A 56,703-nucleotide genomic window follows, 5' to 3' on the forward strand; every position below is an offset into this window, starting at 1 on the left:
GACAACGATGAGGTGATTATGAGGGCGACGTTTCGCCAAACCGCGCAGGCCGGCCTGATGGTGCTGCTCGCCATGCTGTCGGTCACGGCCCACGCCGAGCGCAAGCTGCTGGACCAGGTGGTGGCCATCGTCGACGACGGGGTCATCCTTCAGAGCCAGCTCGACGCCCGCGTGGCAACGATTGTCGACCGGCTGAAGGCGCAGGGCACCGGCCTGCCGCCCCGGGACCTGCTGGAACGGCGGGTGCTGGACCAGCTGGTGACCGAGGCCGTGCAGCTGCAGATGGCCGACAAAATGGGCATGCGCATCAGTGACAACGAGCTGAACGAGACCATGACCAACATCGCCCGGCAGAACAACATGACCCTCGACCAGTTTGAGCAGCAGCTCAGCACCGAGGGCGTGGGTTACCAGCAGGCCCGGGAGCAGATCCGCCGGGAAATGCTCACCAGCCGCGTGCAGCAGCGCCGGGTGGGCGAGCGGGTGCGGGTGACCGACCGGGAAGTGGACAACTATCTGGAGGCCAAGCAGGCCCAGTCGGGCAACGGCACGGAGTACCGCCTTGCCTATATCTTTGTGCGGGTCAACAACCCGGACGACAAGGCCGAGGTGGCCGCCGCCCGCAAGAAGGCCCGCGACCTTCGCCAGCAGATTCTCGACGGCCGGGATTTCCGGGAAGTCGCCGTCGCCGAATCCGACGCCAGCAACGCCCTGGACGGCGGTGACATGGGCTGGCGCAGCGAGAACCAGCTGCCGTCCCTGGTGGCGCCGGTGGTGCCGCAGTTGCCGGTTGGCCAGCCGTCCGAGGTGCTCAGCAACAAGAGCGGCTTTCACCTCGTCATGGTGATGGACAAGCGGGGCGGCAAGGAAAAGACCCTGCAGCAGCAGTACAAGGTGCGACACATTCTGGTGAAGCCGTCCGACGCCATGACCGAGCAAGAGGCCCAGGCCCGCATCGAGAACATCTACCAGCAGCTCAAAAATGGCGCTGATTTTGCCAAGCTGGCCAAGGAATACTCGGACGATCCGGTGTCCGGTTCCGCCGGCGGCGATCTGGGCTGGGTCAGCCGCGGCCAGATGGTGCCGGCGTTTGAACAGGCCATGCTGTCCGCCAAGGTGGGCGAGCTCAAGGGGCCGTTCCAGTCCCGCTTCGGCTGGCACATTCTGCAGGTGCAGGACGTACGCAAGCAGGACGTGACCGAACAGACCCGCCGGACCGACGCTCGTCAGGCGATTTACCGTCGCAAGTTTGAAACCGAGCTGCAGAACTGGCTGCGGGAAATCCGGGACGAGGCGTTCATTGAATACAAAGGCAAGTTTGCCCCGGCGGACACCGGTGACGGCAAAGACGACACCACCGACCCCGGAGCGGACACCGCATCATGAGCCGTGACCTGACCCTGGCGCTGACCGCCGGCGAACCCGCCGGCATCGGCCCGGAGCTGTGCCTTCAGCTGGCTTCCGAGGCCCGGGAGGTGGGCATCGTGGTGGTGGCCAGCGACGCCCTACTGGCGGAGCGTGCGCGCCTGTTGGGACTTGCTGTTGATCTGGTGCCCTGGCAGCCGGGCGAGCGGGCCTGCACCGAGCCTGGCCGGCTGTCGGTCTGGCCGGTGCCGGGCTGCCAGAGCCTGGCGCCCGGGAAGCTGGACCCGGCCAACAGCCGATACGTGCTGGATACGCTGGAGCGCGCCGCCCGCGCCTGCCTGGCCGGCGAGGTGGACGGCATGGTCACCGCCCCGGTGCATAAAGGCGTCATCAACGACGCCGGCATCGCCTTCAGCGGCCACACCGAGTTCTTGCAGGCGCTGTGCGGCGTCGAGCGGGTGGTGATGATGCTGGCCACCGAATCCCTGCGGGTGGCCCTGGTGACCACCCACCTGCCGCTGCGGGACGTGGCCGATGCCGTCACCCCGGAACGGCTGACCCAGGTGACCCGGATTCTCAACAACGATCTCAAGCTCTATTTCGGGCTGGCCGAGCCCCGCATCCTGGTGGCGGGCCTGAACCCCCACGCCGGCGAGGGCGGCCACCTGGGCCGGGAAGAGCTGGATGTGATCGAGCCCACGCTCGACCGCCTGCGGGCCGAGGGCCTGCACCTGACCGGGCCACTGCCGGCGGACACTCTGTTTACTCCGCACTGGCTGGACAACGCCGACGCGGTGCTGGCCATGTACCACGATCAGGGCCTGCCGGTGCTCAAGTACCAGGGCTTTGGCCGGGCGGTGAACGTCACCCTGGGCCTGCCGATTGTGCGTACCTCCGTGGACCACGGTACCGCCCTGGACCTGGCCGGCACCGGCAAGGCTGACGCCGGCAGCCTGCATACCGCCATTACCGTCGGCGCCGCCATGGCCCGCAGCCGCCGGGACGCCGGCCGGGCGGACAAGGAGCCCCGCTCATGAGTAACCGACCCGGCCACCAGGCCCGCAAACGCTTCGGCCAGAACTTTCTCCATGACCCCGGCGTGATCGAGCGCATCGTACGCTCTATTGCTCCGAAGCCGGACGATGTTATGGTGGAAATCGGCCCGGGGCTCGGCGCCCTGACCGAGGAACTGCTGGCGGTGAATCCGCGTCTGCAGGTGGTGGAGCTGGACCGGGACCTCATCCCGGTGCTGCGGACCAAATTCTTTAACTACCCGGAGTTCCGCATCCACGAAGCGGACGCCCTGCGGTTTGATTTCAGCGCCCTGGCCGCCGAGCGACCGGTGCGGATTGTCGGCAACCTGCCGTACAACATCTCCACGCCGCTGATCTTCCACCTGCTGTCCCAGGCCGGCGTGGTCCAGGACATGCACTTCATGCTGCAGAAAGAAGTGGTCCAGCGCATGGCTGCGGTGCCGGGTGACAGCCACTATGGACGCCTCGGCATCATGACCCAGTACCACTGCCGGGTTCAGCCCCTGTTCGAGGTGGGTCCGGGCGCGTTCCGGCCGGCCCCGAAGGTGGATTCGGCCATCGTCCGACTGGTGCCCCACGCCGAACTGCCGCACCCGGCCAAGGATCTGTCCGTATTGCAGGCAGTGGTGCGCACCGCGTTCAACGCCCGGCGCAAAACCTTGCGTAAGGCCCTCGGCGGCATGATCAGCGCCGAGCGCCTGCAGGCCCTGGGCATCGACGATGGCCTGCGGCCCGAAAACCTGACCCTGGCCCAGTACGTCGCCATTGCCGATGCCCTGGCCAGTGAACCGACTCAGAACGAGGCGCCATGACGGATTACGCGATCGGTGACATTCAGGGTTGCTATGAACGGCTGCTGGACGTGCTCGCGCGGGCGGATTTCTCGCCCTCCCGGGATCGGCTCTGGGTGGCTGGTGACCTGATCAACCGTGGCCCTTCCTCCCTGCAGACGTTGCGCTACCTTTACGAGCTGGGCAGCAGTGCCGAGGTGGTGCTGGGCAACCACGATCTGCACCTGCTGGCGGTTCGCTATGGCGGCCACGAGCTGCGTCGCAAAGACACCCTCCAGGCGATCCTGGATGCCCCGGATGCCGAGGAACTCATTGGCTGGCTCAGACACCAGTCGCTGTGCCTGCACGACCCGCGCCGCAACCTGGTGATGGCCCACGCCGGCCTGCCCCATATCTGGGATGTCCCCACGGCGGTGGCCTGCGCCCGGGAAGTGGAAACGGTGATCCGAAGCGACGACGCGGAGTATTACTTTACCCACATGTACGGCAACGAGCCCGACCGTTGGGACGATCAACTGAGCGGCATGGACCGATGGCGGGTGATCACCAACTACCTGACCCGAATGCGCTTTGTGGCGGAAGACGGTTCCCTGGAGCTGGCTACCAAGGAGTCCGTCGAGAGCGCGCCGGCGGGCTTTGCGCCCTGGTTCGAATGGCCTCGCAACGACGATGTCCGCATAGTGTTCGGGCACTGGGCGGCCCTCGAGGGGCACACAGGCAGCGACCGTTTCATCGCCCTGGACACCGGTTGCGTGTGGGGCGGGGCACTGACGATGATGGATCTGGACAGCGGAGAGCGAATTCACTGTGACTGCGCCTGAGTGGCGTTCCGCGCCGGTACCCCGCTGGCCGCTGGTGGCCGGCGCCCTGTTCGGCCTGCTGGCCGTTATGGCCGGGGCGTTTGGCGCCCACGGCCTGCGCACCGTGGCCAGCGCCCGGGAGCTGGGCGTCTTCCAGACCGCAGCCAACTACCAGATGTACCACGCCCTGGCGCTTGTCCTGGTGGCGCTGCTGCACGGACGCGGCCTGTCCACCCGGCTGCTGGGGTTGGCCGGGCGCTTCTTTCTGGCCGGTATTGTCCTGTTCAGCGGCAGCCTGTACCTGCTGGTGCTCACCGGCGCCCACTGGCTGGGCCCGGTTACCCCGCTGGGCGGGCTGTGCTTTATGGTCGGCTGGGCGCTGCTGGCGGCCGCTGGCCTCCGGCGCCGTGGCGCCGGCGAGACCAACGATCAAGAGGATTCCTGACGCTATGCCTGACACTCTGCAGGTTCATGTGAACGGCGACGTCCTGGCGCTCCCCGCCGGGGCGACGCTCTCTGCACTGCTGGAGCAACTGTCCCTGACCGGCAAACGCCTGGCGGTGGAGGTGAACGAGGACATTGTGCCCCGTAGCCGGCACACGGAGTTTGTGCTCTCGGATGGCGACCGGGTGGAAGTGGTGCACGCCATCGGCGGTGGCTGACCGGCTGACGCCCTCGCGTTGAGGTTTCCGTATTTTCTCCGTTTTTTGCGACCAGGAGTTGCCATGACCCAGACCCCCGAACGTTCCTTGCCCGAAGACAAACCCCTGGAAATTGCCGGGCGCACGTACCGGTCCCGCCTGCTGGTGGGAACCGGCAAGTACCGCGATTTGATGGAAACCGGTCACGCCATTGAGGCCAGCGGCGCCGAAATCGTCACCGTGGCGGTCCGCCGGACCAACCTCGGGCAGAACCCGGACGAGCCCAACCTGCTGGATGTGATCTCGCCGGAACGCTATACCATTCTGCCCAACACCGCCGGCTGCTATACCGCCAAGGACGCCGTGCGCACCTGTCGGCTGGCCCGCGAGCTGCTGGACGGCCACGACCTGGTGAAACTCGAAGTGCTGGGCGAGGAGAAAACCCTGTACCCGAACATGACCGAAACCCTCGCCGCCACGGAAACCCTGGTGAAAGACGGCTTCAAGGTGATGGTGTACTGCTCCGATGACCCGCTGCTGGCCAAGCGTTTGGAAGAGATGGGCTGCGTGGCGATCATGCCCTTGGGTGCCCCCATCGGCTCCGGCCTGGGTATCCAGAACCGCTACAACATCCGCCTGATCGTTGAGAACGCTCGCGTGCCGGTGCTGGTCGACGCGGGTGTTGGCACCGCCTCGGATGCCACCATTGCCATGGAACTGGGTTGTGACGGCGTGCTGATGAACACGGCCATCGCCCAGGCCCAGGACCCGATCCGCATGGCCAACGCCATGCGCCTGGCCATCGAAGCCGGCCGCGACGCCTACCTGGCTGGCCGCATGCCCAAGAAGCTCTATGCCAGCGCTTCCTCGCCCATCGACGGCACCTTCTTCTGAGCCGGTGTAACAGGGACATCCGGGGCCATAAGGGGTCAGATGAACGCGTTTATCTGACCCCGGACTTACCAATAAAATAACCGCTGAGCGCTGCAGTCCAACATGACCAACCAAAAACCCAGTCGCCGTGAGGCGATTCTCCACGCCCTCGTGGAGCTGCTGCAAACCGACCCGGGTGCCCGTATCACCACCGCCGGCCTGGCTCGCACCGTGGGCGTTACCGAAGCGGCGCTGTACCGCCACTTTCCCAGCAAGCGGAAAATGTTCGAGGCGCTCATTGAGTTTGCCGAAGACGCGGTGTTCTCCCGGTGCCAGGTGATCCTCCAGGAGCAGGAGGACGCTCGCACCCGCCTGCTGCAGCTGGCGCACCTGGTGCTGGTGTTTGCCGAGCGCAACCCGGGCCTGTGCTGCGTGCTGACCGGCGACGCCCTGATGGGCGAAGACGCGGCCCTGCGCAAACGGGCCTCCCAGTTCTTCGACCGCCTGGAAACCCAGCTGCGCCAGGTGCTCAAGGAAGGGGAAATCCGCGAGGGCCTGCGCCCCCGCACCAGCGCCGCCCGGGGCGCGGAGTTTGTCATGGTGTTTCTGGAAGGCCGTACCCAGCGGTTTGTCCGCTCGTCGTTTGCCCGCCTGCCCACGGCAGACTTTGAGGAAAGCTGGGGGCTGGTGTCTCAAAGCGTCTGGGGGTGAACCCCGGCGCCGGCCAACCCAGGGACGGGTATCGCAGCGGACGGCCGGTTTACTCGTACTCCGACGCCGCCCGCAACAGCTGCCGCACCGGCGCCCACACCGCCGGCGATGAAATCAGGATATCCCGGCCCCACAAATCGGCCGGGTAGCCTTCCGGCACCTCGCCAAAATGTCCGACGGTCGCGCCGGCCTCCCGGGCAATGAGCCGTGCGGCGGCAAAGTCCCAGGGGCTGACGTTCTCGTAGTAGATATCCAGCCGCCCGCAGGCCACCCAGCAAATGTCCAGCGCCGCCGAGCCGATGCGCCGCAGGTCCCGGCACTGGTGGATCATGGCGTCCAGCCGCCGGATCAGCGGGGCCAGGTGGTCCTTGGTGTACGGAAAACCGGTGGCAAACAGGGACTGGCGTAGCTCGGTGGCACCGCTGTGGCGGATGGCTGCGCCGTTGAGGGTGGCGCCAAGGCCATCGGTGGCGCGGAAGGTCTCATCGGAAAACGGCGCGTGCACCACGCCGGCGCGGACCCGGCCGCGCTCGGCGTAGGCGATCGAGACCGCCACCTGGGGATGCCCGTAGGCGTAATTGACCGTGCCGTCGATGGGATCAATCACCCACAGCGGCGTGTCCAGGTGTTCCGCCTGGGACAGGTCCGGCATGGTTTCCTCCGACAGAATCCGGTGGTCCGGGAATTGTTCTCGGATGGCCCGGGTGATGAATTCGTCGGCGAGGACGTCAGCGTGGGTGACCAGTTCGGTCTGATGCTTGTAGTCGGTGCGCAGGGTGTTGGTGTCACGCTCGTGCCGGATCAGGGCACCGGCGTCCCGGGCCAGCTGTTCGGCAAAATCGGTGATGGCGGACAGATCGCTGCCGGTGTCGGCGGGATGGGTAGGGTGAGTCATGGCGCCCTCAGAACAAATGGTGTTGAGGGCGCCAGTCTAGCACGGGGCGGTTACAGGCTGCCGAGCCAGCGGCCCATGCGGTCCATGGCTTCCACCAGGCGCGGGCAGGCCTGTTGGACGAAGGCATCGCCCAGGGTCTCGTTGGCGTAGTCGCCGCCGGCCAGCTTCAGGGCGGCAGCGCCGTCGAAGTCGACGAACGCCAGCCGCGCGCCCAGGTGGTCCGGCACGAAGCCGAAGTCACTGGAGGGCAGGATGGCGACGCCGGTCTGCTCCAGCAGGGCGGTGCAGAACGCCTGGGAGGTCTTGATGTCCTGCTTGGCCAGCCGCTCCCGGAAGTCGGAGAAATCCGGGAACAGATAGAACGCGCCCTCCGGTTTCTGCACCACGGCGCCCATGTCGCTCAGGCGCTGGTGCATGTATTCGCCCACCACTTTCAGCACCCGGCGGGACTGCTTCAGGTACTCGTCGATGTCGTCGCCGCCGTCAAAGGCGGTGATCGCCGCATACTGGATGGGCGCGCTGGTGGCGGTGAAGGTTTCGCTGGCGATGATTGCCATGGCGTCCTGCAGAGGCCGCAGCTCGGGCGGGAAAATGAAGGTGCCCAGGCGCCAACCGCCGGCGCCCGCCCACTTGGACAGGCCGGTGCTGATGATGGTGCCTTCCGGGTAGTAGCGGGCAATGGACTTGTGCTTGCCCTCGAAGTGCACCTCGCCGTAGATCTCATCCGACAGCAGGATCAGGTCGTACTTGCGGGCCACGTTGGCGATGGCCAGCAACTGCTCGTCGGTGTAGGTGCACCCGGTCGGGTTGGACGGGTAGTTGAGGATCAGGATCCGCGGGCGGGAAGGGTCGTCCCGGCAGATGATGTCCAGCTCCTCGGCGGTCAGTTGCCAGTTGTTTTCCGCGTGGGTCGGCAGCCAGTGCACGGAGCGGCCGATGATGCGGGCCTGGGGCGCGTAGGACACCCAGCTCGGGCGCGGGATCAGCAGATCGCCGTAATAGGCGAGCTGGAGCATGAACAACAGCTCCTTGGAGCCGGGGCCGATGAGGACGTCTTCCCAGGTGCAACGCATCCGTTCGCTGCGGTTGATGTAGCCGGCAATGGATTCACGCAGGGCCTTCAGACCGCGCACCGGCAGGTAGTCTTTCTCGTGGGCGTAGGTCCTGAGGGCCTCGACCACCCGCTCGGGCACGGGGAACGGGGACTGGCCCAGGCCCAGCTTGATGATGTCCTTGCCTTCGGCGCGCAGGTGGTTGCTGATCTCGTTGATGCGCAGGGTGGCGGAGGGCTGGATGCCCCGGACGTTCAGGTTGATCGCGAAGCGGTGGTCGTTTTTTATGTCCATTGTCCCGGTCTGTTGGTTGGAAATGACCACAACAGTATAGGGAACCCAAACATATCTGTGATCGACGCCGGGATAGGGGATTGCCGAAGCCTGGGCCCCGGCGAGGAGCCGGTGACTACTCCAGCACCGGGTCCCGGATCCACACCTCCACCCGCCCGTTGCGGGGGCTGCCGGCGCCGCCCACGGGCATGTACTGGCCGTAGCCGGTGTACGCCACCTGGGGCACCCCGATCTCATTCAGCGCCTTGCGCACCGACAGCGCCCGCAGTTCCGAGATCATCTGCGCTCGCAATTCGTGGCTCTGGCGGTCGGCAAAGCCGATCAGCAGCAGCTCGTCGGCAGACCGGCCTTCCCGGGTCAGGTAGTCCCGAACGCGGAGCAGGTCCCGGCGCGCTTTGTTGTCCAGCCGGGTGCGACCCTCGGAAAACCGGAAATTGACCGTCAGGCGGCGATAGTGACCGGTGAGGGTGCGGAAGCTCTCCGGCACCGAGGCGTCCAGGGCCGGTTTCACCGCGATGGGGTTCTGGGAAATAAATCCGGCCTTGGGAACGATGGCCTGGCCTTCCGCGCTCTGGGCAAAGGCCACCAGCGCCCGGGCCATCGGCGTGGTGCGGTCGCCAGGGGTGTACATGAACAGGCGGCGGGACAGCGGGTAATCTTCGCTCGCCACCGTCAGTTGGCTGGGCTTCATGGCCGGCGCGTCGCCATCGGAGACCGCCAGCAGTTTGCTGTTGCGCACGGACGCCAATCCGGAGAAGCCGATGCCGGACGGGTCCCGGGACACGTCGTCGGAGAGCCGGTCGTTGGATTCGTAGCGGCGGGCGCTGGCCACCAGATCGTTGTCCTCTCCCAGTACGAGGCTGTGAAAGGTGTCCCAGGTGCCGGAGCGGTTGTCCCGGGCGTACACATGAATCGGGCGGTCCGGTCCACCCAGCTCGGACCAGTTGGTGATCTTGCCGGAAAAGATCCGGGCGAGGGTGTCGATGCTGACCTGATCGATGGGGTTGCTTGGATGCACCAGTATGGCCAGGCCATCGATGGCGATGACGTGCTCGTTGTCCGGGCTGGTCAGGTCCGCCACGTCTGAGAAGGCGGCGACTTCCTTGGCCTTGACCGGACGTGAGGCCGCCCAGATATCGGCGTTGTTGGCTGCCATGGCCTTGTAGCCGGTGCTGGAGCCGTGGGCGGCCACCAGAACCGTCGTAGTCCGTTGATCGGTCTGGCCCAGAATCTGCCGCTCGTTCTCCACCGAGGTGCTCCGGCTTTGGACGGTCGCGCCGGATTGTTCCAGAAATCCGGTGACCAGCATGGGGGCCAGCGCCGCGCCAACGGTGTTGGAGCCCTGGATGGTGAGGTCCGTGGCCTGAGCCGTGGCCGCCAGGCTGAAGCTGGCAACAGCGCCGATCAGGCGGAGCGTGCGAGAGAGGGAGTGCGTCATGGCGTCGTCGTCCTTTTTACGGCGTGGGGCAAGACCGGACGAAGAATGCGACGGTTGTGTGACGGTTTTGTGTCAGCGGCGGGGCGCAAGTGCCGAAATCACCGGGAGTTTTGTCAAGAAATGTTAAACAGGCCGCTGAGCCGACGGCCCGGTTTCCCTATAGTGGAGGGGAACGCGACCGATCCAACGACGATAACAGCCGGCCGCGCAGGAGTCTGATCATGAACCGAATTACGCCGGAACGGTGGCCATCACCGGCTCCGCCGCCAACGGACTGGCTGTTTGCACGGGTGATGCTGGTGGACGACCACGCCCTGTTTGCCCAGGCACTGGCGGATCTGCTGGTGCATGAACGCCTGGCCTGCGACGTGGTCCGGGCCGGCTCCGCTGAGGTGGCGGCCGAATACCTGCAGCAAGGCGGCGACATTGATCTGGTGCTGCTGGACCTGACTCTGCAAGGGGAGGCCGGCTACGATTTGCTGCCACGGCTGGGGGCGGGGGCCGGCGCGCCACCGATGGTGGTGATCTCCAGCAGCGAGGATGCGGCCACGATGCGCACGGCGCGGGCAGCCGGGGCCAGGGGCTTTCTGGCGAAATCCGCCGGGCGAGGGGCGCTGGTCCGGATGCTGCGAGCGGTTCACAGCGGTCAGGACTGTTTCCCGGCCGTCGACGTGCCCGTCGAGTCACCGCTGACGCCGCGCCAACGGGATGTTTTGCTGTTACTGGCCCAGGGGTTTCCCAACAAGCGGATCTGCCAGTGCCTGAGTTTGACCGAGCATACGGTCAAGACCCATCTGAAAGCGCTGTTCACCCAACTGGGTGTCCATAACCGCACCGAGTGCGTCACCCGCGCCCGTTCCCTGGGCTGGCTGTAGCGGCTGGTTGTCGTCGCTGGAGAAAGCGGCAGGCTGCAGGAAGCGGGCGCGGGGGGCCCGCAGTCCTGTTGCGTTCATCCCCGGTCCAGTAGTTTGAGTCTCGCCCAGGTCTGGGCCTGTCCGTCCGGGAAGTATTCCTGAAGCAGCGCGTCCTGCTGGCGTTTGCGGTCCGCCGGCGCCAGTCCCGACAGGCTCTGCTCCGAGGCCGCTTGGCGGAACTGCTGGAAGCGTTCGTCAAAGCGCTTTCGTTGTTGCAGGTACGTGACAACGCCCTGCACGCCCTCCTCGTCCAGACCCAGCTCCGCCAGCCGCTTGCCGGCCGCCTCGGGGGAGTCCGCCTCTTTGATCGCGGCCACCCGGGCCTGCTGGGTAGCGGCCTCCGCCTGCATCCGCACTTCGGTGTTGCGAATCACCTCGGGCAGCTGTTGCCGCTGGTATTCGATCAGCGCCTCCTTGCCGCTGTCGCTCAGGTCGGTGCGCCGGGCGATGGCCATAGCGTTCAGGGTGTACTCACTGTAGGCCTCTTCCAGGCCAAAGAAGGCCTCGTGGGCCCTGGCGCTGAAGGTCTCGCTGCGCAGCTCCTTGAGCCCGGCCAGCGCGTTACCGAGGGCGTTCAGCTGGTAGTCCGGATCCTGGCTGAGGGCCGGGTCCAGCTTGGCCTGCAGCAGGCTCAGGGACGCCTGCTTATACGCCAGGTACTGATCGAGGAGGTCCATGGCCTGTTTGGCGGCCTGGGCCGGCAGATAGGTCTGGGCTAGTGTCTGGATCTGGCCGATGGCGGTGTCCGGGGATACTTCGCCCACCGTACTCAGGAAGTAGTCGAAGAAGTCCCGGGTGCCCAGGTCAATCACCAGTTGCCCGTTGGCATCGGCTTTTAAGGCGCCGTCGATGTCGGTGTCGGCCAGCGACGGGGCGAAGGGTTTGCCGTCAAGGCGAGCCGGGGTCCGGGAACGGACGGCGGCGGCGCTGTTGGTGGACTGGGCCGGTTCAGCCGGGCGAGCAGCGGTTGTTGGGGTGGATGGCGCGGCGGGGGAGGGTGCCGCTGCCTGTGTGGTTGGAGCGGCCGTGTCCGGCGATGACTGCGCGTCAGGATGGCGGGTGACCCACAACGCACTGCCGGCCACCAGGGCCGACAGTGCGCCGCCAATCAGCCACCGGCGACGCCGGTTGCGGATGGAAGCCATGGTGAATTTACAGCCCCTTGTTCTTCAGACGGTTGGCCTGGGCGCGGTACAGGGTGACCGGGTTGGTCCAGAGCGAGCGTGCACCCAGCAGGTGGTTGATGGCGTCCACGTGGTTCATGTCGTAGTGGGTGCCAATGACCGTACCCATCATGGACGAGCACACGCCCACCAGGCCGTCGTTCGGCTCGCTACCGAAGGCCAGGGAGGTCACGCCCAGGAACGGGTCCGTGATATCAAATACGTTGGTGAAGATGCCCCGCCCGGTCCAGGAGAAGAACTTGATGGTGTGGCCACCGATGTTCACGTTCTCGTTGGTGCCCGCGCAAGCGGCGCGGTTGACGCCTTTCCAGCCGAGGGCGTTGTTCAGCGCCGTGGTGCCCGGAGTGGTCAGGGTTTCCAGGGCGGCCAGGCCGTCCTGCGGGTTGTTGGCGCCGGACAGGGCGTTGATCAGGCTGCCGAGGGCATTGGCGATGGCGTTTACGCCACCTTCCACGTAGCTGCCCGGCGGCAGGATGCCACGGACCACATCCGCCACCCGCGAGCCTTTGTTAACGCCGTCGATGGAGGTAATGGAGGCAATCTTCCCAGGGATCAGTGACGCTGTCACCCGTGAGGTGGGCGCACCCTGGCTGTGGGCAATCAGGTTGACCTTGCTGTAGCCAAGGCTGTTCACGTAGTTGGCAAGCTGCTGGCCCCGTTGTTCGCTGCTGTTCACAAACGACACGCTGGCGGTGTAAACCCGGGCGCCGCTGCGCTCCAGTTCCCAGGGGATGGTGTGGAAGTAATTGATCAGGCCGCCGATGGTGCTGAAGCCGGTGAGGCCGTGGACCAGTACGATGGGGTACCGGGTCTGGGTGTAGCCGGACGCCTGGCTAACGCTGGCGACGAGCAGAAACAGCAACCCGGCCATCAGCCGGGAAAGGGTGGTGTAACGCATGGATGACTCCTGTTGTTTTTGTGTACGTCAGACTGCTGGATCGAGTATGGGCAGCGGTCGCCGGCGCAGGAATCGCCCGTTTGGGGGAGTGGGGGAAGTGAATGAAAAAAGCGTGACGCAGGTCCGAAAACCGGGGCGGGATCGCATAAAAAACCGCCAGCGGCCGGGAGGCCGCTGGCGGTCAGACGTTTGCGCGGATGGCGGGTCGGGCCTAGTGTGCGGGCGCGGGGTGGCTGACCTCGCCGCGATTGTCACCGTCATCGTTACCGTCGGCACCTTCATCGGACCCGTGATGATCACGGCCCAGCAGGATGTAGAACGCCGGCAGCACGAACAGGGTGAACAAGGTACCAATGCCCAGCCCGGCGCTGATGGTCAGGCCGATGGCGAAGCGGCTCTCGGCACCGGCGCCAACGGCGATCAGCAGCGGTACCATGGCCACGATCAGCGCCAGGGAGGTCATGATGATCGGCCGGAGCCGGATCGCCGCCGCCTCGATCACCGCGTCCACCTTGCTCAGACCGCGCTGCCGCTGCAGCAGGTTGGCGAACTCCACGATCAGGATGCCGTTCTTCGACACCACCCCGATCAGCGTGATCAGGCCCACCTGGGTGTAGATGTTCATGGAGGCAAAGCCCAATACGATGAAGGACATCGCCCCGGCCACCGACATGGGCACCGACACCAGAATGATCAGCGGGTCACGCCAGCTTTCGAACTGGGCCGCAAGCACCAGGTAGATCACCAGCAGCGACAGGAAGAAGGTCACCATCAGGGCGTTGCCCTGGGTGGCCAGCTGCCGGGTCTGGCCCGTGTAGTCGTAGCTGAAGCCAAGGGGTAGGGTCTCGTCCGCGGTCTTCTCCATGTAATCCATGGCGGCGCCCATGGCCACGCCGGGCTTGACCACGCCCTGCAACGTCAGCGAGTTGAGCTGGTTGAACTGGGTCCGGTCGGAAGGCTCCACCGTATCGGTGAAACTCACCACGCTGCCCAGGGGAATCAGCTCGCCGTTGTCGGCCCGGATGTAATAGTCGTTCAGGGCCGCGGAATCCAGGCGGAATTTGCGGTCCACCTGCGGAATCACCTTGTAGGAGCGGCCTTCCATGTTGAAGCGGTTGATGTAGCCACCGCCGAGCATGCTGGAGAGCGCCTGGCCAACGTCCTGCATGGACAGGCCCAGGTCAGCGACCCGGTCGCGGTCGACGTGGATCTTGGTGATCGGCTTGTCGAAGTTGATGGATTTCTGCAGGAACAGGAAGTTACCGCTGCCCATCGCCTTGCCCAGCAGCTCGTCCGCCGCCTGGTCCAGCTGCTCGTAGCTGTTACCGGTGGTGAGCACGAACTGGAACGGCAGACCGCCGCCGGAGCCCGGCAGGGACGGCCGTGGGAATACGGCGGTTTGCAGGCCGGTGACCTTCTTGAGCTCCTGGTTCAGGATCGGCTGCACCTCAAACTGGCTGACGTCCCGCTCGCTCCACGGTTTCATCTTGTAGCCGCCGAATACGGTCTTTGGCCCGAGGAAGCCGATGACCATGAAGTCCTCGTTGTAACCGGGCAACTCGGCCATGCGGTCCTGGATTTCCAGGCCGTTCTCCTGCAGGTAATCCATGGTGGCGGTCTGGGGGCCGAGGCCCTGGTAGAACAGGATGCCCTGGTCTTCGGTGGGCGCCAGTTCTTTCTGGCTCAGATTCACCATGAAATAGATGGAGCCGAGTATCACGGCCGCAAAGAGGTAGACCACCGAGCGGGTCTGCATCAGCGAGCTGAGGGCCGCCTTATAGCCGTTGGACAGGCCGGTGAATGTCCGCTCGACGCGCTGCTCAAAGCCACCGGCGCTGCCATGGGGCTTGAGCACTTTGCCGGACAGCATCGGTGACAGGGTCAGAGCGACGATGCCCGAGATGACCACGGTGCCGGCCAGGGTGAACGCGAATTCGGTGAACAGGGAGCCCACCAGGCCACCCATGAAGCCAATCGGCGCGTACACCGCCACCAGGGTGGTGGTCATGGCGATGATGGGCGTGGCCATTTCCCGGGCGCCGTTGAGTGCAGCCTCGAATTTTGACTCGCCCTCTTCGATATGCCGGTGCACGTTCTCCACGATAATGATCGCGTCATCCACCACCAGGCCGATGGCCAGCACCATCGACAACAGGGTCAGCAGGTTGAGCGAGAAGCCGAACATCAGCATGACGAAGGCGCCGCCGATCAGCGACAGGGGAACGGCTACCGAAGGCACCACGGAGGCGCGGATCGAGCCGAGGCACAAGAAGACCACCACCAGCACGATCACCAGCGCTTCAATCAACGTCTTGATGACCTCGTTGATGGAATCGTTGATGAAATCCGAGGCGTCGTAGGCCAGGCGCACGTTCATACCGGACGGCAGCTGGCTTTCGATGTCCGGCAGCAGGTTTTTCACCAGGGTAGCCACGGTGAGCGGGTTGGCGCCGGGTGCCAACTCAATGGCGGCATAGGTCGCCGGTTTGCCCTTGTACAGGGCCAACTGATCGTAGCTCTCGGAGCCCAGCTCTACCCGGGCGATGTCCTTCAGGCGAATCTGGGAACCGTTGTAGGTTTTCACCACCAGGTTGTCGAACGCGTCCGGGTCGGCCACGTCGGTGTCGCTGGTCATGGAAATCTCAACGTACTGGCCCTTGGTGTTACCCACTGCCGCCTGATAGTTGTTAGCGCGCAGCTTCGCGGCCACTTCCGTCGGCGTGATGTCCACCGCCGCAAGTCGTTCCGGGTCCAGCCAGATCCGCAGAGCGAAGCTCTGGCCGATCAGGCGGGCTTTACCCACACCCGCCAGCGCCTGGAGCTTGGGCTGGACCACCCGGGTCAGGTAGTCGTTGATCTCGGGGACCGACAGTTCCTCGGAATAAAAAGCAATGTACATCAGCGCGGTGCTATCCCCGGTGGAGGACTCGATCACCGGATCCTGGGCCTCGGCGGGCAGCACGTTGCGCTGGCTGGCGACCTTGGCCTGGATTTCTGCGAGCGCCGCGTTGGCGTCGTAGTTCAGCTCCATGTGCGCCTCAATCTTGGAGGTGCCCTGGGAGCTGGTGGAAACCAGATAGTCGATACCGCTGGCCTCAGCGATGGCCTGCTGCAGCGGTGTCGTGATGAACCCCTTGATGAGATCCGAGCTGGCACCCGGGTAGGCGGTGGTCACCGTCACGGTGGTGTTTTCCAGCTCCGGGTACTGCCGGATCTCCATCTCCATGGCGGCGCGTGCGCCCACCAGCAGAATCAACAGGCTGACCACCGTCGCCAGTACGGGACGGCGGACAAAGATGTCAGTGAACCGCATTAGTTAGACGCCTCCTGACCGTTTTTGTCGCCGGCCTTTTCCTGGTCGTCCTGAATGGTCACCTTCTGGCCGGCGCGCAGCCGCAGCAGGCCCTTGGATACGACGGTCTCACCGGCCTCAAGCCCGGACAGAATTGCCACACGGCCGTCCCGGGTCTCGCCGGTGGTCACGGTGCGGCGCTTGACGATCTGGTCGCCCTTGTCGTCCTTGACCACCGCGAACACATAGTCGCCGTAGGTGTTGTAGGAGACTGCAGTGCGGGGCAGGGTGACCACCTCGTTATCCCGGGGCTGCTGAGTCTGCACCGTGGCAAACATGCCCGGGCGCAGCTTCAGGTCCGGGTTGGTGAGGGTGGCGCGAATACGCACGGTGCGGGTTTCCGGGTTTACCGAGGTGTTCACCGCGCTGACCTTGCCGCCGAAGGTCTGGTTCGGCACGGCCGCGACGGTGGCGCGCACGGGGTAGCCCGTGTCCACATCCGGCAGGTTTTTCTCGGACACGGTGTAGTCGACGTAGATCGGGTCCAGCATGTTGATCTCGACAATCGGCGTGCCGGTGGCGATGTACTCACCCTGGTCCACCATGCGGATACCCAGGGTACCGTCGAAGGGCGCGCGGATCACCTTCTTGCTCAGGGTGGCTTCGGCTTCGCTGACCCGGGCCTTGGCCGCATCCAGATTGGCCTTGGCTTCGTCGTACTGGGACTGGGACACTGCCCGCTTGGGCAGCAGGTCCGACACCCGCTTGAACTCCTGCTGGGCCAGCTGGGCTTCGGCGCGGCGGGTGCGCAGGGCGGCTTCGTCGATGTCGGCGTTCAGCCGCACCAGCACATCGCCTTTCTTCACGGTATCGCCGGATTCGAAGTTGATGGATTCGATGACGCCGGCCACCTCGTTGGCCACCTCAACACCGTTGATGGCCTCAACGCTGCCAACGGATTTCAGGCTCGGGGTCCATGACTCTTTCTGCGCGTCAACGGCCGAGATGATGGCCGGCGGCTGCGGCTGTGACATGGCGGCCATCTGTTGTTTGATGGTGTAGAACTTGTAGCCGAAGATGCCGCCAAGCACGACGCCGAGCAGAACAATGACAATCACGAAGCGGGAGGCAGTACGCATAATGAATATCCTGGGATTCGGGTCCGCTGATCCATCACCGCCAGACCGGTAAGCGTTTTTGACGCTGCCGGGCAAGCGACCGGAGCCAGCACGGGTTTGCTGGTTAGGGTTCGTTGGTTAAACGACGTTCACGAAACAGAGCATCCTAAACAAATGGCCCCGGGTTTGTCACCTCCGGCGTTGGCTTTGGAGGCGCTGCCGGGCCCGGGTTTGCGAGGAATGCCTACCTGCGTGCACCGGGTGTTTAACCGGTGGCAGGGCATCGCCGATGACGACAATACGCAGGAAAGATGACAGGGGATTTATCCGGCGCCCCAATCAGCGCCGCAGAATGTCCACTTTGATGTCCACCAGACGGCTGCGGTTCTGGCTGCTGCGCACCTGATAGGTGATGCCGCTCTGGTGCTCTTGCGCCTGGGTATCCACACCGCCGAGGGACACCCACTCTCCGGGCGAGACGCGCCGGATGGTCACCAGCGCTTCGGTATCGTAGCCCTCAATGGCTGCGGGGTCTTCCTCGAACGAGACAATATTCAGTTCCACGGTCTCCCCGGAGATGACCTGGGGGCTGACCACAAAGCCGCTGTGGGTGGCCACCTGCTCAAGCACGGCGGCGGGATTGCGCCCCCCGCGTACGGCGAACGGCAGGGTGCGCACCTGACCGGAGAGGATCTGGGCACTCTGGCCGTCCTGAACGACCACGCTGCGCTGTTCGCTGCTGGCGGTGCTGATTACCGTGTTGCCGGCCCCTGCACTCACCTGGCCATTGCCGGCGCTGACCCCGACGCCCGAGCTTTCGCCGCCGATCCGCTCACGGGTCCGGACGGTAATGCGCAGTTGCGCCGGCGCCACGTCCAGTGAGGTCACCAGGGTGCCGATCTCGTCCAGCAGTTGGGGCTCACCGCGGACCACCAGCTGCTGTCCGTTACTGGAGACCGTGATGGCACTGGCCTGGTAGAGGTCGCGGACCTGGGCGGCGACATCGTCCGCGGCCCGGTTCTGCAGGGTATACACCCGGGTCTCCGCAGCAAGGGCCGAGCTGGCCAGCAGCCAAAGGACCAGCAGGGGCAGCAGCACCCGAAACAGCGGGTGGCCGTAGAAACGGTCGATTCGGATCATGGGCGCTCCGGGCAAGGACGGAAGAAAAATCGGTTTGCCGGTTGCCAAGGCTGAAAACCGGGGTTTATAGTGAAAAGCATGAAGACCACAACCGCGACCTGTCAATCTCATCCTTTCGCCTCCATGGGCTGCCCCCAGCCGATGGCCGCGATCGCGGGCGTGTTCTTCTGGTGGTTTGGTTATGGCTTTTATTTTAGCCAGAACCCGGGCCGCCCGCAGGACAGATAGTCCACAGACACGAGGAAGGCAGCCCGGCAGACCACCAGGCTGCCACCGGACTCGAAAAAGCCCCGACTGGTAGCCAGCCCAGCCGGGGCTTTTTTGATTCGGACACAGGGAAACAGGAACCAGATCCATGAACATGCCCGTACAGACCACTGAGGCCGACACCGCCGGAGAATCCCAACCAGTCGGCGTGCGCCGGGAAACCGCGCTGCCCACTCCGGATCAACTGCGCCGGGAGTATCCCGCAGCGGAGGCCCTGCGGGAGAGGATTGAGCGCCAGCGGGCCGCGGTGCGCGCCGTCCTCAACGGCACCGACGACCGCATGCTGCTGGTGCTCGGCCCCTGCTCGATTCACGATGAAGCCGCCGCCCTGGATTACGGCCGTCGCCTTCGAACGTTGGCCGATGCGGTGTCGGACCGGTTCCTGATCGTGATGCGGGCCTACCTGGAAAAGCCCCGCACGACCGTAGGCTGGAAGGGACTGCTGTACGATCCGGAGCGCACCGGCAAGGGCAACCTGGCCCAGGGCCTGGCCCGCTCCCGTTCCCTGCTGTTGCGGCTGGCTGATCTGGGCCTACCCCTGGCCACCGAAGCCCTGAGCCCGTTCGCCATGGATTACCTGGGGGACCTGGTGAGCTGGACCGCCATCGGCGCCAGGACCACCGAATCGCAGATTCACCGGGAGCTGGCGAGCGGCCTGCCGATGCCGGTGGGCTTCAAGAACGGCACCGACGGCAGCATTGGCGTCGCCCTGCACGCCATGGCGTCGGCGGCGCACCCGCACCATCATCTGGGCTTGTCCGCCGATGGGCTCCCAGCGATGGTGTCCACACCCGGCAACGCGGATACGCACCTGGTCCTTCGGGGTGGCCGTGGCATCACCAATTACGATGCCGACAGCATCCAGGCCGCGGTGGCCGGGCTGGCGAACGCCGGCCTGCCCCAGCGGGTGATGGTGGACTGCAGCCATGACAACGCCTGCAAGCAGTCCGACCGGCAACCGGCCATCGCGGCGGAGGTCATGGCCCAGGTCAACGCCGGCAACCGGGCCATCCGGGGATTGATGCTGGAGAGCTTCCTGGAGCCGGGCCGGCAGAACGACGGCCCGGAGCTGGTCTACGGGCAGTCGATCACTGACCCGTGCCTGGGCTGGGCGCAGACAGAGTCGCTGATTCGCTCCCTGTGCCGCTGACGGTGGAAAACAGCAGCTCCGCCGCCAGCAGCAACAGCACCCCGCCCATCACCCGGTCGACCCAGTGGCCGAAACGATTGAAGCCCTGCCGGACCCGGGGCAAGGTGAACAGGGTGGCCACCAGGCAGAACCAGACGCCGGTGGCCACCGCCATGTACAGGCCATATCCGGCCTGCACCAGCAGGGGCGTGTCCGGGCTGATCACCGCCGAGAACAGGGCCACGAAAAACAGCGTCGCCTTGGGGTTCAGGGCATTGGTCAGGAAGCCCAGGCGAAGGGCGGCCCAGGCGGTCTGCGGCGCCGCGTCTCGGGTATCCACATGAACGCCGCCGGCGCTGGCCCGCAGACACTGCAGGGCAATCCAGCCCAGATAGAGGGCGCCCACCACTTTCAGCACCGTAAACAACAGCACCGACTGCTGGATCAACCAGCCAATGCCCAGCAGCGAGTAGGTCACGTGCACCAGAATACCGGCGCCCACTCCGGCCGCGCTCAGCAGCGCATTACGCCGGCTCTGGCACAGGGCCTGGCGTAGCATTACCGCGAAGTCCGGCCCGGGGCTGACCACCGCCAGCAGATGGGCTACAACGATGGTCAGAAATTCCGGCCAGTAGTCGGACATAAGGATCTCCGTTACAGATAGCTTGCGACTGATGGACTTGCCCAAGGTTAGCCGGTTTTGGCCGACCTGTCCCGGTGGTATTGACGGCCGGGCGCGGATCACGCCCGGTGAGGTCACAGCTTCTATACTGCCTTCATCCTTTTCGCTTTTTCTGGCCCACTCACGGGAGACAGGCTATGGACACACGGGAGGTCGATGTCGCCATCATCGGCGCAGGCACCGCCGGCATGGTGGCCTACCAGCAGGCCCGCAAGGTCACCGATCGGGTGCTGCTGATGGAATCGGACCAGTACGGCACTACCTGTGCCCGGGTAGGCTGCATGCCGAGCAAGCTTCTGATTGCCGCCGCCGAGCACGCCGAGGTAGTGCGCCGGGCGCCTACCTTCGGGGTGCAGGCGCCGCCGCCTGGCATCGATGGGGCCGCGGTGATGGACCGGGTTCGCCGGGAGCGTGATCGGTTCGCGGGTGGCACCGCAAAAACGGTGGAAGGCTTTCCGGCCCACCACCGGTTGATGGGCCGGGTCCGGTTTCTGGCGCCCGGGCGGCTGATGGTGGGCGATCACACCGAGGTGAGCGCCGGCCGAATCGTGATCGCCACCGGCTCCCGTCCCCACGTACCGGACATGCTCAGGAGCGCCGGCGATCGCCTGGTGGTGAACGACGACGTGTTTGACTGGACCACCCTGCCCGAGTCTGTCGCCGTGTTCGGCCCCGGCCCCATTGGCCTGGAGCTGGGGCAGGCCCTGGCCCGGTTGGGGGTGCGGGTACGGCTGTTCGGGGTCGGTGGCGGCGTTGGCGGCCTGCGCAGCGAGGATCTGCGGGACGCGGCGCTGGCCCGTTTTCGGGACGAGTTTCCCATCGACCCGGCCGCCGACGTCACCGGCGTGCAGAAAACCGGTGAGCAGGTGGCCGTGCGCTGGCGGGACGCGGACGGCACCGAGCACGGTGAGACCTTCGACTACCTGCTGGCGGCCACCGGCCGGCGCCCGAACGTGGACACCCTCGATCTGCAGAACAGCGGCCTGGCCCTGGACGACCGGGGCGCACCGGTGTTTAACGTCCACACTCTGCAGTGCGGCGATCAGCCGGTGTTCATAGCCGGCGACGCCAACGGTTACCGACCGCTGCTGCACGAGGCGGCGGACGAGGGCCGGATCGCCGGCCGCAACGCCGCCCACTGGCCGGAGGTTCGGGCCGGGCTGCGCCGGGTGCCCCTGTCCGTGGTGTTCACCGATCCCCAAATTGTGTCCGTCGGCGCACGCCTCCCGGAACTCGAGCACCGTGACGACGGTTTTGCCGTGGGCTCGGTGTCGTTTGAGAACCAGGGACGTTGCCGGGTGATCGGTCGGAACTATGGTGGTCTGCACGTCTATGGCGAATACGGTTCGGGCCGGTTCCTGGGCGCGGAGATCCTGGGGCCCGAGGCTGAGCACCTGGGCCATCTGCTGGCCTGGTCTGTCCAGCAGCGGATGACGGTCACTGAGATGCTGGCCATGCCGTACTACCATCCGGTGATTGAAGAGGGCCTTCGCACCGCCCTGAAGCAACTCAACCGCGCCCTGGCCCGGGGACCGGAGCCGGCGGAAGGCTGCCTGGAGTGTGGCCCTGGCGCCTGAACGTGCCCGGCGGTCGGACACCCGGGACTGATTAGCGTAATCAGTGGAATCCCGTAAATCCGATAGCGGTGCACTATCAATGAAATTGCGGAACTCCACTGTCGTCAACGGAGGTGCCTGTTTACACTGGGCTCCATACATCGAAAATGCAGACAAGGAGGCAAACCATGGGCAAGAACTTTCTCGGCCTGGACACGGAAAAAACACGGGATCTGGCGGACGCACTGAACGACCTGCTGTCCAACTACCAGATTTTCTACATGAACGTGCGCGGCTACCACTGGAACATCAAGGGCGAAAACTTTTTTGAACTGCACGCCAAGTTCGAGGAACTCTACGACGACCTGCTGCTGAAGATCGACGAAATCGCCGAGCGTGTACTGACCTTGGGCCATCGCCCGGCGCACGCCTACAGCACCTACATGGAGCGCTCCGAGATTCCCGAGCGAAAGGACGTCTCCGATGGCCGTGAAGCGGTGGAGAACATCGTGGAAAGCTTCGGCAAGCTGATTGGCAAGCAACGAAACCTCCTGAACCTGGCCGGCGACGCCCAGGATGAGGGTACGGTTGCGCTGATGAGCGACTACATCTCCCAACAGGAGAAAACCGTGTGGATGTACCGGAGTTACCTCGGTCAGTAACGATCTCTCAGCATCCCGCGATACCAGGGCGGCCCTCGGGCCGCCTTTTTTTGTGTTCGCCGCCGGCCAACATGAACCGGTTGTCACAGAACGGCAAGAAATCCTTCAACGCACCGTCACACAGCAACGTCATCGTGTCTCCACATCGTTAAACACCGATCAGCACTGATCACTGATGGAGAAAGATGAATGAAAAAGCAATTGCTGGCCCTCGCTGTAGGATCCCTGGTCGCGCTCCCGTCCATCGCTCTGGCCGATATGGGCCCGACCGTGTACGGCAAGATCAACCTGTCATACGAAAACCAGGACGACGGCACCAACGACGAGTGGAAACTGGAAAGCAACGCCTCCCGTCTGGGGGTGAAAGGCGACCTGGATCTGGACGTTGACCAGCTCAAGGCCGTGTACCAGGCCGAGTTCCAGATTGCCGTGGACGACGGCGACAACGGTGGGCAGACCTTCTCCCAGCGCAACATCTTCGGCGGCTTTGAACACGCCACCCTCGGCCGGCTGATCGCCGGTAAGTTCGACACCCCGTTCAAGCAGTCCCAGGGCGAGATCGACCAGTTTGGCGACCTGCGCGGCGACATCAACAACATCGTTGGCGGTTCCGAGCGCGTCAGCAACATCGTCCAATACAGCACCCCGAAGCTGGCGGACGCCCTGACCGTGAACGTGGCCCTGATCCCGGGCGAAGGCTCCACCGTGGGCAACGAGCGTCGTGACAGCGTGGCGGACGGTTACTCCAGCTCCGTGGTCTTCGACAACGGCATGATCTACGGCTCCGTGGGCTACGACTCTGAAGTCAACACCACCCTGTACGACTACGCCGCCATCTCCGGCGACAAGACCCTGGTCGACGCCTTCCACGTGGCGGGCAAGGTCAACATCAAGAACATCGAGATCGGCGCCCTGTACCAGCAGTCCGAGAACTCCGATTCCAAGGTCGACGGCGGTGACTTCAAGGACACCACCGTCATCCTCAGCGGCGCGATCAACCTGGACCGGGTCAAGCTGAAAGCCCAGTACGGCCAGACCGACCTGGATTTTGTTGACGACAAGCTGAAGCTGATGGCCGTTGGCGCCGACTACAAACTGGCCAAGGCCAGCAAGGTGTTCGCCTACTACTCAAAGGTTGAGTCTGATGCCAGCGTCGACCAGGGCGGCATCGAAGACAGCACCTTCGGTGTCGGCTTCGAGCACAAGTTCTCTATGTAAGATCTGCGTTTGAGTTGCCAGGACGTTGCCGGGGCTTTTGCCCCGGCTTTTTTATGGGCGGCCGGCAGGCACACCCGCCTCAGGGTGCGGCACTCGCGGTTGCGCCGGAGGCCCGCTGCCAGGCCGGGCTGAGGGAGGGCACGCCCTGATGCAGGAACCATTTTTCCGTGACCACCCGCCGGGTGAACCAGTGGCTGCGCATGAGCGCGCCCGCCAGGGGCGAACGGACCCAGTCCGGTACCTGCCAGCCCCCGTCCACGGACTGGGAACGGGTACCAAAGCGCCGGGCGATGGCCTCACCGTAGGCCTGGAGCGACGTTGCTGAATAATCGTCGGTGCTGGCAATCACCTCCGCCGCCAGCAGCGCCGACTCGATCGCCGGACGGATGCCTTCTCCGCTCTGGGTGTAGGCCAGGCCCGCGGCGTCACCAATGAGCAGCACACCGTCGTCCACCAGAGGGCGGTGGGCGTGGGCGTACAGCAGGTAGGCGTGGCCCTTGAACCGTCCCGGCAGGTCCGGGGGGATGCGGCCGTCCTGCTGCATCTGCGCCACGAACGCCTCCAGGTGGTCGCTGAGCTTGTGGTTGTCCTCTCGGCCCAGGCCGATGTTCAGGTAATTGCCCTTGCGGAAGACCCAGGCGTAACCCTTCAGATCCTTGCAGAACCAGAGTTCCGGCGTATCCCCGCGGGCCTCACAGGTGCGGGCCTGCTCGGCGGTCATCTCGAATTCCACCTCTTTGGCCGCCACCACGGTTTCGTGGCGCCCCGGGCCGTCGCCGAGCTGCCGTGCCACCGGGCAAAAGTGCCCGCCTGCGCCAACCAGCAACGGCGTTTCCCAGGTGTCATTGACCACCCAGTTGCCGCCGCGCCGCTCCAGTGAGCTGACCGGCGTTCCGAGCTGCTTCGGTGCCTGCACCCGCCCCAGCAGGTAGTAGTCGAACTCGCAGCGCCGGATGCCGTAGCTGACGACCTCACCGTGGTCGTTCTCCACCGCCGGCTGGCCCATCATGCCGATGCGGAACCGGCGAATGGGTTGCAGGGTGCGGCCCCGGCCATAGTCGTCCAGGTCCAGTTGCAGACTCTGAACGACCTCAGGGGTGACCCACCCGGCGCAGGTCTTGTCCCGGGGGAACGCCTGCTTGTCGATGATCAGCAATCGTTTGCCACTGGCCTCCAGGGCGCGTGCCAGGGTCGCCCCGGCCGGGCCGGCGCCAACGATGATCGCGTCGTAGTAATCCATCAGGGCTGCTCCGGTGCCGCAGGGGTGTCGTAAAGGTGTCGGCGGTTGGGCGCCAGCTCATTGTTGTCGCCGTGGGTAAAGACCACCTGGAACAGCTGCAGGGAGCCGGCCCGGAAGGCGGCCATGGAGCCGGCCAGGTACAGGCGCCAGGCCCGCACGAAATGCGCGTCGTACAGGTCCGCCACCTCGGCCTCGTGGGCGGTGAAACGTTCCATCCAGTGGCTCAGGGTTTGGGCGTAGTGCAGCCGCAGGTTCTCCACGTCCAGCACGGAGAAGTCGCCGTCCTCGCAGATGCTCATGAATTCGCCAATGCTGGGCGGATAGGCACCGGGGAAAATGCGTTTTTCAATCCAAGCGTTCATCAGCATGGGGCGGTTTCGGCCAATGCTGTGCAGCAGCGCGGTGCCGTTGGGGCGGAGCACCCGTTTGATCAGGGCTGACAACCCCGGATAGTGGTCCTTGCCCACATGCTCGAGCATGCCGATGGAGACAAACGCATCGTATTGTCCGCTGATGTTCCGGTAGTCGTCTTCCACGTAAGTGATCAGATGGTCCAGGCCCTGGCGTTTGGCCTCTTCCCGGGCGAAGGCCACCTGCTCGTGGGAGATGTTATAGGCGTGCACCATCACCCCGTGCTCCCGGGCCATGTACCGGGCCAACCCGCCCCAGCCGCAGCCGGCTTCCACCACGGTCATGCCGGGCCTGAGCCGGAGCTTGCGGCAAACGTGCTCCAGCTTGGCCAGTTGGGCCTGCTCCAGGGTCAGGTCGTCGCGCTCATAGTACGCGCAGGTGTACTGCATTTCGGCCCGGTCGAGCCAGAGCCGGTAGAAATCGTTGCCCAGATCGTAGTGGTGGTGGATGTTCTCTTTGGCCTCGGCGATGCCGGTTGAACGGGGGTTGTGATTCCGCCAGATGGCCTCCAGCCATCGGGGCCATTTCAGGCTGGCCTGGTGGACCGCCCGGTACAGGGTTTCCATCAGGTCCGGGAGATCGCCGTCCACCGTCAGCCGGCCGGCGGCGTAGAGGTCCCCGAACGCCAGGTTGGGATTGGCCACCAGCGCATAGAGCGCCTTGGGGTCCTCCAGATGCAGGGTGAACTGCGCGCTGCCGGTGTCCGGCTCGATCCGGTCGCCGTTCCACAGGGTAAACGCCAGCGGTGGCGAGCCGGCCATGCGCATCAGTTTGGCCACCATCCAGCGCTCGTAGCTGTGGGGTTCCCGGTCGCTGCCGGCGTGGTCCAGGGGCAGGGACAGCAGATGGCCCCGCCGGCCGGCGGAAGCCTGCCCGCTGCCGGTATCCTGAGTGTCGGTGTCTCTGGCCGTGCTTTCAGACATAACCTGTGCGCTCCTTTGCCCATTGTTTGTTCAGTATAGGAAAAGATCGAGGTTTGTCAGGTCGGCACGGGCCCGGCAATTGAGCCCGGTCACGGGGGCACAAAAAAACCGGGCCGAAGCCCGGTTACCGTGTGTCCGTCCCTGGAAGCGGAGGTCAGTAGCCCGCCAGATCCGTCATCCCGAACCATTCCGGGAACACGATCAGCAGGCCCAGCACCAGAATCTGCAGCAGGATGAACGGAATGATCCCGCGGTAGATATCGATGGTTCGCACCTCCGGTGGCGCCACCCCCTTAAGGTAGAACAAGGCAAACCCGAACGGTGGCGTCAGGAAGCTGGTCTGCAGGTTCATGGCAATAAGGATGGCGAACCAGGTCATGTTCACACCCATGGCTTCCGCCACCGGGGACAGGATGGGCACGATGATGAACGAGATCTCCACGAAGTCGATGAAGAACCCGAGGATCAGGATGACCGCCATGGACAGGATGATGAAGCCCCAGTGGTCGCCCGGCAGCATGTGTAGCCAGTCTTCCAGCAGGTAGTCGCCGCCGGTGTAACTGAACACCATGGAGAAGGCGGTGGCGCCGATCAGGATGGCGAACACCATGGCGGTGACGTTAACCGTGTCTTTGGCGGCGTTCCACACCATCTTGAACGAGAACTGCCGGTAGATGATGGCCAGCACCACGGCACCCACGCCGCCCAGGGCGGAAGACTCGGTGGGCGTGGCCACGCCCGCGAAGATCGAGCCGAGCACCACCACAATCAGCGCCAGCGGCGGGATGATCGCCAGCAGGGCCGAGCCGATTTCCTGCTTGCGGGAGCGGGTAGGGTCTTCCGGCATGGGCGGTGCGGTTTCAGGGCGGAACCGGGTCATGATGAGGATGTACACCACGTACAGCACAATCAACAGGACGCCCGGGCCCACGGCGGCGCGGAACAGATCGCCCACGGGCAGGCCGAGGACGTCACCCAGGATGATCAGGATGATTGAGGGCGGGATGATCTGCCCAAGGGTGCCGGAGGCGCAAATCACGCCGGTACTCAGGCGCTTGTCGTACTTGTGGGCCAGCATGACCGGTAGGGAGATCAGGCCCATGGCCACCACGCTGGCGCCAACCACGCCGGTGGAAGCGGCAAGCAGGGCGCCCACCAGAATGGTGGAAATGGCCAGGCCGCCGGGCAGGCCGCCGAAGAGCCGGCCCATGGAGGTGAGCAACTGCTCTGCGAGTTTCGTGCGTTGCAGCACCACGCCCATGAAGATGAACAGGGGAACGGCCATCAGCGTGGTGTTCTGCATCACGCTCATGATCCGGTAGGGCATGTAGGCGAACAGGTCCATCCCCTGGGCAAAGATGCCGAAGAACAGGGCGACACCGCCAAACGTGAACGCGACGGGGAAGCCGATCATCAGCATGACCAGGGCCACGCCGAACATGATAATACCGATCATGCCAGGCCCTCCGCACTGTGCTCGACGTCGTAGGATTTCTCGCCGCTGATTACCCGGATGGCGAAGGTCACCATGTTCAGACCCGCAATGGCGATGAAGAACGCCGTGATGGGAATCACCGATTTGATGATGAAGCGGTAGGGCAGGCCGCCCGGATCGCCGCTGCTTTCACCCATCTTGTAAGAGTCCAGGGCGAAGTCGTAGCCGAACTCGGCAATCAGGTAGGCAAAGGGAATGACGAAAATCAGCGCGCCGATCAGGTTGACCCAGGCTTTGGTCTTCTGGCTCCACTTGGTGTAGAAAATGTCCACGCGCACGTGGCCGTCCATGCGCATCGCGTAGGGAATACCGAGCAGGAAGACCACCGAGTACAGGTGCCACTCCATCTCCTGCATGCCGATGGACACATCGTTGAAGGCGTAACGCGCAATCACATCGTAGAAAACGTTGGCGGCCAGGAGCACCATCGCCGCGCAGGCGACCCAGCCACAGATTTTGGACAGGACGGCGAGCCCCTCGTCCAGTTTGATAATCCACCGCATTATGCTTGATCCTCCGTCAGCGGGGGCTGACGAGTTTCCGGTTGCTTAAAACGACAAAGCCGGGACCCTCTGGCGAGCGATCCCGGCTCATTCACGGCCGCAAGTTTACTCGACTTCAGCCATGGTGTTGAGGTACGCCCTCTCGGAAATGTCCGTGTAGGCGCGGGACTTCTTCAGGTACTCGTCCTGGGACTTGATGATCTTGGCCGCCAGCGGGCTCTGCTTGGCCATTTCGTCCAGCAGTTCACCGTTGGCCTTGTACATCGCCTTGAAGACCTCATCCGGGAAGTTCTTGATCTTCACGTTGGGGTACTTCTCCTTGATGGTGGCCCAGGCTTCGGCGTTGGCGTCCTGGGACTGCACCAGCATGTCGTAGGCGGACACTTTCATGGCGGTCTTCAGGATGGCCTGCAGGTCCTTCGGCAGCTTGTTCCAGCTGTCCTTGTTGATCAGGAACTGGAGCTCGGTCGCCGGCTCGTGCCAGCCGGTGTAGTAGTAGTCAGCGATTTGCTGGAAGCCCAGACGCAGGTCCAGAGCCGGGCCAACCCACTCGACCGCGTCGATGGTGTTGCGCTCAAGGGCGGTGTAGAGCTCTCCCGGCGGGATGTTGGTCGGGTTGACGCCCACTTTCGCGAACACTTCGCCGGCGAAGCCCGGGATCCGCATTTTCAGACCCTTCAGGTCATCCAGGGAGTTGATTTCCTTACGGAACCAGCCGCCCATCTGTACGCCGGTGTTGCCGCCCGGGAAGGACAGCATGTTCTGCGGCTCGTAGACCTCTTCCATCAGCTTCATGCCGTCGCCCTGGTAGAACCAGGCGTACTGCTCGATGGCGGTCATGCCGAACGGCATGCTGGTGAAGAACAGGGTCTCGGGGACCTTGCCCTTCCAGTAGTAGGAGGCGGAGTGGCCCATGTCGTACTGGCCGGCCTTGACCATGTCAAACACGCCGAACGGCGCCTTGTGCTTGTTGGCGGAATCGATGCGGATGCGCAGGCGGCCATCGGACATCTCTTCGGCCAGCTTGGCCATGTGTTTGGTGGTGTCACCGAAGATGGGGAAGTTGGGGCCCCAGGTTTCTGCCAGTCGGAGGGTATAGGTATCCTGCGCGAGCGCTTGTGAGCTGGCAACGGTAGCTGCCACAGCCAACACAGCCGCGGAAAGAACAGAACGGATCTTCATTGCTCTTCTTACCTCTTATCGTTTTTGTGAGTCTTGTCTTCCTTGTGGGGACAAACAACTCCTTGAGTCGCGAGAACGTAGCAATTTTCTGGCCATAACGGAACGAAAATCGCCGGTTTTTCATACTTAGGTCGTAGGCGAGGCGGGTGCGTTCGCCGGTTCACGAATCCTTGCGCGTTTGCCCTGAGAGCAGTCTAGACCATTCACGGGGCGGCGTTAGCGGGCGGGCTCGGGCAACCGGGATTCTTGGGCCCGCCGGAACTGCCGGAACCAGGCCAGGGCGGGCTTTTCGACGCCGTAGTGCAGCACCGCCGCCAGGCTGACCGCCGCCACCACCGCGAGGGCAACGCCCACCGGCCCGGGCAGGCCGGCGTCGTAGGCCAGGCCGATCAGGCCGTAGCCGATATTCTGGTGGATCAGGTACAGGGTGTAGGAGATGCTGCCCAGCCAGAGCAGCCCGAACCGGCTCAACCCGTTCAGGTAGCCGGCCACCGCCAGGCTGAAGACCCCGTAGCAGCCCAGTACAAACAGGTTAAACGGCGATTTATAGGCAATCAGGCAATGGGCCACGGACAGCCCCAGCAGGGCCAGGTCCACCGGCGCCGGCCGGCCGTGCTGGTGCCAGCGATAGAGAATCATGCCGCTGATAAACAGCGGGGCGTATTTCACAAACAGCAGGTCCTTGACCAGAAATTCCAGGCTGTCCGGCAGGTGTTTCCAGGCCAGCACGCCGGCGTAGCTGATGAGCACCCACAGCCACAGCGCGGGCCGCAGCCGCTGCCAGGTACCCAGGCCGTAGTAGAGCAGGGCGATCCAGGCGTAGAAGGTGACTTCCACCACCAGGCTCCAGTAGGCACCGTCGACGTGATCAAACCCCAGGTACTCGTGCATCAGGGTGGTGTTGAGCAGGGCGGTGCCGGCGCTGACGGCCCGATCCTCCGGCCCCAGCAGGTGCACGGTGAAGAACGTCAGCACAATGCCCGCCCACAGGGACGGCAGCAGGCGGAAACCCCGGGCCAGGGCAAACCAGCCGGCGGTGCGGGTGCGTTCCAGGGTCATGAAGATCACGAAGCCGCTGAGCATGAAGAACAGGTGCACCCCATAGCGACCGAAAGTCAGGAACGAGGGCGGCTCGAAACCGTGGCCGTAAAGCTGGTGGTAGTAGGGCAGATAATGAAACAGCACCACGCCCAGGGCGGCAATGCCCCGCAGGGCGTCCAGGGCGGTCAGACGGCGTGAGTGATCGAGCATGGCGATGGTCCGTTCATCAAGGTGGCCTTATGGTAGCCCGGCGCCATGGCTGCGCCCAGTGTCCCGGTATACCATAAGCTGACGGCAGGCTGACGGTTTGTTCACGCCCGTCGGTGCCGGTGTCCACGGGGGCACCGAGCCGGTCAGCAGGGCAACAGAACGAGGGGTGTTTGTGGAACTGGGCGTTATCGAGGGATTTTACGGGCCGCGCTGGACCTGGCCTGAGCGCACGGCGCTGATGCAGCGCCTGGCGGGCGCCGGTTACCGGTTCTACCTGTACGCGCCGAAATCGGACGCGCACCTCCGGCGGCGCTGGCAGACGCCCCATCCGGAGGCGGAAGCCCGGGCGCTGGCCGGTTTCGCGGAGAACTGCCGGCAATCCGGGGTGCGGTTCGGCGTTGGCCTGAGCCCGTTTGAGGTGTTCAACCGCTTCGACGACGACGCCCGCCGGGCGTTGGCGGATAAGCTGCAGGCCCTGGATGCGATGGGGGTGGAAGAGCTGGCGGTGCTGTTTGATGACATGCATCCCCAACAGCCGAACCTGGCCGCCACCCAGGCGGATATCCTGCACTGGATGGCGGAGCGTACCGGCGCCCGCCAGATCAGCCTGTGCCCCACCTACTATTCGGACGACCCGGTGCTGGACCGGGTGTTCGGTGCCCGGCCGGAACGCTATCTGGAAACCCTGGGCGCCCGCCTGGACCCGTCGATCCGGGTGTTCTGGACCGGCGAGGAGGTGTGTGCCCGGGAAATTTCCCCGGGTCATCTGCAATCGGTCGCTGAGCGCCTGGGGAGAGCGCCGGTGCTCTGGGACAACTACCCGGTGAACGACGGCGACCGGATGTCCCGGCACCTTCACCTGAGGGGCTTTACCGGGCGCCCGGCGGCCAATGCCGAGTGGCTGGCCGGCCACGCCATCAACCCCGCGTTGCAGCCCACCCTGACCGCCATTCCGGCGCTGACACTGGCCTGCAGCTACGCCGAGGGTGCCCGCTACCAGTACGGGCAGGCGTTTATGGACGCCGCCCGGACGGTGCTGGGTGAGGCCCTGGCCCGGCAGGTGCAGGCGGACCTGCTCGTGCTGCAGGACGCCGGACTTGGGCGCATCGGTGAGCACAAGCGGGCCGCATTGCTGGCCACCTACGGCGGCTTTGACCACCCGGCGGCCCGGGAGATTGAGCGCTGGCTCAGGGGCGAGTACCAGGTGACCGACGAGATGGTGGCCACCCAGTAGGTTTTACTGGAGGTAGTATTCCACCGTGGACACCACCCGCACGGTCTTATCCGGTTGCTGCTCTTCGGACATCCCCGGTGCCTGGTCACGGGGCAGGATCTGGAACACGCCCTGATTGGCCCGGCGCAGCCCACCCAGTTCCGTGCTGGCGTCCCGGGCAAACTGCTGGGCCGCTTCCCGGGCGGCGGCGGTGGCCTCGGCGATCATCGCCGGCTTGATGTCGTTCAGGCCGTTGAACAGGTAGGTGGGCCCGCTGGGGCCGTAGTTGGAGGACAGCACCACGCCGGAATCGAGCAGGTCGCCGATGTTCTGGGCGGCCTGGCGGATGCGGTCGATGTTGTCGCTGCGGACCATCAGGGTCTGGTTGATGATGAACTTCTGCTCGGTGTTCTGGCCCGGGTAGGGGTTGGCCCGGGTGTCGGTGACGTCCAGGTTGGACAGCTCGACCTGGGCGGTGTCGATGGCCTGGAGCTTGAGGAACGCCATGATCGCTTCCCGGCTGGCGCGGGTCCGCTGCCGGGCCTCGGCCAGGGTGGTGCCGGTGGCGACGAAGCGGATCGGCCAGATGGCCAGGTCGGCCTCCACGTTGCGCTCGGCCACGCCCTTGACGGTGACGAAGCGGTCGCCGGTTCTCAGGTCCGTGAGGCCCTGGTTGACCAGGGTGGCGGCGCCCAGGGACGCGATAACAAGAGCGACGCCGAGAATCAGAGCCGGAACGGTTTTCATGCAACACTCCTTGTGACAGCCGGCCTCGGGCCGGGAACGGAATACCCGAACCATACCGCTAACCGATCACCCGGAAAAGGTGAACCTTATGCCCCATCGTGCCCACCTGTTTTCCCTGCGCCTTGGACACGCCTTTCGCCAGAGCGTGCTGGAAGAGCCCTACAGCCGCCGCCGTCTGGCCCGGGACCTGATGGCGGGGCTGACCGTGGGCATCATCGCCATTCCCCTGTCCATGGCGCTGGCCATTGCCAGCGGGGTGGCGCCGCAGTATGGGCTGTACACCGCGATTATCGCCGGCTTTGTGATTGCCCTGACCGGCGGCAGCCGCTACAGCATCTCCGGACCGACGGCGGCGTTCGTGGTGATTCTCTACCCCATCGCCCGGGAGTTTGGGCTGGGCGGGCTGCTGCTGGCTACCCTGATGTCCGGCGGGCTGCTGGTGGTGATGGCCGGTCTTCGTTTGGGGCGTTTGATCGAATACATTCCCGAATCCGTCACCCTCGGCTTTACCGGGGGTATTGCCGTGGTGATCGCGACATTGCAGGTGAACGACCTGCTGGGCCTTGGTCTCACCGGCCTGCCCGAGCATTACTGGGGCAAGGTCGGCGCCATGACCGTCGCGTTACCGGATAGCCATCTGCCCAGCCTGGCCGTGGCGGCCGCGACCCTGGCCACGCTGCTGGGCTGGCGGCGCCTGGGCACGCCGGTACCGCCGCACCTGCCGGCGGTGCTGGTGGGCACCGGCCTGACCCTGTGGCTGAACGCCGGCGGCGCCGGCATCGACACCATCGGCTCCCGTTTCCACTACCTGCTGGCGGACGGCCAGAGCGGCAACGGCATCCCGCCGGTCCTGCCTGCGCTGGTCTGGCCCTGGCAGCAACCGGGACCGGACGGGGCCCCGCTGGTGCTGTCCTGGGATCTGCTCAGGGCGCTGCTGCCGGCGGCCTTTGCCATGGCCATGCTCGGGGCCATTGAATCCCTGCTGTGTGCCGTGGTGCTGGACGGCATGACCGGCAAACGCCACAGCGCCAACAGCGAGCTGCTGGGGCAGGGTGTCGGTAACCTGCTGGCGCCGTTCTTCGGGGGCATCACCGCCACCGCCGCCCTGGCCCGATCCACCGCCAACCTGCGGGCCGGGGCGGAATCCCCGGTGGCGGCCATGGTGCACGCCGGCGTGGTGCTGCTGGCGCTGGCGCTGCTGGCCGGCTGGCTGTCCTATCTGCCCATGCCGGCGCTGGCAGCCCTGCTGCTCATGGTGGCGTGGAACATGAGTGAAGCACCCAAAGCGGTGCACCTGGTGCGGACCTCGCCCCGGGGCGATGTGCTGGTGTTCCTGCTGTGTTTTGGCCTGACCGTCACCATGGACATGGTGGTGGCCATCACCACCGGGGTGCTGGCGGCGTCGGTGCTGTTCATGCGGGACATGGCCCGAATGACCAAAATCACCGACGTCACGGAGCGGCCGGCGCTGGTGCCCGGGCCGCTGCCCGGGGGCTGGCGGGTCTACCGGATCAACGGCCCGCTGTTCTTTGCCGCCGCCGACCGCATCTTCGGCGAGCTGGCGGAGTTGAGCCGGGAGGCAAAGGGCATCGTGCTGATGATGGATGGTGTGACGGTGCTGGACGCCGGCGGCCTGTCGGCGCTGATTCGCCTGCTGGAGGCCTGCCGGCGGTCGGGCACGGAGGTGGTGATCACCGACCTGCAGTTCCAGCCCCTGAAGACCCTGGCCCGCGCCGGCGTGCGGCCTGAACCGGGTGTCAGCGAGTTTTTCCCGAGCCTTGAGGAAGCGGTTCGGTCCCTGGCTTGCCGGGGCTGATTCGGGCGATGGGCTGCATTCATCAAGAAAATGCCGGGAATACAGAATATAAATTTCAATTATAAATTCGTAGCCACTACAGTAACGCTTACTGTCAGCGAGCCGCTCAAAAAGTGAGCAGGTTGTTGGCTCCGTGACCGGCCCCCGGGCCGCACGACTCCACACGTGACCGGAACACCAACGCACAAAGGATGAGACCCATGCCGTACGCCAAAGACGTTGACCAGATTGCGTCCCTGCTCAAGCAGCACCCGACCTGGAACGCCATCAACCCGAAGCATGCCGCCCGCATGCGCGCCCAGAACAAATTCAAGACCGGCCTGGACATCGCCAAGTACACCGCCAAGATCATGCGCGAAGACATGGCGAACTACGACAAGGACACTTCCCAGTACACCCAGTCCCTGGGCTGCTGGCACGGCTTCATTGGCCAGCAGAAACTGCTGTCCATCAAGAAGCACTTCGGTACCACCAAGCGTCGCTACCTGTACCTGTCCGGCTGGATGGTCGCCGCCCTGCGTTCTGAGTTCGGCCCGCTGCCGGACCAGTCCATGCACGAGAAGACCGCGGTTTCCAGCCTGATCGAAGAGCTGTACACCTTCCTGCGTCAGGCCGATGCCTGGGAACTGAACCACCTGTTCCGCGCCCTGGAAGACGCCGAGAACGCCGGTGATACCGCCAAGGCCAAAGAGATTGAGCAGCAGATCGACAACCACGAGACCCACATCGTGCCGATCATTGCCGACATCGACGCCGGTTTCGGTAACGCCGAAGCCACCTACCTGCTGGCCAAGAAGATGATCGAAGCCGGCGCCTGCTGCATCCAGATCGAGAACCAGGTGTCTGACGAGAAGCAGTGTGGCCACCAGGACGGCAAAGTGACCGTTCCCCACGCCGACTTCCTGTCCAAGATTAACGCCGTACGTCTGGCGTTCCTGGAGCTGGGTGTGGACGACGGTGTTATCGTGGCCCGTACCGACTCCCTGGGCGCCGGCCTGACCCAGAAGCTGGCCGTCACCGATGAGCCGGGTGACCTGGGCGACCAGTACAACAGCTTCCTGGACGGCGATTACATCGAAGACGCCTCCGAGATCAACAACGGCGACGTGGTGATCAAGTCCAACGGCAAGCTGATGAAGCCCAAGCGTCTGCCCTCTGGCCTGTTCCAGTTCCGTCCGGGCACCGGCGAAGACCGTGTGGTTCTGGACTGCATCACCAGCCTGCAGAACGGCGCTGACCTGCTGTGGATCGAGACCGAGAAGCCCCACGTCGGCCAGATCGCGTCCATGGTCAACCGCATCAAGGAAGTGGTGCCCGACGCCAAGCTGGTCTACAACAACAGCCCGTCCTTCAACTGGACCCTGAACTTCCGTCAGCAGGTGTTCGACGCCTGGAAGGAAGAGGGCAAGGACGTGTCCGCCTACGACCGCGCCAAGCTGATGAGCGAAGAGTACGACAACACCGAGCTGGGCCAGCTGGCCGACGAGTGGTGCCGGAACTTCCAGCGTGACGGTTCCCGTGAAGCGGGTATCTTCCACCACCTGATCACCCTGCCGACCTACCACACGGCAGCCCTGTCCACGGACAACCTGGCCAAGGGTTACTTCGGCGACGAAGGCATGCTGGCCTACGTGGCGGGTGTACAGCGTAAGGAAATCCGTCAGGGCATCGCCACCGTCAAGCACCAGGACATGGCCGGTTCCAACATCGGTGACGACCACAAGGAGTTCTTCGCGGGTGATGCGGCCCTGAAGGCCGGTGGTAAAGACAACACCATGAACCAGTTCGGTTAATCGACCGGTTCCAGTGTTACCCGGGTGCCGCCAGGCACCCGCTCCTCAGAGCCCCGCGCAACCCGGTTGCGCGGGGCTCTGTCGTTTCCGACGTTCGGCTGACACATTGCGTTCTGCCGCAGACGGTTGATACGCGGGGTGAATCCTAGTGTTGGCACGGCCATGGCCAAAGCCGGTGTTTCAGCCCTGAAACACCGGTGTCTTGCCAGGCCCCGCCCGGCGGCCTGCGAAATCCTGAAACCCTTTTAAAAACAATGGAGTGCATTTTCTCGTCAGAAGCTGGCACGGAAGTCGCTGAAGCATCTACGTGGGACCGTGCCTGGAAGGATCCGAGTTGTGCCGGCGACGGTACGGACGCCCGGAACGCCAAACTGACAAAGGGAATGACACCATGAACACCAGAAAATCACTGCTTGCCGCTGCAATTGCCCTGGGCCTTGGCCTGTCCGGTGGCGTCTACGCCGATCTGGGTGGTGACGGCAGCCCGAACGTGAACGCCGATGAAGGCTCCGGCAACACCAACTCCGGCAACGACAGCTCCACCAACACCAGCACCGCCACACAGACCGACAGTAGCAGCCACAGCTACACCAAGAACGAGACGGAGGTGGAGGATTCCTACAACACCGACAACAGTGCCCGTTCCTACAGTAAGACCGAAAACGAGTCCTACACCAAGAACGAAACCGAGGACTCGTACAACACCGACAACAGCGCACGCAATTACACCAAGACGGAGACCAGTACCGACGACTCCTACAACACCGACAACAGCGCGCGCAATTACACCAAGACCGAAACGGAAACCGACACCGAGGATTCCTACAACACGGACAACAGCGCACGCACGTATACCAAGAACGAGACCGAGGACTCCTACAACTCGGACAGCAGCACCGCAGTGGATGACTCGTACAACACCTACACCAAGACCGAGACCGAAAACGAGGACTCCTACAACACCGACAGCAGTACCAACACCCTCAACCTGGACATGAACGCGTTCATGAACACGGCGGAGCTCAACGGCAGCGTCTCCGGTGTGAACGTCACCTACGGCATGGCCGAGGGCCGGAAGTCCTACACCGAGGTCCGCAACAGCAACGAGATCTCCGGTGGTTCCGCCAACTTCACCGGGGTCGGCGCGTTCGCCCAGAACGCCGGCGTGGGTGGGGTAACCCAGGCCAACATCAGCGTGATGTCCAACCTGACCGCAGGCGGCAGCAACTGATGACGGCCGCCGGCCTGCCACGTTGGTGGCGGGCCGGTGACCGCCGGGAGGCGTGTCATGGCAATCGTCATCAGACCAGGGCTGAAGGGACCGCGCAGGCGGATCCCCCGGGCGTTGGGCGAGCGTTGGGGCCACCGTTGGGGGCATGGATGTTTGCTGGGCCTGTTACTGGCCGGCCCGGTGACCGCCGGTGAGTTTCCGGTGCTGGCGCCGATGAACACGGACCAGCTGGCGGAAGCGTCCGGCCGGCAGGGACTGCCGGTGCAGTGGCAGCTTAATGAGGCCGAGCAGAATGCCGCCGTTGGCAACAACGTGCTCAGCGGCACGGTCATCACCGGTGACAACCGCATTACCGACCACGCGTTCGAGAACATGAACGGCATCGCCACGGTGATTCAGAACACCGGTAACCAGGTGGTGATACAGGACAGCACGCAGATCAACGTGCTCATCAACCGCTGACAGGGACGAGGGAAGGAGGTGGGCCATGGTGTCAAACGGAACAGCCCGGCCCGGAACCGGCGCCCGAACGGGTCTGGCCCTGGGGCTGGCGATTCTGCTGGCGCCCTGGCCACCGGCCGAGGCCGGCACCGTCAGCGTGCCCGGATTGGCCGGCGGCCTTGAGGTCTCGGTCACCAGCTTCCAGGCCCGCCGCTTCAGCAGCGTGCTGCGCCAGCAGTACGATTTCAGCTGCGGCTCGGCGGCGCTGGCTTCGCTACTGAGCTATCACTACGGCGATCTCGTGTCCGAGCAGGACGTCTTCTCCGGCATGCTGGCCCGGGCCGACCTTGAAAAAGTCCGGCGCGAAGGTTTCTCCATGCTCGACATGAAGCGCTACCTCGAACACCGGGGTTACCAGGCCGACGGGTTCCGGCTGCCACTGGCGCGGCTGCGGACCGACGTGCGGCTGCCGGTGATTGCGCTGCTGACCCTTGAGGGCTATCGCCACTTTGTGATCATCAAGGGCATCAGCCCCACCGACGTGCTGGTGGGCGATCCGGCCCGGGGTCTGAAGGTGTTTCCGCGGGAGCAGTTTCAACAGGTCTGGGACGGCGCCGCCCTGCTGATCCGCAGCCATCTGGATCAGGGGCGGGCCACATTTTCGGCGCAGGGGCCCTGGCCCGATGTTGTGCCGGCGCCACTGGCAACGGCACAGGAGGGCCCTGCGGTGGGCCACAGCCTGCCGGTCTGGCGTTCGTCCATGGAATGGTAAAGGAGAAGGGAGCAACCATCATGATTCCCAAAGGCGTAAGGAAACCAGCCGTCGCAGCGCTGTGGGCGCTGCTGGTCAGTGGCGGCGCACAGGCTACGTTTCCGGCATCCGGAGGTGGCTTGGCGAACCTCGGGCAGCCGCTGGCGGAGGGCCAGCTGGACCGGCTGCGGGGCGGCTTTGTGACCCTGGACCGGCTCAACATTGCCATCGGCCTGGAGCAGCGGGTGGCGGTGAACGGTCAACTGGTGGTTTTGAACCGGCTGGTGATTCCTGATCTGAGCCAGCTGGGCCGCGCCCCGGCCCGCCCCGGCGCCCCGGTCTCGGGCGCCCGCGTCGAGCAGGTGACGGTGCCGGCAGCCGGAGTGATACCGGTGGCCGGACGACCTGACACGGCCGGCGCACCGGGGGACAGACCGGCGCCTGCCGGAGCCCCAGACAACCCGCCGGCCAGCGGGCCTGCCAGTCGCCCAGTCACAGCCCCGGCAACGGCCCCGGTCCAGGTGGTTACCGGCGGAACCTCGCCGGCCTCCGCCCGGGCCCTGTCCGATGTGCTCGGCCGGGCGGTGTCCGTGGGCGTCGTCAGCGGTATGGACGCCGGCCGCTGGACCACGGTGATCCAGAACCGGTTGGACGGCACGGTGATCCAGAACCTGCAACAGCTCAACATCCGCCTGGATAACCTGGGGGCCGCCTACCGCCTGCCTGTTGGTGTCCGCGACACCCTGCCGATCCTGCCGTAACGGGGTTTCCGTTACAGGTTGATCGGCACCCGCAGGGTAATTTCGGTGCTCGGGGCGCTCTCGGTGACCCCGACACCGACCGACAGGGAGAGGCTGGTGTCTGCGGTCAGCCGCTGGGACAGGCCAAACGACAGGGTGCCCACCTGCAGCCGGTCGAAGGTGGCGTCCAGCAGATCGTTGCCGTACTGGATGTCGGTCTTCTGGATGATCGAGTGGTCGTAGCTCAGGCTGAACGAGGTGCGCTCGTTGAAGGCAAAGCCCATACCGAAGCCGAACCGGATCACGTCCCCCGGGTCCACCACGCCGCCGTTTTCAATGCCCTCGTCCTCTTCCTGGGTCCACACGTAGCTGAGGTTGGCGAACAGCACCGCCGGGTCGGACGGGTAGATCATGGTCACCCCGGGTTCGTAGGCCCAGGTGCCCGAGCCGGTCGGCCGCTCCGACAGCTCTACGCCGATGGGGTTGCCCTGGCTGTCCCGCAGGGTCCGCCGGTCGACGTCGTAGGGGCCTTCGCCGGTCGGCGCCTTGATGCGCAGGGCCGCAATCAGGTAAGGCCAGCCGGCCAGACCATCGTTGATCTGATAACGCAGGGCCAGTTCCACGTCGCCCAGTCCGTCACCGGAGGATTCCCTGAGGGTATCCACCGGCGTGCCCTGGAACGCCTCCCGCTCCCGCAGGTCTTCGCTGATGCTCAGGTAGGGCACTCTCAGCGAGGTTTCAAAGCGGCTGGTCCAGCCGTACTTGGCGGTCAGCGCGCTGACCATCACGTCCCGCTGGATCTGCGATACGTTGATCAGGCCCACCAGCAGGGCAGGAATCACGGTGTAGCCCTCCACGGCCACCTGGGTGGAGGTGCTGTGGGCGTAGGAGAAGGACGGCTCCAGGGTAAACCGTCCGGGGGAGGTGACGATGCCCCGATCCTGGGTGATGGACGCAATGTCCGTGGCCGTGGTGCGGGCGGTGTCTTCCTGGCCGACCGTGCCGGGGCCGGCCGAAGAACCGGCCGCCGCCTCCTGGGCCCGGACGGTCAGAGGGCTGAGGGCGGCGACGGCAGAGCCAAACAGAACAGCGGAAAACGCAGTGGACCGAATCATGGGTCACCTCCGGTCTGGGTTGTGGGTGGATGTGTGGCCCAGCGGGTGCATTTGGTAGCGGTGCATCAGCCGGTACAGGGACACCCGGGAGATCTGCAGCAGCCGGGCGGCTTCGGACACGTTCTGGTTGGCCAGGGACAGGCTAAACAGAATGGCCTGCTGGTCCGCCCGGGCACGGACGTCCGCCAGGGTAAAACGCGGATCCTCCGGCAGCGGCGGCAGGCCCAGGTCCTCGGGGGACAGGCAGGTGCGCTGGCACAGCAGCACGGCACGGCGTACCCGGTTGTGCAGTTCCCGAAGGTTGCCCGGCCAGGTGTGCCTGGCCAATGCCAGGCGGGCGCCGGCGGACAGCCGCAGCCCCTGCCCGCCGGCGGCGTCCAGGGCCTGCCGGGTCAGCAGTGGCAGATCCTCAAGCCGATCCCGCAGCGGTGGCACCGTGATCGACAGGCTGCCGAGGCGGTAGAACACGTCGCTGCGGAAGTCGCCCCGGGCCAGCCGTTCATCCAGGGGCCCGGAACAGGTGGCCAGTACCCGCACGTCCACCGCTACCGGTTGCCGGGCGCCAACGGGCTCAATGTGCCCATCTTCAAGGAATCGGAGCAGGGCAGACTGCTGGGCCAAGGACAGTTCATCCAGGCCCGCCAGCACCAGGGTGCCCCCATTGGCGGCGAGAATGCGTCCTTCCCGGGCGTTCAGGGCGTGGGTGAAGGCACCGCGCTCGTGCCCGAACAGTTCGCTCTGGGTCAGGGACTCGGGCAGGGCCGCACAGTTGATGACCACCAGGGGCCCATGGCGGCGGGGCGAGTGCCGGTGTAGAAAGCGGGCGACAGCGCCTCGCCCGGTGCCCGGCTCGCCGTAGATCAGTACCCGTTCGTCGGTAGCCGCCAGCCGCCGCATCAGGGCCCGGGCCCGGGTGATGGCCGGTGAACGGCCCGCGAGCGGGTCCGGCCCGTCCGTGGCGACGGTATCCTGTCCGCTGACGTGGGTGGCGTGTCCAGCGGGCTGGGTGTGGGGGCCCGTGGCGTGGGTGGTCGCGTAGGGCGCGGTCAGCGCCTGCATGCCCCAGAGGTGGCCCAGGCTGAGTTCCAGCCGGTGGAGATCCGGCGGCAGGGTGTGGAAATCCTGGCAGTAGTCGCCGATCAGCCGGCAGATCCGACTGCGGGTGCGCTGTTCCGGTGTGATCAGTGCGAGCCAGGCCGACACCGGTAGGGTTTCCATCCAGGCGGCCACACGCTCGAGGGACTCGTTGCCCAGGCCGGCCAGCAGGCATACGCCGACGGGCCAGGGGCCCTCGCCGGGGGCCGGAGGCAGCGGGTGGTCGAGGACGCGCACGGGCAGCAAGCGCCATCCGGGCAGCGCTTCCGGGCTCATGAGTCGGGAAGGGAAGTCCGCTGACAGCCAGACGAGCGGTCGTTTGTTGTCCATGGCCTTTGCTCCGCAAAGAATGCCTACAACCGACAGCTAATGGCAGCCAACGACTCGCTGGACCTCCATTTTGGCAGGCCCCGGGCGCCGGGGTATGGGCCAGCAGTTTCTGTACCAGAGTGGGAAATGTGCGGCCGCCTCGACAGTTGCAGGGTGGGTGTAGCTGGCCTCGGTGACGGAACTGTCAAATACCCTGACAGTTCCGGAACGGACGCCGGCGAGCCGGATCCGCCAGGCGGCCGTAGATACTCGCCGACGACCGAGAAGTTCCACGACGCCTGCCCGGCTTCTGGTAGCCTGTCGGACAGGCCAGGAGGAATCCGTGGCCCGGATGCTGACGCCGATCGACCGAGGTGAACCTGCCCCATGACCGAGAATACCCCGAGCGCCGATACCCTGAACGCCGGCATTGAGCACGCCGATGATCCGCGCATTGACGCGGTGCGATCCCGCCTGCTGGCTGAACTGGCCACCACCCGGCGGCGGACCCTGGCGCTGATTGAGTCCCTGCCGGAGGACCGGTTGTCCGTGCCCTATCATCCGGGGGTGAATCCGCCGCTGTGGGAAATGGGTCACGCGGCGTTCTTCTACGAGGTGTTCGTGTTTGGGCTTCTGGATGGCACCCCCAGCATGGATCCGTCCATGGACGACCTGTGGGACTCTTTCCACGTGGCGCACCGGGACCGCTGGCGGCGCGATCTGTTCCCGGGGCGGGCCGATACGCTGCATTACTTCAGCACGGTTTACGACCGGGTGGCGGAGCGCATCCGTACCCAGCCGCTGACCGATCAGGCGCTGTACCTCTACCGCTACGCCATATTCCACCAGAACATGCACATCGAATCCCTGATCTGGTGCCGACAGACCGTGGCCTATCCGGCCCCGCCGGACTGGGTGGGGGATCGCCCGGCGCCCGGTGATCCGGTGGACGGGGATGTCACGGTGCCCGCCGGTCGGTGGCGCATCGGCATGCCCGGTGCATCCGCCGCTTACGCCACCGACGATTTTGCCTTTGACAACGAAAAGCCCGGCTTTGACGTCAGCCTGGACGCCTTCCGCATCAGCCGCACGCCGGTCACCAACCGGCAGTTCCAGGCCTTTGTGGACGACGGCGGCTATCGTCGGCCGGAGCTTTGGTCGTTCGGGGGCCGGGGTTGGCTGGCGGCGGAGCAGGATGTTCGCCTGGTGCACGGGGCCTCCGAGCCCCTGTTGCGGGCGCCCGCTCACCCCCTTTACTGGCGCTGGCACGAGGGCCAGTGGCAGGAGCGGCGGTTTGACCGCTGGCAGCCGTTGAACCCGGACGCGCCGGTGTGCCACGTGACCTACTGGGAAGCCGAAGCCTGGTGCCGATGGGCGGGCCGGCGGCTGCCGACGGAGCGGGAATGGGAGGTGGCGGCGCTGGGTAACGCGCTCGGTGACGTCTTCCGGCGATACCCCTGGGGCAACGACAGGCCGGAGCCCCGGCATGCGGACCTGGACGGCCGCACCCTGGCGGCCAATCCGGCCTGGGATTATCCCGACGGTGACAGCCCGTTCGGCTGCCGCCAGATGATCGGCGGGGTATGGGAGTGGACCAGCGGCCAGTTCCTGCCCTACGACGGCTTCGCAGTGGACATGTACCCGTTCATGTCCACCCTGCAGTTTGGCGACCACAAGGTCACCCGGGGCGGCAGCGGGGCGACCTCCTCCAACCTGATCCGGGGCACTTACCGGCAGGCCTACCTGCCGGAGCGCAACGACGCCTTTACCGGATTCCGGACCTGCGCGCTCTGACGCCGGCGAATCAGTCGGCGGTCTGGCGCTCCATGACGTGGCTGGCCAGCGCCACGCCGGTTTCGTTCATGGTCAGGTAGGCATCGTTGGCGCCGGCCTCCCGGATGCGGGTGGCTTCATCGGCGAACATGGTGTGGGCGACGATGTAACCGCGGAAGCCCAAGGCTCGCAGCGCCTGGGCGGCAATGACTTTGCCTTCGATGTCCGGCATGGCCAGGATGACCGACTGCAAGTGGGGCATGTGCAGGCCGTGCCAGAACGAGACGTCTTCGGCGTCGGCAAACACCACGTTGCGGCCCTGGCGCTGGTGGGCTGCGGCCTTGGCGGGATCGGAATCGAGGCCCATCAGGTCGGGTTCGTGCTCGCTCAGCCAGTCGTAGGCGGCGGTGCCGGTGCGGCCCATGCCCATGATCAGCACGGCCGTGCGACCCAGCGACAGAGGCTGCTCATCCGGGTGGCGGTGCCGGCTCTCGAACCGGTCGAGGCGTTGCCCGAACCGCTCATACAGGCTGTGGGACAGCCGGTTGGCCGGCGCCGAAAGGACAAACGACAGGGCCACGGTGATGGCCAGGGGCACCAGCCAGTCGGGCAGGGCGACGCTGGCGACAATCAGGCCGAACTCGCTGTAGTTGGTCAGCGCCAGGGCGCTCAGAAAGCTGCTGCGGGCTCGCAGGCGGAAACCCACCAGCAGGGCGAAGAACAGCAGGCCCTTGAACGCCAGCAGCACGCTGGCCGCGAGGGCGAACCACAGGGCCTGGGCATCTGGCAGGCCGCCAATGCCGATCTGCAGGAAAAACCCCACCAGGAACACTTCCTTCACGCTCCAGAGGGATTTGGCCAGCTCCTGGGCCCGGGGGTGGTCCGCCAGCATGGCACCGAACACCAGCGCGCCGAGTTCCGAACTCAGGCCCACCGACTCAAAGCCGAAGCCCCCCAGCACCAGCGCTAGTAACAGCCCTAGCAGCACCAGCAGCTCGTCGTGGCCACTGGCGTCCAGCAGCCGGAACAGCACCGGCCGCAGCAGGGGCAGGCCAAATACCACCAGTGCCCATTCCGACGGCGTGTGGCCGCCGGCCAGGCTCATGACCCCCAGGGCAATGAGATCCTGCATGACCAGGATGCCAATGGTGACCCGGCCGTGGAAGGCGCGCAGCTCCCGCTTGGATTCGAGAACTTTGGCGGCCAGGACCGTGGAAGAAAACGACAGGGCGATGGCCAGCATCACGGCACTGGTCCAGTCGAGATTCATCAGCAGGTGCAGGGGCGGCGCCAACACCAGGCCGGTGATGGCAAAATGCAGGAGGCTCCCGCCAATCACCTCCGGGCGGAGCAGAGAGGTCAGCTTGAGCTTGAGCCCCACCGTGAACAGCAGCAACAGGACGCCGAGGTGGGCGATGTGGCTGAGCACCGCGGTATGCCCGATATCGAAGCCGTAGCCGGCCGCCAGGCCGCTTAGGACGAAGCCGCCCGCCAGATAGCCCACCAGGGCCGGCAAGCCTGCAGCCCGCGCCAACAGACCGAGGCCAAAGGCAAAGGAGATCCAGAGGGCTTCCGGCATGGACGAGGTCCTTTCGCTTCCGTCAGTCCGTCCTCAGAAGCAGCCGGGGTGATGCGCCCCGGCGTGCTCGGGTCGAATCAGCGCTGCTGCTCCCGGGCGATGGCCCGGTAACCGATGTCGGTCCGGTAAAACACGCCGTCCCAGTGAATGCGCCTGGCCAGTTCGTAGGCCCGCTGCTGCGCTTCCGCGACGGTCTCGCCGAGGGCGGTGGCGCACAGGACGCGGCCGCCGCTGGTCAGCACCCGGTCACCGTCCAGCCGGGTGCCGGCGTGGAACACCTTCTCGCCGTCGGTGTCGGTGGCCGGCAGGCCGGTGATCTCCTGGCCCTTGTCGTAGCTACCTGGGTAACCCCCAGCCGCCAGCACCACGCCCACGGAGGCGCGCTCGTCCCAGTCAGAATCGCACTGGTCCAGGCGGCTGTCCACCGCGGCCAGGCACAGCTCGACCAGATCGGAACGCAGCCGCAGCATGATCGGCTGGGTCTCGGGATCACCGAAGCGGCAGTTGAATTCGATCACCTTGGGCGCGCCGGCCTCGTCGATCATCAGGCCGGCGTACAGGAACCCGGTGTAGGGGTGGCCCTCGGCGGCCATGCCCCGGACGGTGGGGTAGATCACCTCGTCCATGATGCGCTGGTGTACTGCGTCGGTGACCACCGGCGCCGGGGAGTAGGCACCCATGCCGCCGGTGTTCGGGCCGGTATCGCCATCACCGACGCGCTTGTGGTCCTGGGAGGTGGCCATGGGCAGCACGTGCTCGCCGTCCACCATCACGATGAACGAGGCCTCCTCGCCGTCGAGGAACTCCTCGATGACCACGCGGCTGCCGGCGTCGCCGAAGGCGTTACCCGCGAGCATGTCGCGGATGGCGTCTTCCGCCTCCGCCAGGGTCATGGCCACGATCACGCCTTTCCCGGCGGCCAGGCCGTCCGCCTTGACCACAATGGGCGCACCCTGCTGGCGCACGTAGGCCAGGGCGTCGTCCACGTCGGTGAAGTTGGCGTAGGCGGCGGTGGGAATCTGCTGGCGGGCCAGGAAATCCTTGGTAAAGGCCTTGGAGCCTTCGAGCTGGGCGGCGCCGGCACTCGGGCCGAAAATGGCCAGGCCGTGCTCCCGGAAGCGGTCAACCACGCCGGCCACCAGCGGGGCCTCCGGGCCGACAATGGTCAGGCCAACGGCGTTTTCCTGGGCAAACCGTACCAGGCCGTCCAGATCCATCACGTCGATATCGACGTTTTCCAGGCCCGGCTCCCGGGCCGTGCCGGCGTTGCCCGGCGCCACAAAAACCCGGTCGGCCCGGGGCGACTGAGCGGCTTTCCAGGCCAGGGCGTGTTCACGTCCGCCACTGCCGATCACGAGAATGTTCATGGGTGTGTCCCTTGTAAAGTCGGGGTCTAACGTCGGGGTCAGATGAAGGTGTTCATCTGACCTCAGGCTTTCCACCTGGGGTCTGGCCGTATTCCGGCAACGTTCGGGGTCAGATGAAAGCGTTCATCTGACCCCAGGTCTCATTCTCCGATGTTCCGGCTTAACTCCGGGGTCAGATGAAAGCCTTCATCTGACCCCTGCCTATGATTCAGGCCTCAGTGCCGGAAATGGCGCATGCCGGTGAACACCATGGCAATGCCGTGTTCGTTGGCGGCGTCAATCACTTCCTGGTCGCGCATGGAGCCGCCCGGCTGGATCACGGCGGTGATGCCGGCCTCGGCGGCGGCGTCGATGCCGTCCCGGAACGGGAAGAAGGCGTCAGAGGCCATCACCGAGCCCTTCACCTCAAGCCCTTCGTCTGCCGCCTTGATGCCGGCGATGCGGGCACTGTAGACCCGGCTCATCTGGCCGGCGCCGATGCCGATGGTGCGGCCGGCGCGGGCGTAGACGATGGCGTTGGATTTGACGTACTTGGCCACTTCCCAGGCGAACAGCAGGTCGTTCAGCTCGCTCTCGGACGGCTGGCGCTCGGTGACCACCTTGACGTCGTCCAGAGACACCATGCCCAGGTCCCGGTCCTGCACCAGCAGGCCGCCGGTCACCCGCTTGTAGTCCAGGGCCGGTACTCGCTCGCCGTTGAACTCGCCGCAGGCCAGCAGGCGCACGTTCTTCTTGGCGGCCACGACCTCAACCGCCTCGGGGGCAATCGTCGGTGCGATGATGACTTCCACAAACTGTCGCTCGATGATGGCCCGGGCGGTGTCCACATCCAGCTCCCGGTTGAAGGCGATGATGCCGCCAAAGGCCGAGGTGGGATCGGTGGCGAAGGCCAGGTCGTAGGCCTGGCGGATGTCGGCGCCGATGGCCACGCCGCAGGGGTTGGCGTGTTTGACGATGACGCAGGCCGGGTCCGCGAACGGCTTGACGCACTCAAGCGCCGCGTCGGTGTCGGCTACGTTGTTGTAGCTCAGTTCCTTGCCCTGGAGCTGGCGGGCGGTGGCCACGCAGGCTTCCTTCGGCTCGCGTTCGGCGTAAAAGGCCGCGCGCTGGTGGGGGTTCTCGCCGTAGCGCATATCCTGCACTTTCACGAACTGGGCGTTGAAGGTACGGGGGAAATCCGGGTTGTCGTTGTCCGGTGTGCGCCCGCCCAGGTAGTTGGCGATGGCGCCGTCGTAGCCGGCGGTGTGTTCGAAGGCTTTCACAGCCAGATCAAAGCGGGTGCGGTAGGTGAGCTGACCGTCGTTGTCGTCCAGCTCTTTCAGCACGCGGCCGTAATCCGAGGCGTTGACGACGATCGCCACGTCGCTGTGGTTCTTGGCCGCGGCGCGGACCATGGTCGGCCCGCCGATGTCGATGTTCTCGATGGCGGTGGCCAGATCACAGTCCGGGTTGGCGACGGTGTCCTCGAACGGATAGAGGTTCACCACCACCATGTCGATCGGGTCGATGCCGTGCTCGGCCATTACCCCGTCATCGGTGCCGCGACGGCCCAGGATGCCGCCATGGATTTTCGGATGCAGGGTCTTGACGCGGCCGTCCATCATCTCCGGGAAGCCGGTATGGTCGGACACTTCGGTGACCGCCACGCCGTTGTCCCTCAGCAGGCGGAAGGTGCCGCCAGTGGACAGCAGCGCCACGCCGCGCTCGGCCAGGGCTCGGCCGAATTCAACAATACCGGTTTTGTCGCTGACGCTGATGAGCGCGCGCCGGACGGGGGTGTTCGCCTGATTTGCCATGGTCGGTGGGCCTCCCGTGTCGGATTAGAGCAGACCGTACTGCTTGAGTTTCTTGCGGAGGGTGCCCCGGTTCAGGCCCAGCATGGTGGAGGCTTTGGTCTGGTTGTTGCGGGTGTACTTCATCACCTGCTCCAGCAGCGGCGCCTCGACCTCGGATAGCACCAGCTGGTACACGTCGGTGACCGGGGCGCCGTCCAGCTGCGAGAAGTAGTTCTTCAGGGCCACCTCGACGCTGTCGCGCAGGGTCACGGTGTTGCCGTTGCCGTTGACGGTTTCCAGCCGGTGCAGCTCGTCGTTGGCCGGGGAGTCCGGGATGTTGTTTGCCAAAGTCTCAGCGGTCATGCTGCGAATACCTCTCCATTTCGTAGATCGTCAAAATACTGTTCGATGCGGTCTTGCTGTTCCCGCGCGTCTTCGATGGCGTTGAATCGTTGCCGGAACCGTTTGTCCGGATCGTGGGCCTGCAGATACCAACCCACGTGCTTTCGGGCGATGCGCACACCCATGGTTTCGCCGTAAAACCGGTGCAGCTCCGCCAGGTGGCCGGTGAGGATCTGTTCGACCTCGTCCAGCGGCGCCGCCGGCAGGTGTTCGCCGGTTTCCAGAAAATGCAGGATTTCCCGGAAGATCCAGGGCCGGCCCTGGGCGCCCCGGCCGATCAGAAGGCCGTCGGCGCCGGTGTGGGCGAGCACGTCCCGGGCCTGCTCCGGGGTGGTGATGTCGCCGTTGGCAAACACCGGGATGCGCACCCGGGATTTCACCTCGGCGATGGTGTCGTACTCCGCCTCGCCTTCGTACTTGTCGGCCCGGGTTCGGCCGTGGACGGCCAGGGCCTGGATGCCGGCGTCTTCGGCCATGCGGGCAATCAGCGGCGCGTTGCGATGATCCCGATCCCACCCGGTACGCATCTTCAAGGTAACCGGCACGTCGACCGCCTGAACCACGGCCGTCAGGATGTCCCGGACCAGCGCCTCGTCCTTCATCAGTGCCGAGCCGGCGGCCTTGTTGCAGACCTTTTTCGCCGGGCAGCCCATGTTGATGTCGATGATCTGGGCGCCAAACTCGGCGTTCTGCCGGGCGGCATCGGCCAGCATCTCCGGATCGCCGCCGGCGATCTGCACCGAGCGGGGCTCCGGCTCGCCCTCGTGGTTGAGCCGGGTCTGCGACTTGCGGGTGTGCCACAGGCGGCTGTCGGCAATCACCATCTCGGACACCGCCAGGCCCGCGCCCAGGCGCCGGCACAGCAGCCGGAACGGGCGGTCGGTGACGCCCGCCATCGGTGCAACGATGAGCGGGTTGGGCAGGGTGTACGGCCCGATGGTTGCCGTTGGCAGCATGATCTGAGTCCGGGTCACAGCAGGTTCAGCAAACGTCGGAACGGGATCGGCTGATCAATTAATGACCGATTTTCTCCGAAGGGCGGTAATGATACCGTCGCCTCGGCAGGGATTGAAGGGGCTTGACAGTGAAAAAACCTGATTATTTTTCGTGCTTTCTGGTTGACTTTTGCTCGCCCAGATGTCGCCCGGCCAGACCGGTGTCTGCCCGGGTAGTGCCCGCTCAGGGCGTGTAGCGGCGGAACTCCAGGTTGTAGTTGACCGCGTCCCGGCCCGGATCCCGGATATGGATGGCAATGTGCACCGGCGTGTCCACCGGCAGTGCCTTGAGGGCCTTCGCATCGCCAGCCAGGTACTCCTCCGGCGTGAACAGGCTCTGGGCGACCACGTCGCCGTTGAGGTTGGAGAAGGTCAGGGCGATGGCGGGAAAGGGCTGTTCGAAGTCCGCCCGGTTCAGCAGCACGGCATCCACCACCAACTGGCTGCGGTTGTCCGGGTCGGTCCGCACCACCAGTTTGCGGCTCTGTATGGCAGAGACGTCCACGAGGGGGTCGAGGGTGCAGCCGGCCAGCTCGCAAGCCTGTTCATAATACGGGCGCAGCGCCGGAATGGCGGACAGCCGGTCAAACTGGAACCACGCCGCCTGGGCCACCAGCAGGCCGGCCAGCACCAGCAGGATCAGGGTCCAGAGCAGGGCGCGTTTGCCCCTGCTACCGCCACTGACGGCCACCGGTTCCCGCTTGAGGTCGCTGAACGGTGCCCGGGCGCGCACCGGGTCGCCGACCCGATCGTGCTCCGGCTCTACCCGGAAGCTTCGGGTGTCGTCTTCGGGCAGGTCGCCCTCCAGCCTGAGCTCGGTGCCGTCGCTGGCCTCTGGTTCGTCAGTGACGCTCTTACGGGCCGCGGGTTGCGGCCGTGGCTCAGGCTCGGGTGCCGCCGGTTCCGGCTTGTGGGCGGGCGGTGTGGGGCTGTCTGGGCGTGTGCGAGCCGCCGGCGCGGGTGCTAGTCTGTCACTGGCTGCACCGGAGCGCGGCCCGGCGGGTTCTTCCAGCATCGCCTCGGCCCAGCTTTCGTCCACTTCCTCGGCGTTGGGTTCGTCCTCGGGTTCGCGGAAATCGGGGGCAGCGGTTTCGTCGATGTCCCGGAAACTGTCGCTCAGCTCGTCGTCGGAGAACGTCAGGCGGGTGCCGGCGTAGGGGCCTTCGGTGGCATCTTCTTCCGGGTTGTCGGCGAAAATCAGCTCGTCGTCATCGTCCCGGTCGCGGGGCGCTTTCCGGGGTTCAGCCGCTGGCGGCGTCGGGCGGGCAGCGGGGGCCGCGCTCTGGCCGGTGCTGCCCGGCTGGATCTGGTGCTCCAGGGCGTTGAACACCTCCATGCAACTGCCGCAACGGACCTTGCCCTTGGCCATGCCAAGCTGTTGATCGGTCACCCGGAACCGGGTCTGGCAATGGGGGCACTGGGTCTGCAGGCTGCTCTGGGTCATGCTCCGTTCCTGAACGCGACGAGGACTACAAGCCCCGCAGTGTAGTCCCTAATGCCAGGCGCGTCATCTGCTGCGCCGCCGTCCTGTGAGGCGTATCCAGTCATCCAGCTGGGCGGGCTCGTCCATATCAAACCAGGGCTCGTAGGCCTCCATGACGTCCCGGGCCTGGTTGAACAGGATGCCGGACAGCACCAAGTCACCGCCGGTCCGGGTCAGCGTGGCCAGCTTGGGCGCCAGGCCGATCAGCGGCTGTGCCAGGATGTTGGCGAGCATCAGATCGGCGGGCTCGTCCGGGGCCTGTTCCGGCAGGTACAGGTCAAGACGGGATTGCTCGACGCCATTACGACGGGCGTTTTCACGGCTGGCTTCGAGGGCCTGGGGATCAATGTCGACGCCGGTGACGTGGCGCGCCCCCAGCAATAAGGTCGCCAGCCCCAGGATGCCGGAGCCGCAGCCGTAGTCGATCACCTGCCGGTGTTCCATGGGCTGGCCGTCGAGCCATTCCAGGCAGAGGGCGGTGGTCGGATGGGTGCCGGTACCGAACGCCAGGCCTGGATCGAGCATCAGGTTGGCGGCGTCCGGGTCCGGGGCATCGTGCCAGCTCGGGACAATCCACAGCCGCTCACCGAAGCGCAGCGGTTTGAAGTCGTCCATCCAGGCCCGTTCCCAGTCCTTGTCTTCCACCAGGGTGACGTCAATCTCGCCGAGCAGCTGCTGAGTCTGCTGGTGCCAGGCGTTCTGGAGCCCCGCGCACAGCCGCTCGGTGTCCTGACCGGCCGGGAACAGCCCGGTCACGGTGGTCTGTTGCCACAGCGGCGTGGTGCCGAGATCCGGCTCGTACAGGGGCTGGTCGGCGGCGTCTTCCATGGAGACGGCCTCAGCGCCCATCTCCATGAGCAGATCCTCCAGCTGGTCCGCGTTATCCGGATCGGCGGGGATCTGTAGTTGTATCCAGGGCATCGTTATTCCCGAATCAGTTTCTGCAGGTAGTGGATGGTGAAGTCTACCTGTTTGAAACCGCTGTCGCGCACCAATCTGCGGTGCAGCGGCTGATTGGTCTTGATGCCCTCGACCACCATTTCGTCCAGCGCGTTCTTCATGCGGCGGCGGGCGATCTCCCGATCGTCTCCCCAGGTGATCAGCTTGGCCACGAGGGAATCGTAGTACGGCGGTACCGTGTAGCCGCTGTAAAGGTGCGAATCCACCCGCACGCCGTAGCCGCCCGGCGCGTGGTAATGCTTGATCTTGCCGGGGCTGGGGATGAAGGTTTGCGGGTCCTCGGCGTTGATGCGGCACTCCAGGGCGTGGCCTGAGATAACGATCTCATCCTGGCTGTACTGCAGGGGCAGGCCGCTGGCGATGCGCAGCTGCTCGCGGACGATGTCCACGCCGGTGACCATTTCAGACACCGGATGCTCCACCTGAACCCGGGTGTTCATCTCGATGAAGTAGAACTCGCCGTCCTGGTACAGGAACTCGAAGGTGCCGGCGCCCACATAGCCGATTTCCTTGCAGGCATCCACGCACGCCTTGAGGGTGCGGGCCCGGGACTCCGGGTTGATGTTCGGGGCGGGCGCCTCTTCCAGCACCTTCTGGTTGCGCCGCTGCATGGAGCAGTCCCGGTCGCCCAGGTGAATGACGTTCCCGTGCATGTCCGCCAGCACCTGCACTTCCACATGCCGGGGCGTTTCCAGGAACTTCTCCAGGTACACGGTCGGGTCGCCGAAGGCGTTGCGGGCTTCACTCTGGGTGATCTGGATGGCCTTGAGCAGGGCGGCCTCGGAGTGCACCACCTGCATGCCCCGGCCACCGCCACCGGAGGCGGCCTTGATCATCACCGGGTAGCCGATCCGGCGGGCGACTTTCAGAGTCAGCTCGTCGTCATCGGTGAGCGGGCCGTCGGAGCCGGGCACGGTCGGGACACCGGCCTTTTTCATGGCTTCGATGGCGGAGACCTTGTTGCCCATCAGGCGAATGGTCTCGGCCCGGGGGCCGATAAAGCGGAAGCCGCTCTTCTCGACCTGTTCGGCAAAATCCGCATTCTCGGCCAGGAAGCCGTAGCCCGGATGGATGCCCACGGAATCGGTCACTTCCGCCGCGCTGATGATGGCAGGGATGTTCAGGTAGCTCTCGGTCGGGCTGTTCGGGCCGATACACACAGATTCGTCCGCCAGGCGGACGTGCATCAGTTCCCGGTCAACCTTGGAATGCACCGCAACGGTCTTGATGCCCAGCTCCTTGCAGGCGCGCAGGATGCGCAGGGCGATCTCGCCGCGGTTGGCGATCAGCACTTTCTCTAACATGGCCATGAGTCGTGAACCCCGTTCAGGAAATGACGACCAGCGGCTGGTCAAACTCCACTGGCTGGCCGTTCTCGACCAGGATTTCGGTGACGGTGCCGGCCTTGTCGGACTCAATCTGGTTCATCATCTTCATGGCCTCGACGATGCAGATCACGTCGCCCTTGTTGACGGTCTGGCCGACTTCCACGAAGGACGCTGCCGTGGGCGAGGGCGCCCGGTAGAAGGTGCCGACCATCGGTGATTTCACGGTGTGACCGGTGGGTTCGGCCGGGGCAGCGGGTGCGGGCGCCGGTGCTTCGGCCGGAGCCGGAGCCGGCGCAGCGTAGTGGGCCGGTGCCGGCATGTGGCTGACGTACTGGGTGCCGGCGGCCTGTTCGCGGCGGCGGGAAATGCGAACGGAGTCGTCGCCTTCCTGGATCTCCAGTTCCTCGACGTCAGACTCCTCGAGCAGTTCAATCAGTTTCTTGATCTTGCGAATATCCATGATGATTCCAGTCCCATCTATCGGGTTATCGGTGAATTCGATGCAGGGCGGCCTTCAGGGCCAGGTCGTAGCCCTGGCTGCCCAGCCCGCAGATAACGCCTTCGGCGATATCGGAAAAGTAGGAGTGATGCCGGAACGCTTCCCGGGCATGCACATTTGACAGGTGTACTTCAATGAACGGAATGCCGCTGGCGAGCAGGGCGTCCCGCAGGGCCACGCTGGTGTGGGTGAACGCGGCCGGGTTGATCAGGATGAAATCGACGCCTTCGGCACGGGCTTCGTGAATGCGGTCGATCAGCTCATATTCAGCGTTCGACTGCAGGTGCAGCAGGTGATGGCCTTCGGCGGCGGCGGTCTTGCGCAGCCGGTCATCAATGTCCGCCAGGGTCTCGTATCCGTAGACCTCCGGTTCCCGGGTGCCAAGCATGTTCAGGTTGGGGCCGTGGAGCACGAGGATGGTGGACATGGTGATTTCCGTTTACCGTGTTTTCACAGGATCGCCGACATTCACGGCAGTTTCCCATAATGGTGCGTGCTTGTTTCTGTCAGATCAACACTTTTTGACGTTTGACCGTGTAGGCCATTGGTCGTAAACAGACAGTGGATCGACCAGACAGTGACCGAAAAGGAACGCGGGTGAACGGAACGCATTATCGTTGAGGTGCGGGTGGCTCGCCATTCGACGTTGGTTTCATGAAAAACGCCCCGGCGGGACCGGGGCGTTGGCAGGGCGTGGTAAATCGGGCGTCGGGGTCAGTCCGCCGGAGTGACGCAGTTGCGGCCTTCGGCCTTGGAGGCATAGAGCGCCCGGTCGGCACGTTCGCACAGGGCCTGGGAGGTTTCCCCCTGCCAGTCGGCCACGCCGCAACTGAAGGTCACATTGAACTCCCGGTCCCCGGCCGGCTGCTGCAGCTCGGAGAACCGTTCGCGAATGTCGTTGAGCACGTTGCGGGCGTCGCTCACGCGGGTGTTCGGCAGGATGATGGCAAACTCCTCACCGCCATACCGGCCGATGTGGTCGGTCTTGCGCAGGCGCTGCTTGAGGAACATCGACAGGCTGCGCAGGATGCGGTCGCCAATCGGGTGACCGAAGGTGTCGTTCACCTTCTTGAAGTAGTCGATGTCGATCATCGCAAAGCACAGGGGCTGGTCTTTCTGCCGGGCCCGGACGATCTCCTGGTCCAGCAGGTGCAAGGTGTGGGTGTGGTTGTACAGGCCGGTCAGGCTGTCCCGGATCATCAGGGCCAGCAGCGACCGGGCCCGCCGGCCCCGGTTGTGGATGGTGGCGATCAGGTGCTTGGGGTCAATCGGCTTGGTGAGGAAGTCGTCGCCGCCGAGGCTCATGGCGTGGAGTTGCTTGGTGACGTCCTCTTCGGCGGACAGGTAGATGATGGGCACGCTGTGGAACCGGTCCTGCTGGCGGATCACCCGGGCGATTTCCATGCCGGTGCAGCCGGGCATGTACATGTCCAGAATGATGATCTCCGGGGAGAACTCATCCAGGGCGTGAATGATCTGCATGGGGTCGGTGATGATGTGGGCGGTCATGCCGGCCTTGCGCAGCACCGTCTCCATGTACTTCGCCTGGGCCCGTGAGTCGTCCAGCACCAGCACTTTATAGGGCTCCACGGTGTTGCCGTGGGTGTAGGTCTCGATCTTTTCGATCAGTTGGCCCGGGTCCACCGCCGGGAAGAAGAATTCCTCGCCGCCGCACCGGGATGCCCGAAGGCGGGTCTCGATGGAGCCGTCCTCATCGCTCATGAAGATGATCGGAATGGGCGTGTCGTGACGCTCCTGCAGCCGCTCGATGGTGGCAATGCCGGCGTTGGGCGCGCCGCCAAAGTTCACGTCCATGAGCACGGTTTCGGGCTTGTGCAGGGCGCACGCCTCGGTGAGCTCGTTGGCGTCGCTGAAGGCGGAGGCCCGGAAGCCAAAGAATTCCAGCTGGCGGATCAGCCGGTTCGCCATTTCCCCGTTATCCAGGGCGATGTAGATAGGCGTGCGTCGATACTGGTGGGGCGCATCTTCCCCGGCCTGGTCGGTGCGCCGCAGGGTACAGCGGCAAAGCCCGTCCATGGCCTCCTGTAGCCGCGGCCAGATCGCCTCGGCGGGCACGTCGCCGGCGGGCCAGTCGGCCAGGACGTCCTGAATGTGTTCCCCGGCGCGGCTGTGGCTGTCCATCTCAAAACGCTGGGCGTAACGGATCAGCTTGTCGGCGGCCACGGCCAGCTCGTCCCGATGGGTGGCGGCCAGGCTGTGGTCGGCGTGAATTTTCTGCCAGGTATCCAGCACCACGCGGGCCTGGGTGGTGACGCGTCGGGCGAAATGCTGCCGGAGTTTTTCCTTCTGGCTTTCGTCGTTCATGGGGCTC

At 65.1% G+C, this 56,703-nt stretch carries 50 protein-coding genes; 21 read left to right on the forward strand and 29 right to left on the reverse strand.

The window, feature by feature from the left end:
* Positions 1 to 18 precede the first annotated feature (18 nt).
* The 8 genes from V3388_RS01480 (at position 19) to slmA (ending at position 6,215) form a co-directional block, all read left to right on the forward strand.
* Positions 19 to 1,386, forward strand: coding sequence for a peptidylprolyl isomerase (locus V3388_RS01480; RefSeq protein ID WP_336365745.1), 1,368 nt, complete (start codon positions 19 to 21; stop codon positions 1,384 to 1,386).
* The gene (gene pdxA, locus V3388_RS01485; protein ID WP_336365746.1) at positions 1,383 to 2,402 is read left to right on the forward strand and encodes a 4-hydroxythreonine-4-phosphate dehydrogenase PdxA; all 1,020 of its coding nucleotides are present in this window, start codon (positions 1,383 to 1,385) and stop codon (positions 2,400 to 2,402) included. The genes V3388_RS01480 and pdxA overlap by 4 nt, the downstream gene beginning before the upstream one ends.
* Complete coding sequence (rsmA, locus tag V3388_RS01490) at positions 2,399 to 3,211, forward strand: 16S rRNA (adenine(1518)-N(6)/adenine(1519)-N(6))-dimethyltransferase RsmA (protein WP_336365747.1); 813 nt, start codon at positions 2,399 to 2,401, stop codon at positions 3,209 to 3,211. Before pdxA ends, rsmA begins: the two co-directional genes overlap by 4 nt.
* Positions 3,208 to 4,011, forward strand: a complete 804-nt coding sequence (locus V3388_RS01495) for a symmetrical bis(5'-nucleosyl)-tetraphosphatase (RefSeq protein ID WP_336365748.1) — start codon at positions 3,208 to 3,210, stop codon at positions 4,009 to 4,011. The genes rsmA and V3388_RS01495 overlap by 4 nt, the downstream gene beginning before the upstream one ends.
* A gap of 67 nt (positions 4,012 to 4,078) precedes the next feature.
* A complete protein-coding gene (locus V3388_RS01500) occupies positions 4,079 to 4,435 on the forward strand; it encodes a DUF423 domain-containing protein (protein WP_336366447.1) in 357 nt (118 codons plus the stop codon).
* A 4-nt stretch (positions 4,436 to 4,439) separates the two neighbouring features.
* Complete coding sequence (gene thiS, locus V3388_RS01505; protein ID WP_336365749.1) at positions 4,440 to 4,652, forward strand: sulfur carrier protein ThiS; 213 nt, start codon at positions 4,440 to 4,442, stop codon at positions 4,650 to 4,652.
* 63 nt (positions 4,653 to 4,715) lie between these two features.
* Positions 4,716 to 5,525 (forward strand): thiazole synthase, encoded by an 810-nt coding sequence (locus V3388_RS01510; protein ID WP_336365750.1) that lies wholly within the window; start codon positions 4,716 to 4,718, stop codon positions 5,523 to 5,525.
* 102 nt (positions 5,526 to 5,627) lie between these two features.
* Positions 5,628 to 6,215, forward strand: a complete 588-nt coding sequence (gene slmA, locus V3388_RS01515) for a nucleoid occlusion factor SlmA (RefSeq protein ID WP_336365751.1) — start codon at positions 5,628 to 5,630, stop codon at positions 6,213 to 6,215.
* A 49-nt stretch (positions 6,216 to 6,264) separates the two neighbouring features.
* Here slmA and V3388_RS01520 read toward each other — a convergent pair whose 3' ends face one another.
* The 3 genes from V3388_RS01520 to V3388_RS01530 form a co-directional block, all read right to left on the reverse strand.
* Entirely contained in the window at positions 6,265 to 7,110 is an 846-nt protein-coding gene (locus V3388_RS01520) for an inositol monophosphatase family protein (RefSeq protein ID WP_336365752.1), read from the reverse strand.
* Positions 7,111 to 7,160: 50 nt separating this feature from the next.
* Positions 7,161 to 8,456 carry a pyridoxal phosphate-dependent aminotransferase gene (locus tag V3388_RS01525; protein ID WP_336365753.1) on the reverse strand — a complete coding sequence of 432 codons (1,296 nt, stop codon included), beginning with the start codon at positions 8,454 to 8,456 and terminating at the stop codon, positions 7,161 to 7,163.
* A 115-nt stretch (positions 8,457 to 8,571) separates the two neighbouring features.
* On the reverse strand, positions 8,572 to 9,894 hold the full coding sequence (locus tag V3388_RS01530) for a substrate-binding domain-containing protein (protein ID WP_336365754.1): 1,323 nt from the start codon (positions 9,892 to 9,894) through the stop codon (positions 8,572 to 8,574).
* Between the two features lie 221 nt (positions 9,895 to 10,115).
* Here V3388_RS01530 and V3388_RS01535 point away from each other — a divergent pair, with 221 nt between their 5' ends.
* Entirely contained in the window at positions 10,116 to 10,769 is a 654-nt protein-coding gene (locus V3388_RS01535; RefSeq protein WP_336365755.1) for a response regulator transcription factor, read from the forward strand.
* A gap of 74 nt (positions 10,770 to 10,843) precedes the next feature.
* On the opposite strand, the gene V3388_RS01540 is transcribed toward V3388_RS01535, so the two are convergent.
* The 5 genes from V3388_RS01540 to V3388_RS01560 form a co-directional block, all read right to left on the reverse strand.
* Positions 10,844 to 11,953 carry a lipase secretion chaperone gene (locus V3388_RS01540; protein ID WP_336365756.1) on the reverse strand — a complete coding sequence of 370 codons (1,110 nt, stop codon included), beginning with the start codon at positions 11,951 to 11,953 and terminating at the stop codon, positions 10,844 to 10,846.
* 7 nt (positions 11,954 to 11,960) lie between these two features.
* Positions 11,961 to 12,890 (reverse strand): esterase/lipase family protein, encoded by a 930-nt coding sequence (locus V3388_RS01545; protein ID WP_336365757.1) that lies wholly within the window; start codon positions 12,888 to 12,890, stop codon positions 11,961 to 11,963.
* 211 nt (positions 12,891 to 13,101) lie between these two features.
* On the reverse strand, positions 13,102 to 16,203 hold the full coding sequence (locus V3388_RS01550) for an efflux RND transporter permease subunit (protein ID WP_336365758.1): 3,102 nt from the start codon (positions 16,201 to 16,203) through the stop codon (positions 13,102 to 13,104).
* A complete protein-coding gene (locus V3388_RS01555; protein WP_336365759.1) occupies positions 16,203 to 17,321 on the reverse strand; it encodes an efflux RND transporter periplasmic adaptor subunit in 1,119 nt (372 codons plus the stop codon). Before V3388_RS01555 ends, V3388_RS01550 begins: the two co-directional genes overlap by 1 nt.
* A gap of 318 nt (positions 17,322 to 17,639) precedes the next feature.
* A complete protein-coding gene (locus V3388_RS01560; protein ID WP_336365760.1) occupies positions 17,640 to 18,440 on the reverse strand; it encodes a secretin N-terminal domain-containing protein in 801 nt (266 codons plus the stop codon).
* Positions 18,441 to 18,795: 355 nt separating this feature from the next.
* Here V3388_RS01560 and V3388_RS01565 point away from each other — a divergent pair, with 355 nt between their 5' ends.
* Entirely contained in the window at positions 18,796 to 19,857 is a 1,062-nt protein-coding gene (locus V3388_RS01565; RefSeq protein ID WP_442915596.1) for a 3-deoxy-7-phosphoheptulonate synthase, read from the forward strand.
* On the opposite strand, the gene V3388_RS01570 is transcribed toward V3388_RS01565, so the two are convergent.
* On the reverse strand, positions 19,796 to 20,479 hold the full coding sequence (locus V3388_RS01570) for a LysE family translocator (RefSeq protein ID WP_336365761.1): 684 nt from the start codon (positions 20,477 to 20,479) through the stop codon (positions 19,796 to 19,798). The two genes, V3388_RS01565 and V3388_RS01570, sit on opposite strands and share 62 nt — an antisense overlap.
* Positions 20,480 to 20,655: 176 nt before the next feature.
* Between V3388_RS01570 and V3388_RS01575 the strand changes: the two genes are divergently transcribed.
* From V3388_RS01575 to V3388_RS01585, 3 genes are all read left to right on the forward strand, one after another.
* A complete protein-coding gene (locus V3388_RS01575; RefSeq protein WP_336365762.1) occupies positions 20,656 to 22,095 on the forward strand; it encodes a dihydrolipoyl dehydrogenase in 1,440 nt (479 codons plus the stop codon).
* A gap of 167 nt (positions 22,096 to 22,262) precedes the next feature.
* Entirely contained in the window at positions 22,263 to 22,736 is a 474-nt protein-coding gene (locus tag V3388_RS01580) for a Dps family protein (protein WP_336365763.1), read from the forward strand.
* A 189-nt stretch (positions 22,737 to 22,925) separates the two neighbouring features.
* Positions 22,926 to 23,954 carry a porin gene (locus V3388_RS01585; protein ID WP_336365764.1) on the forward strand — a complete coding sequence of 343 codons (1,029 nt, stop codon included), beginning with the start codon at positions 22,926 to 22,928 and terminating at the stop codon, positions 23,952 to 23,954.
* A gap of 79 nt (positions 23,955 to 24,033) precedes the next feature.
* Here V3388_RS01585 and V3388_RS01590 read toward each other — a convergent pair whose 3' ends face one another.
* From V3388_RS01590 to V3388_RS01615, 6 genes are all read right to left on the reverse strand, one after another.
* Positions 24,034 to 25,194, reverse strand: a complete 1,161-nt coding sequence (locus V3388_RS01590; RefSeq protein WP_336365765.1) for an NAD(P)/FAD-dependent oxidoreductase — start codon at positions 25,192 to 25,194, stop codon at positions 24,034 to 24,036.
* Complete coding sequence (locus V3388_RS01595; protein WP_336365766.1) at positions 25,194 to 26,528, reverse strand: cyclopropane-fatty-acyl-phospholipid synthase family protein; 1,335 nt, start codon at positions 26,526 to 26,528, stop codon at positions 25,194 to 25,196. Before V3388_RS01595 ends, V3388_RS01590 begins: the two co-directional genes overlap by 1 nt.
* A gap of 154 nt (positions 26,529 to 26,682) precedes the next feature.
* Positions 26,683 to 27,984: a TRAP transporter large permease gene (locus V3388_RS01600; protein ID WP_336365767.1), complete on the reverse strand. Its 1,302-nt coding sequence runs from the start codon at positions 27,982 to 27,984 to the stop codon at positions 26,683 to 26,685.
* On the reverse strand, positions 27,981 to 28,526 hold the full coding sequence (locus V3388_RS01605) for a TRAP transporter small permease subunit (RefSeq protein ID WP_336365768.1): 546 nt from the start codon (positions 28,524 to 28,526) through the stop codon (positions 27,981 to 27,983). The genes V3388_RS01600 and V3388_RS01605 overlap by 4 nt, the downstream gene beginning before the upstream one ends.
* 105 nt (positions 28,527 to 28,631) lie before the next feature.
* The gene (locus V3388_RS01610) at positions 28,632 to 29,708 is read right to left on the reverse strand and encodes a TRAP transporter substrate-binding protein (protein WP_336365769.1); all 1,077 of its coding nucleotides are present in this window, start codon (positions 29,706 to 29,708) and stop codon (positions 28,632 to 28,634) included.
* Positions 29,709 to 29,924: 216 nt separating this feature from the next.
* Positions 29,925 to 30,959 carry an acyltransferase family protein gene (locus V3388_RS01615; RefSeq protein ID WP_336365770.1) on the reverse strand — a complete coding sequence of 345 codons (1,035 nt, stop codon included), beginning with the start codon at positions 30,957 to 30,959 and terminating at the stop codon, positions 29,925 to 29,927.
* A gap of 166 nt (positions 30,960 to 31,125) precedes the next feature.
* Here V3388_RS01615 and V3388_RS01620 point away from each other — a divergent pair, with 166 nt between their 5' ends.
* A complete protein-coding gene (locus tag V3388_RS01620) occupies positions 31,126 to 32,193 on the forward strand; it encodes a beta-N-acetylglucosaminidase domain-containing protein (RefSeq protein WP_336365771.1) in 1,068 nt (355 codons plus the stop codon).
* A gap of 3 nt (positions 32,194 to 32,196) precedes the next feature.
* Here V3388_RS01620 and V3388_RS01625 read toward each other — a convergent pair whose 3' ends face one another.
* A complete protein-coding gene (locus tag V3388_RS01625) occupies positions 32,197 to 32,919 on the reverse strand; it encodes an SIMPL domain-containing protein (protein ID WP_336365772.1) in 723 nt (240 codons plus the stop codon).
* A gap of 88 nt (positions 32,920 to 33,007) precedes the next feature.
* Between V3388_RS01625 and dauA the strand changes: the two genes are divergently transcribed.
* The 6 genes from dauA to V3388_RS01655 all read left to right on the forward strand — a co-directional run bounded on the left by dauA (position 33,008) and on the right by V3388_RS01655 (position 39,712).
* The gene (dauA, locus tag V3388_RS01630) at positions 33,008 to 34,735 is read left to right on the forward strand and encodes a C4-dicarboxylic acid transporter DauA (RefSeq protein ID WP_336365773.1); all 1,728 of its coding nucleotides are present in this window, start codon (positions 33,008 to 33,010) and stop codon (positions 34,733 to 34,735) included.
* A gap of 200 nt (positions 34,736 to 34,935) precedes the next feature.
* Entirely contained in the window at positions 34,936 to 36,528 is a 1,593-nt protein-coding gene (locus tag V3388_RS01635) for an isocitrate lyase (protein WP_336365774.1), read from the forward strand.
* Positions 36,529 to 36,919: 391 nt separating this feature from the next.
* Complete coding sequence (locus V3388_RS01640) at positions 36,920 to 37,759, forward strand: dentin sialophosphoprotein (RefSeq protein WP_336365775.1); 840 nt, start codon at positions 36,920 to 36,922, stop codon at positions 37,757 to 37,759.
* 57 nt (positions 37,760 to 37,816) lie between these two features.
* Complete coding sequence (locus tag V3388_RS01645; RefSeq protein WP_336365776.1) at positions 37,817 to 38,221, forward strand: hypothetical protein; 405 nt, start codon at positions 37,817 to 37,819, stop codon at positions 38,219 to 38,221.
* A 25-nt stretch (positions 38,222 to 38,246) separates the two neighbouring features.
* A complete protein-coding gene (locus V3388_RS01650; RefSeq protein ID WP_336365777.1) occupies positions 38,247 to 38,972 on the forward strand; it encodes a C39 family peptidase in 726 nt (241 codons plus the stop codon).
* A gap of 20 nt (positions 38,973 to 38,992) precedes the next feature.
* A complete protein-coding gene (locus tag V3388_RS01655) occupies positions 38,993 to 39,712 on the forward strand; it encodes a hypothetical protein (RefSeq protein WP_336365778.1) in 720 nt (239 codons plus the stop codon).
* A gap of 11 nt (positions 39,713 to 39,723) precedes the next feature.
* Here the strand turns inward: V3388_RS01655 and V3388_RS01660 are convergent, their stop codons facing one another.
* Together V3388_RS01660 and V3388_RS01665 are read right to left on the reverse strand one after the other, a co-directional pair.
* Positions 39,724 to 40,806, reverse strand: coding sequence for a transporter (locus tag V3388_RS01660; RefSeq protein ID WP_336365779.1), 1,083 nt, complete (start codon positions 40,804 to 40,806; stop codon positions 39,724 to 39,726).
* A gap of 3 nt (positions 40,807 to 40,809) precedes the next feature.
* Positions 40,810 to 42,231, reverse strand: a complete 1,422-nt coding sequence (locus tag V3388_RS01665; RefSeq protein ID WP_336365780.1) for a sigma 54-interacting transcriptional regulator — start codon at positions 42,229 to 42,231, stop codon at positions 40,810 to 40,812.
* 366 nt (positions 42,232 to 42,597) lie between these two features.
* Here V3388_RS01665 and senA point away from each other — a divergent pair, with 366 nt between their 5' ends.
* Positions 42,598 to 44,004 carry a selenoneine synthase SenA gene (gene senA / locus V3388_RS01670; protein ID WP_336365781.1) on the forward strand — a complete coding sequence of 469 codons (1,407 nt, stop codon included), beginning with the start codon at positions 42,598 to 42,600 and terminating at the stop codon, positions 44,002 to 44,004.
* Between the two features lie 10 nt (positions 44,005 to 44,014).
* Here the strand turns inward: senA and V3388_RS01675 are convergent, their stop codons facing one another.
* The 11 genes from V3388_RS01675 to V3388_RS01725 form a co-directional block, all read right to left on the reverse strand.
* On the reverse strand, positions 44,015 to 45,562 hold the full coding sequence (locus V3388_RS01675; RefSeq protein ID WP_336365782.1) for a cation:proton antiporter family protein: 1,548 nt from the start codon (positions 45,560 to 45,562) through the stop codon (positions 44,015 to 44,017).
* A gap of 77 nt (positions 45,563 to 45,639) precedes the next feature.
* Positions 45,640 to 46,929 (reverse strand): phosphoribosylamine--glycine ligase, encoded by a 1,290-nt coding sequence (gene purD / locus V3388_RS01680; protein WP_336365783.1) that lies wholly within the window; start codon positions 46,927 to 46,929, stop codon positions 45,640 to 45,642.
* A 215-nt stretch (positions 46,930 to 47,144) separates the two neighbouring features.
* Complete coding sequence (gene purH / locus V3388_RS01685) at positions 47,145 to 48,725, reverse strand: bifunctional phosphoribosylaminoimidazolecarboxamide formyltransferase/IMP cyclohydrolase (RefSeq protein WP_336365784.1); 1,581 nt, start codon at positions 48,723 to 48,725, stop codon at positions 47,145 to 47,147.
* A gap of 24 nt (positions 48,726 to 48,749) precedes the next feature.
* On the reverse strand, positions 48,750 to 49,067 hold the full coding sequence (gene fis, locus V3388_RS01690; RefSeq protein WP_336365785.1) for a DNA-binding transcriptional regulator Fis: 318 nt from the start codon (positions 49,065 to 49,067) through the stop codon (positions 48,750 to 48,752).
* Entirely contained in the window at positions 49,064 to 50,062 is a 999-nt protein-coding gene (dusB, locus tag V3388_RS01695; protein WP_336365786.1) for a tRNA dihydrouridine synthase DusB, read from the reverse strand. The genes fis and dusB overlap by 4 nt, the downstream gene beginning before the upstream one ends.
* 223 nt (positions 50,063 to 50,285) lie before the next feature.
* On the reverse strand, positions 50,286 to 51,545 hold the full coding sequence (locus tag V3388_RS01700; protein WP_336365787.1) for a DUF3426 domain-containing protein: 1,260 nt from the start codon (positions 51,543 to 51,545) through the stop codon (positions 50,286 to 50,288).
* A gap of 63 nt (positions 51,546 to 51,608) precedes the next feature.
* A complete protein-coding gene (gene prmA, locus V3388_RS01705) occupies positions 51,609 to 52,505 on the reverse strand; it encodes a 50S ribosomal protein L11 methyltransferase (protein WP_336365788.1) in 897 nt (298 codons plus the stop codon).
* 2 nt (positions 52,506 to 52,507) lie between these two features.
* On the reverse strand, positions 52,508 to 53,854 hold the full coding sequence (gene accC, locus V3388_RS01710) for an acetyl-CoA carboxylase biotin carboxylase subunit (RefSeq protein WP_336365789.1): 1,347 nt from the start codon (positions 53,852 to 53,854) through the stop codon (positions 52,508 to 52,510).
* Positions 53,855 to 53,870: 16 nt separating this feature from the next.
* Complete coding sequence (accB, locus tag V3388_RS01715; RefSeq protein ID WP_336365790.1) at positions 53,871 to 54,332, reverse strand: acetyl-CoA carboxylase biotin carboxyl carrier protein; 462 nt, start codon at positions 54,330 to 54,332, stop codon at positions 53,871 to 53,873.
* Between the two features lie 25 nt (positions 54,333 to 54,357).
* Positions 54,358 to 54,798: a type II 3-dehydroquinate dehydratase gene (gene aroQ, locus V3388_RS01720; protein ID WP_336365791.1), complete on the reverse strand. Its 441-nt coding sequence runs from the start codon at positions 54,796 to 54,798 to the stop codon at positions 54,358 to 54,360.
* Between the two features lie 287 nt (positions 54,799 to 55,085).
* The gene (locus tag V3388_RS01725) at positions 55,086 to 56,696 is read right to left on the reverse strand and encodes a diguanylate cyclase (protein WP_336365792.1); all 1,611 of its coding nucleotides are present in this window, start codon (positions 56,694 to 56,696) and stop codon (positions 55,086 to 55,088) included.
* Between the last annotated feature and the right edge of the window lie 7 nt (positions 56,697 to 56,703).

This window comes from Marinobacter sp. C2H3 (genome assembly GCF_037080155.1).
Lineage (GTDB): Bacteria > Pseudomonadota > Gammaproteobacteria > Pseudomonadales > Oleiphilaceae > Marinobacter.

Excerpts from the sequence above, each read along its gene's own strand:
- thiS (WP_336365749.1), top strand. The coding sequence starts at position 4,440 with ATGCCTGACACTCTGCAGGTTCATGTGAACGGCGACGTCCTGGCGCTC.
- V3388_RS01590 (WP_336365765.1), bottom strand. The coding sequence starts at position 25,194 with ATGGATTACTACGACGCGATCATCGTTGGCGCCGGCCCGGCCGGGGCG.
- dauA (WP_336365773.1), top strand. The coding sequence starts at position 33,008 with ATGCCCCATCGTGCCCACCTGTTTTCCCTGCGCCTTGGACACGCCTTT.
- V3388_RS01570 (WP_336365761.1), bottom strand. The coding sequence starts at position 20,479 with ATGTCCGACTACTGGCCGGAATTTCTGACCATCGTTGTAGCCCATCTG.
- accB (WP_336365790.1), bottom strand. The coding sequence starts at position 54,332 with ATGGATATTCGCAAGATCAAGAAACTGATTGAACTGCTCGAGGAGTCT.
- aroQ (WP_336365791.1), bottom strand. The coding sequence starts at position 54,798 with ATGTCCACCATCCTCGTGCTCCACGGCCCCAACCTGAACATGCTTGGC.
- V3388_RS01700 (WP_336365787.1), bottom strand. The coding sequence starts at position 51,545 with ATGACCCAGAGCAGCCTGCAGACCCAGTGCCCCCATTGCCAGACCCGG.
- pdxA (WP_336365746.1), top strand. The coding sequence starts at position 1,383 with ATGAGCCGTGACCTGACCCTGGCGCTGACCGCCGGCGAACCCGCCGGC.
- accC (WP_336365789.1), bottom strand. The coding sequence starts at position 53,854 with ATGGCCATGTTAGAGAAAGTGCTGATCGCCAACCGCGGCGAGATCGCC.
- V3388_RS01545 (WP_336365757.1), bottom strand. The coding sequence starts at position 12,890 with ATGCGTTACACCACCCTTTCCCGGCTGATGGCCGGGTTGCTGTTTCTG.
- V3388_RS01560 (WP_336365760.1), bottom strand. The coding sequence starts at position 18,440 with ATGATCCGAATCGACCGTTTCTACGGCCACCCGCTGTTTCGGGTGCTG.
- V3388_RS01575 (WP_336365762.1), top strand. The coding sequence starts at position 20,656 with ATGGACACACGGGAGGTCGATGTCGCCATCATCGGCGCAGGCACCGCC.
- V3388_RS01635 (WP_336365774.1), top strand. The coding sequence starts at position 34,936 with ATGCCGTACGCCAAAGACGTTGACCAGATTGCGTCCCTGCTCAAGCAG.
- V3388_RS01565 (WP_442915596.1), top strand. The coding sequence starts at position 18,796 with ATGAACATGCCCGTACAGACCACTGAGGCCGACACCGCCGGAGAATCC.
- V3388_RS01495 (WP_336365748.1), top strand. The coding sequence starts at position 3,208 with ATGACGGATTACGCGATCGGTGACATTCAGGGTTGCTATGAACGGCTG.
- V3388_RS01625 (WP_336365772.1), bottom strand. The coding sequence starts at position 32,919 with ATGAAAACCGTTCCGGCTCTGATTCTCGGCGTCGCTCTTGTTATCGCG.
- V3388_RS01595 (WP_336365766.1), bottom strand. The coding sequence starts at position 26,528 with ATGTCTGAAAGCACGGCCAGAGACACCGACACTCAGGATACCGGCAGC.
- V3388_RS01660 (WP_336365779.1), bottom strand. The coding sequence starts at position 40,806 with ATGATTCGGTCCACTGCGTTTTCCGCTGTTCTGTTTGGCTCTGCCGTC.
- V3388_RS01555 (WP_336365759.1), bottom strand. The coding sequence starts at position 17,321 with ATGCGTACTGCCTCCCGCTTCGTGATTGTCATTGTTCTGCTCGGCGTC.
- V3388_RS01655 (WP_336365778.1), top strand. The coding sequence starts at position 38,993 with ATGATTCCCAAAGGCGTAAGGAAACCAGCCGTCGCAGCGCTGTGGGCG.
- slmA (WP_336365751.1), top strand. The coding sequence starts at position 5,628 with ATGACCAACCAAAAACCCAGTCGCCGTGAGGCGATTCTCCACGCCCTC.
- dusB (WP_336365786.1), bottom strand. The coding sequence starts at position 50,062 with ATGCTGCCAACGGCAACCATCGGGCCGTACACCCTGCCCAACCCGCTC.
- V3388_RS01650 (WP_336365777.1), top strand. The coding sequence starts at position 38,247 with ATGGTGTCAAACGGAACAGCCCGGCCCGGAACCGGCGCCCGAACGGGT.
- V3388_RS01550 (WP_336365758.1), bottom strand. The coding sequence starts at position 16,203 with ATGCGGTTCACTGACATCTTTGTCCGCCGTCCCGTACTGGCGACGGTG.
- V3388_RS01535 (WP_336365755.1), top strand. The coding sequence starts at position 10,116 with ATGAACCGAATTACGCCGGAACGGTGGCCATCACCGGCTCCGCCGCCA.
- V3388_RS01530 (WP_336365754.1), bottom strand. The coding sequence starts at position 9,894 with ATGACGCACTCCCTCTCTCGCACGCTCCGCCTGATCGGCGCTGTTGCC.
- V3388_RS01540 (WP_336365756.1), bottom strand. The coding sequence starts at position 11,953 with ATGGCTTCCATCCGCAACCGGCGTCGCCGGTGGCTGATTGGCGGCGCA.
- V3388_RS01645 (WP_336365776.1), top strand. The coding sequence starts at position 37,817 with ATGGCAATCGTCATCAGACCAGGGCTGAAGGGACCGCGCAGGCGGATC.
- V3388_RS01500 (WP_336366447.1), top strand. The coding sequence starts at position 4,079 with ATGGCCGGGGCGTTTGGCGCCCACGGCCTGCGCACCGTGGCCAGCGCC.
- V3388_RS01585 (WP_336365764.1), top strand. The coding sequence starts at position 22,926 with ATGAAAAAGCAATTGCTGGCCCTCGCTGTAGGATCCCTGGTCGCGCTC.
- V3388_RS01665 (WP_336365780.1), bottom strand. The coding sequence starts at position 42,231 with ATGGACAACAAACGACCGCTCGTCTGGCTGTCAGCGGACTTCCCTTCC.
- prmA (WP_336365788.1), bottom strand. The coding sequence starts at position 52,505 with ATGCCCTGGATACAACTACAGATCCCCGCCGATCCGGATAACGCGGAC.
- V3388_RS01675 (WP_336365782.1), bottom strand. The coding sequence starts at position 45,562 with ATGCCGGAAGCCCTCTGGATCTCCTTTGCCTTTGGCCTCGGTCTGTTG.
- V3388_RS01725 (WP_336365792.1), bottom strand. The coding sequence starts at position 56,696 with ATGAACGACGAAAGCCAGAAGGAAAAACTCCGGCAGCATTTCGCCCGA.
- senA (WP_336365781.1), top strand. The coding sequence starts at position 42,598 with ATGACCGAGAATACCCCGAGCGCCGATACCCTGAACGCCGGCATTGAG.
- V3388_RS01640 (WP_336365775.1), top strand. The coding sequence starts at position 36,920 with ATGAACACCAGAAAATCACTGCTTGCCGCTGCAATTGCCCTGGGCCTT.
- V3388_RS01480 (WP_336365745.1), top strand. The coding sequence starts at position 19 with ATGAGGGCGACGTTTCGCCAAACCGCGCAGGCCGGCCTGATGGTGCTG.
- V3388_RS01605 (WP_336365768.1), bottom strand. The coding sequence starts at position 28,526 with ATGCGGTGGATTATCAAACTGGACGAGGGGCTCGCCGTCCTGTCCAAA.
- V3388_RS01615 (WP_336365770.1), bottom strand. The coding sequence starts at position 30,959 with ATGCTCGATCACTCACGCCGTCTGACCGCCCTGGACGCCCTGCGGGGC.
- purH (WP_336365784.1), bottom strand. The coding sequence starts at position 48,725 with ATGGCAAATCAGGCGAACACCCCCGTCCGGCGCGCGCTCATCAGCGTC.
- fis (WP_336365785.1), bottom strand. The coding sequence starts at position 49,067 with ATGACCGCTGAGACTTTGGCAAACAACATCCCGGACTCCCCGGCCAAC.
- purD (WP_336365783.1), bottom strand. The coding sequence starts at position 46,929 with ATGAACATTCTCGTGATCGGCAGTGGCGGACGTGAACACGCCCTGGCC.
- rsmA (WP_336365747.1), top strand. The coding sequence starts at position 2,399 with ATGAGTAACCGACCCGGCCACCAGGCCCGCAAACGCTTCGGCCAGAAC.
- V3388_RS01580 (WP_336365763.1), top strand. The coding sequence starts at position 22,263 with ATGGGCAAGAACTTTCTCGGCCTGGACACGGAAAAAACACGGGATCTG.
- V3388_RS01520 (WP_336365752.1), bottom strand. The coding sequence starts at position 7,110 with ATGACTCACCCTACCCATCCCGCCGACACCGGCAGCGATCTGTCCGCC.
- V3388_RS01525 (WP_336365753.1), bottom strand. The coding sequence starts at position 8,456 with ATGGACATAAAAAACGACCACCGCTTCGCGATCAACCTGAACGTCCGG.
- V3388_RS01600 (WP_336365767.1), bottom strand. The coding sequence starts at position 27,984 with ATGATCGGTATTATCATGTTCGGCGTGGCCCTGGTCATGCTGATGATC.
- V3388_RS01510 (WP_336365750.1), top strand. The coding sequence starts at position 4,716 with ATGACCCAGACCCCCGAACGTTCCTTGCCCGAAGACAAACCCCTGGAA.
- V3388_RS01610 (WP_336365769.1), bottom strand. The coding sequence starts at position 29,708 with ATGAAGATCCGTTCTGTTCTTTCCGCGGCTGTGTTGGCTGTGGCAGCT.